Annotated in this window: 40 protein-coding genes (2 of these 40 running past the window's edge); 25 read left to right on the top strand and 15 right to left on the bottom strand. The window is 72.8% G+C overall.

Annotation, left to right across the window (positions count from 1 at the left end; translation table 11 throughout):
• A protein-coding gene (locus Q3W68_RS22835) for a hypothetical protein (RefSeq protein WP_302907397.1) crosses the window boundary here: on the top strand, window positions 1–469 show its 3' portion. The gene continues 11 nt to the left of window position 1, outside the view; 469 of the gene's 480 nt are visible here — the last part of the coding sequence; its start codon lies off the left edge, out of view; it ends in the stop codon at window positions 467–469.
• A gap of 33 nt (window positions 470–502) precedes the next feature.
• Here Q3W68_RS22835 and Q3W68_RS22840 read toward each other — a convergent pair whose 3' ends face one another.
• A complete protein-coding gene (locus Q3W68_RS22840; RefSeq protein ID WP_302907398.1) occupies window positions 503–2,080 on the bottom strand; it encodes a ricin-type beta-trefoil lectin domain protein in 1,578 nt (525 codons plus the stop codon).
• Window positions 2,081–2,597: 517 nt separating this feature from the next.
• On the opposite strand from Q3W68_RS22840, the gene Q3W68_RS22845 reads away from it, so the two are divergent.
• The 3 genes from Q3W68_RS22845 to katG all read left to right on the top strand — a co-directional run bounded on the left by Q3W68_RS22845 (window position 2,598) and on the right by katG (window position 6,467).
• Window positions 2,598–3,599 (top strand): glycoside hydrolase family 11 protein, encoded by a 1,002-nt coding sequence (locus tag Q3W68_RS22845; RefSeq protein WP_302907399.1) that lies wholly within the window; start codon window positions 2,598–2,600, stop codon window positions 3,597–3,599.
• Window positions 3,600–3,738: 139 nt separating this feature from the next.
• Window positions 3,739–4,167: a Fur family transcriptional regulator gene (locus Q3W68_RS22850; protein WP_302907400.1), complete on the top strand. Its 429-nt coding sequence runs from the start codon at window positions 3,739–3,741 to the stop codon at window positions 4,165–4,167.
• Between the two features lie 23 nt (window positions 4,168–4,190).
• Window positions 4,191–6,467, top strand: a complete 2,277-nt coding sequence (gene katG / locus Q3W68_RS22855) for a catalase/peroxidase HPI (RefSeq protein WP_302907401.1) — start codon at window positions 4,191–4,193, stop codon at window positions 6,465–6,467.
• Window positions 6,468–6,563: 96 nt separating this feature from the next.
• On the opposite strand, the gene Q3W68_RS22860 is transcribed toward katG, so the two are convergent.
• Window positions 6,564–7,529 (bottom strand): helix-turn-helix transcriptional regulator, encoded by a 966-nt coding sequence (locus tag Q3W68_RS22860; protein ID WP_302907402.1) that lies wholly within the window; start codon window positions 7,527–7,529, stop codon window positions 6,564–6,566.
• A gap of 244 nt (window positions 7,530–7,773) precedes the next feature.
• Here Q3W68_RS22860 and Q3W68_RS22865 point away from each other — a divergent pair, with 244 nt between their 5' ends.
• Window positions 7,774–8,406, top strand: a complete 633-nt coding sequence (locus Q3W68_RS22865) for a hypothetical protein (RefSeq protein WP_302907403.1) — start codon at window positions 7,774–7,776, stop codon at window positions 8,404–8,406.
• 1 nt (window position 8,407) lies between these two features.
• Here Q3W68_RS22865 and Q3W68_RS22870 read toward each other — a convergent pair whose 3' ends face one another.
• Window positions 8,408–8,911: a DUF421 domain-containing protein gene (locus Q3W68_RS22870; RefSeq protein WP_302907404.1), complete on the bottom strand. Its 504-nt coding sequence runs from the start codon at window positions 8,909–8,911 to the stop codon at window positions 8,408–8,410.
• Window positions 8,912–8,953: 42 nt separating this feature from the next.
• Window positions 8,954–10,600: a right-handed parallel beta-helix repeat-containing protein gene (locus Q3W68_RS22875; RefSeq protein WP_302907405.1), complete on the bottom strand. Its 1,647-nt coding sequence runs from the start codon at window positions 10,598–10,600 to the stop codon at window positions 8,954–8,956.
• Window positions 10,601–11,013: 413 nt separating this feature from the next.
• On the opposite strand from Q3W68_RS22875, the gene Q3W68_RS22880 reads away from it, so the two are divergent.
• The gene (locus tag Q3W68_RS22880) at window positions 11,014–13,218 is read left to right on the top strand and encodes a carbohydrate-binding module family 20 domain-containing protein (protein WP_302907406.1); all 2,205 of its coding nucleotides are present in this window, start codon (window positions 11,014–11,016) and stop codon (window positions 13,216–13,218) included.
• A gap of 48 nt (window positions 13,219–13,266) precedes the next feature.
• On the opposite strand, the gene Q3W68_RS22885 is transcribed toward Q3W68_RS22880, so the two are convergent.
• From Q3W68_RS22885 to Q3W68_RS22900, 4 genes are all read right to left on the bottom strand, one after another.
• Complete coding sequence (locus Q3W68_RS22885) at window positions 13,267–14,472, bottom strand: MFS transporter (protein WP_302907407.1); 1,206 nt, start codon at window positions 14,470–14,472, stop codon at window positions 13,267–13,269.
• Window positions 14,473–14,548: 76 nt separating this feature from the next.
• Window positions 14,549–15,022 (bottom strand): hypothetical protein, encoded by a 474-nt coding sequence (locus tag Q3W68_RS22890; protein WP_302907408.1) that lies wholly within the window; start codon window positions 15,020–15,022, stop codon window positions 14,549–14,551.
• A 35-nt stretch (window positions 15,023–15,057) separates the two neighbouring features.
• Window positions 15,058–15,246 (bottom strand): ribonuclease, encoded by a 189-nt coding sequence (locus Q3W68_RS22895; RefSeq protein WP_302907409.1) that lies wholly within the window; start codon window positions 15,244–15,246, stop codon window positions 15,058–15,060.
• Window positions 15,247–15,287: 41 nt separating this feature from the next.
• Window positions 15,288–16,100, bottom strand: a complete 813-nt coding sequence (locus tag Q3W68_RS22900) for a hypothetical protein (protein ID WP_302907410.1) — start codon at window positions 16,098–16,100, stop codon at window positions 15,288–15,290.
• A gap of 109 nt (window positions 16,101–16,209) precedes the next feature.
• Here Q3W68_RS22900 and Q3W68_RS22905 point away from each other — a divergent pair, with 109 nt between their 5' ends.
• Together Q3W68_RS22905 and Q3W68_RS22910 are read left to right on the top strand one after the other, a co-directional pair.
• Window positions 16,210–18,870 (top strand): cation-translocating P-type ATPase, encoded by a 2,661-nt coding sequence (locus tag Q3W68_RS22905; protein WP_368045760.1) that lies wholly within the window; start codon window positions 16,210–16,212, stop codon window positions 18,868–18,870.
• 33 nt (window positions 18,871–18,903) lie between these two features.
• Window positions 18,904–19,785: a universal stress protein gene (locus Q3W68_RS22910; protein WP_302907412.1), complete on the top strand. Its 882-nt coding sequence runs from the start codon at window positions 18,904–18,906 to the stop codon at window positions 19,783–19,785.
• Between the two features lie 49 nt (window positions 19,786–19,834).
• Here Q3W68_RS22910 and Q3W68_RS22915 read toward each other — a convergent pair whose 3' ends face one another.
• Window positions 19,835–20,134, bottom strand: a complete 300-nt coding sequence (locus Q3W68_RS22915) for an STAS domain-containing protein (RefSeq protein WP_302907413.1) — start codon at window positions 20,132–20,134, stop codon at window positions 19,835–19,837.
• Window positions 20,131–24,279, bottom strand: a complete 4,149-nt coding sequence (locus Q3W68_RS22920) for a SpoIIE family protein phosphatase (RefSeq protein WP_302907414.1) — start codon at window positions 24,277–24,279, stop codon at window positions 20,131–20,133. Before Q3W68_RS22920 ends, Q3W68_RS22915 begins: the two co-directional genes overlap by 4 nt.
• A 297-nt stretch (window positions 24,280–24,576) precedes the next feature.
• Between Q3W68_RS22920 and rph the strand changes: the two genes are divergently transcribed.
• The 7 genes from rph (at window position 24,577) to mmsB (ending at window position 34,491) form a co-directional block, all read left to right on the top strand.
• Window positions 24,577–27,171 carry a rifamycin-inactivating phosphotransferase gene (gene rph / locus Q3W68_RS22925; RefSeq protein WP_302907415.1) on the top strand — a complete coding sequence of 865 codons (2,595 nt, stop codon included), beginning with the start codon at window positions 24,577–24,579 and terminating at the stop codon, window positions 27,169–27,171.
• Window positions 27,172–27,219: 48 nt separating this feature from the next.
• Window positions 27,220–27,588 (top strand): MerR family transcriptional regulator, encoded by a 369-nt coding sequence (locus Q3W68_RS22930; protein ID WP_302907416.1) that lies wholly within the window; start codon window positions 27,220–27,222, stop codon window positions 27,586–27,588.
• 43 nt (window positions 27,589–27,631) lie between these two features.
• Window positions 27,632–28,726 (top strand): 12-oxophytodienoate reductase, encoded by a 1,095-nt coding sequence (locus Q3W68_RS22935; protein ID WP_302907417.1) that lies wholly within the window; start codon window positions 27,632–27,634, stop codon window positions 28,724–28,726.
• Between the two features lie 183 nt (window positions 28,727–28,909).
• Window positions 28,910–30,265 (top strand): endo-1,4-beta-xylanase, encoded by a 1,356-nt coding sequence (locus Q3W68_RS22940; protein ID WP_302907418.1) that lies wholly within the window; start codon window positions 28,910–28,912, stop codon window positions 30,263–30,265.
• Between the two features lie 217 nt (window positions 30,266–30,482).
• Complete coding sequence (gene chvE / locus Q3W68_RS22945) at window positions 30,483–31,622, top strand: multiple monosaccharide ABC transporter substrate-binding protein (protein ID WP_071094585.1); 1,140 nt, start codon at window positions 30,483–30,485, stop codon at window positions 31,620–31,622.
• Between the two features lie 83 nt (window positions 31,623–31,705).
• Window positions 31,706–33,244 carry a multiple monosaccharide ABC transporter ATP-binding protein gene (gene mmsA / locus Q3W68_RS22950; protein ID WP_302907419.1) on the top strand — a complete coding sequence of 513 codons (1,539 nt, stop codon included), beginning with the start codon at window positions 31,706–31,708 and terminating at the stop codon, window positions 33,242–33,244.
• Entirely contained in the window at window positions 33,241–34,491 is a 1,251-nt protein-coding gene (gene mmsB, locus Q3W68_RS22955; protein ID WP_302907420.1) for a multiple monosaccharide ABC transporter permease, read from the top strand. The genes mmsA and mmsB overlap by 4 nt, the downstream gene beginning before the upstream one ends.
• Window positions 34,492–34,550: 59 nt before the next feature.
• Here the strand turns inward: mmsB and Q3W68_RS22960 are convergent, their stop codons facing one another.
• Window positions 34,551–36,206: a ricin-type beta-trefoil lectin domain protein gene (locus Q3W68_RS22960; RefSeq protein WP_302907421.1), complete on the bottom strand. Its 1,656-nt coding sequence runs from the start codon at window positions 36,204–36,206 to the stop codon at window positions 34,551–34,553.
• Between the two features lie 652 nt (window positions 36,207–36,858).
• Here Q3W68_RS22960 and araB point away from each other — a divergent pair.
• The 9 genes from araB to Q3W68_RS23005 all read left to right on the top strand — a co-directional run bounded on the left by araB (window position 36,859) and on the right by Q3W68_RS23005 (window position 49,131).
• A complete protein-coding gene (araB, locus tag Q3W68_RS22965) occupies window positions 36,859–38,541 on the top strand; it encodes a ribulokinase (protein WP_302907422.1) in 1,683 nt (560 codons plus the stop codon).
• Entirely contained in the window at window positions 38,538–39,221 is a 684-nt protein-coding gene (locus Q3W68_RS22970) for an L-ribulose-5-phosphate 4-epimerase (protein ID WP_302907423.1), read from the top strand. The genes araB and Q3W68_RS22970 overlap by 4 nt, the downstream gene beginning before the upstream one ends.
• Before the next feature lie 96 nt (window positions 39,222–39,317).
• Complete coding sequence (locus tag Q3W68_RS22975; RefSeq protein ID WP_302907424.1) at window positions 39,318–40,388, top strand: ABC transporter substrate-binding protein; 1,071 nt, start codon at window positions 39,318–39,320, stop codon at window positions 40,386–40,388.
• The gene (locus Q3W68_RS22980; RefSeq protein WP_302907425.1) at window positions 40,378–41,922 is read left to right on the top strand and encodes a sugar ABC transporter ATP-binding protein; all 1,545 of its coding nucleotides are present in this window, start codon (window positions 40,378–40,380) and stop codon (window positions 41,920–41,922) included. The genes Q3W68_RS22975 and Q3W68_RS22980 overlap by 11 nt, the downstream gene beginning before the upstream one ends.
• Window positions 41,919–42,989 (top strand): ABC transporter permease, encoded by a 1,071-nt coding sequence (locus Q3W68_RS22985; protein WP_120569492.1) that lies wholly within the window; start codon window positions 41,919–41,921, stop codon window positions 42,987–42,989. Before Q3W68_RS22980 ends, Q3W68_RS22985 begins: the two co-directional genes overlap by 4 nt.
• Complete coding sequence (gene yjfF, locus Q3W68_RS22990; protein ID WP_302907426.1) at window positions 42,986–43,978, top strand: galactofuranose ABC transporter, permease protein YjfF; 993 nt, start codon at window positions 42,986–42,988, stop codon at window positions 43,976–43,978. The genes Q3W68_RS22985 and yjfF overlap by 4 nt, the downstream gene beginning before the upstream one ends.
• A gap of 26 nt (window positions 43,979–44,004) precedes the next feature.
• Window positions 44,005–45,507 carry an L-arabinose isomerase gene (araA, locus tag Q3W68_RS22995; protein WP_302907427.1) on the top strand — a complete coding sequence of 501 codons (1,503 nt, stop codon included), beginning with the start codon at window positions 44,005–44,007 and terminating at the stop codon, window positions 45,505–45,507.
• 247 nt (window positions 45,508–45,754) lie between these two features.
• Window positions 45,755–47,824: an RICIN domain-containing protein gene (locus Q3W68_RS23000; protein WP_302907428.1), complete on the top strand. Its 2,070-nt coding sequence runs from the start codon at window positions 45,755–45,757 to the stop codon at window positions 47,822–47,824.
• A gap of 317 nt (window positions 47,825–48,141) precedes the next feature.
• Entirely contained in the window at window positions 48,142–49,131 is a 990-nt protein-coding gene (locus Q3W68_RS23005) for a LacI family DNA-binding transcriptional regulator (RefSeq protein ID WP_302907429.1), read from the top strand.
• A gap of 147 nt (window positions 49,132–49,278) precedes the next feature.
• On the opposite strand, the gene Q3W68_RS23010 is transcribed toward Q3W68_RS23005, so the two are convergent.
• Genes Q3W68_RS23010 through Q3W68_RS23020 form a run of 3 tightly spaced genes read right to left on the bottom strand, consistent with a single transcriptional unit; the run spans window position 49,279 to window position 51,691 of the window.
• A complete protein-coding gene (locus tag Q3W68_RS23010) occupies window positions 49,279–49,884 on the bottom strand; it encodes a copper resistance CopC family protein (RefSeq protein WP_302907430.1) in 606 nt (201 codons plus the stop codon).
• Window positions 49,885–49,904: 20 nt separating this feature from the next.
• Complete coding sequence (locus tag Q3W68_RS23015; RefSeq protein WP_302907431.1) at window positions 49,905–51,131, bottom strand: Dyp-type peroxidase; 1,227 nt, start codon at window positions 51,129–51,131, stop codon at window positions 49,905–49,907.
• On the bottom strand, window positions 51,128–51,691 hold the full coding sequence (locus Q3W68_RS23020) for a copper chaperone PCu(A)C (protein ID WP_302907432.1): 564 nt from the start codon (window positions 51,689–51,691) through the stop codon (window positions 51,128–51,130). The genes Q3W68_RS23015 and Q3W68_RS23020 overlap by 4 nt, the downstream gene beginning before the upstream one ends.
• 228 nt (window positions 51,692–51,919) lie before the next feature.
• On the opposite strand from Q3W68_RS23020, the gene Q3W68_RS23025 reads away from it, so the two are divergent.
• Entirely contained in the window at window positions 51,920–52,324 is a 405-nt protein-coding gene (locus Q3W68_RS23025) for a Fur family transcriptional regulator (protein WP_013286817.1), read from the top strand.
• A 138-nt stretch (window positions 52,325–52,462) separates the two neighbouring features.
• Here Q3W68_RS23025 and Q3W68_RS23030 read toward each other — a convergent pair whose 3' ends face one another.
• Window positions 52,463–57,671: the 3' portion of a carboxyl transferase domain-containing protein gene (locus tag Q3W68_RS23030; protein ID WP_302907433.1), read on the bottom strand. It continues 257 nt past the right edge of the window; 5,209 of the gene's 5,466 nt are visible here — the last part of the coding sequence; its start codon lies off the right edge, out of view — the gene reads right to left on this strand; it ends in the stop codon at window positions 52,463–52,465.

The raw sequence follows: 57,671 nt of genomic DNA on the forward strand, positions 1-57,671 counted from the left end.
CCCCTCGCAGCCGTACCCGCCGATGCCCGGCGCCGTCAGCCCGCTGATCGCCTACCCGCACCCGATCGCCCCGCCGCCCGGCTGCGGGGTGCTCGTCGTCTCGGTGAACCGCGGGCCGTACCTGATCCCCGTGCCGGTGACCAGCCGCTTCAAGATCGACCGTCAGGTGGTGGCGATCCCCGGCGAGGGGACCTGGCACGTCGCGGTGCCGGCCGGCTCGCACGACGTCCGGTACACCGACTTCATGGGCGTCCCGATCGTCACCACGACGCTCGCGGTCCAGCCGGGGGCCGCGCACCACCTCGCGTTCCGCTTCGGGGGGTGGCGCAACCGGGTCTACGACGGGTACGGCACCGACGTCACCCGGTTCGGCCTGTGGTCCAACTACAGCGTCATGCTGATCCTGCTCGCGGTCCTCGGCGTCGGCTGCTGCGGCGTGTTCGGGCTGGCCCTGACCACGACTCCCTGATCCGGTCCGCCCGGCAGACCTGGTCGCGCGCCGCTAGCGCAGCGACCAGGTCTGCTTCACGTTGAACACGCAGGTCCAGGCGTTCAGCGGCGCGCCCGCGGCGTGCCCGTCGACGTCCAGGCAGCGGTCGGTCGCCCGGTTGAACAGCGACCGCCGGCCCTGGCTCTCGATCCACTCCCACTTCTGCGCCGGGTTGCCGCTGCACCACGCGGTCTGCACCGGTACGCCGTCGCGCTTCTCGCCCCAGGCCACGTCCAGGCAGAGGTCGCCGTTGACCCGGATGCTGCCGTCGGACGCGAACGTCCACCACTGCAAGCGCTCCTCCCGGCAGGCCCGCAGGACGACGCGTACGCCGTCCCCGCTGCCGCCGCTGGCGCACAGGCCGGTCTCCTTGCCGACGAGTTGCTTCGCGCCGGCCGGGCGGGCCGGCGCGGACGGCTTCTCCGGCTCCTTCGACGTGCCCGCGGCCGGCGCCGGCGTGGACGGGCGCGCGGCCGACGAGGACGGCGGCTTCGCCGTGGGCGTCCGGCCGGCGGGCGCGCCGGAACTCGCCGGCGTGCCGCGCAGCCGGCCGTCGAGGGCGTAGAAGTCGGCGAACTCCCGGACCGTGCGCAGGAACGTCTGCGTCTCGGCGTCGAAGTCGCCGCCGGTGTGGCGCACGGCGTCGGTCCCGTCGCGGTACGCCGCCAGCGCCAGCAGATCCGGGTCGCCGTCGAGCGCGGCCAGTTCCCGCCGCAGCGCGCAGAGCGTGGCGCCGGCCGCCGGTACGGCCGCCTGCGGATCCCACGGCGAGGCGCCGGACGGCCCGTGGGCACGCCACAGCTCGGGCCGGAACTGGGCGACGCCCTTGCGGCCGCCGTCGCCGAGCAGGTTCGGGTCGAAGCCGGAGGAGGCCATGAGCTGGGCGGCGACAGTGGCCGGCGGCACCTGCGGGCACACCGAGCCGGCCCGCACCACCAGGCGGACGTACGCGGCGGGGACCGCCTTGGGCTGCCGGCGCTCACCCTCGCCGCCGGTCGGGCCGGTCCCGGCGAAGCCGTCCTGGCGCCCGTAGTAGGCGGCGTACCGGCTTGCCTCGTCGACGTACGGGACAGCTGCCGGTGGCACCCCCTCGGCGGCGCGTACCTCGTCGAAGCCGGTGTGGAACGCGGCGAGCGACAGTCGCCACGGGTCGCCGGGGACTGCTGCCGCGCGCAGCTGCCCGACCAGGTCGCACATGTGGTGGGCCAGCGCGAGGATGTTGGCGGCGGCGTCCGTGCGGTGCGCGTCCGGCCACGGCGCCCAGGTCCGCCACCGTTCGTCGTCCAGGCCGGCCAGGCCCCGTCCGCCGGACGCGGTCCGCTCGGCCCGCCCGTCCAGCCCCGACTCGGCCATCAGCTGCCCGGCCAGCCGCGCCGGGGTCAGCGCGGGGCAGGCGCGGGCCGCGGTCCGGATCGCGGCCAGGTGATCGGCGGAGACGGTCCGGCCGGCCGGCTCGTCGTCGCGGGCGGCGGCGACGTCCCCGCTGAGGGCGGCGACCACGAGGCTCAGCGCCACCAGCCCGGCGGCGCCGGCGGCGACCAGGCCGCGCGGGATCCGCCGCGGGCGCGGGCCGGGGGCATCGGCAGTCACAGGGCGGTCCTTCCGGTGATGACGTACGCCGGACGGGTGCGCGACGTCCTCGGTTCACCCGGCCGGAATCGGGTCCGACTCCGGTCCGGCCGTCATTGAACCGACCGACCGGCGAGCCGTCAAATGTGGACGCTCCGGTTGGCGCCGTCCCGGCATCAGCGGAGACGCGACGGGGTTGATCCGGAACGAGCCCGAAAAGTTTCGGAACTTCGCCGCCCCTGGCGGTGGCAAGACGGTTGGCGCCGGTCCGTCGGCGCTGATCGCGAGCCCTTTCCGGCAGCCATAACGCCCGTTCAGGGCCCGCCGCGCGGTTACCACAACATTTCCGGAACTTGTTGACAGGATGAACCGGGCCTCCAATACTGTGGCCATCGGCGCATCTCGATTGACGTCGATGTCCGACCACCACCGTGGCGCGGTTGTCGCCCCGGTCCCGCCGTCCGCGGGCGGGCGAGCACCCGCGGCTCGCGCCACCCGGCTGGCCGCCCGCCAGCCGTCACAGGGAGGAAACCCGTCCATGAAAGACGCCCCCGTCCGTACGGGCATCCGCAGGCGCGGACGCCTCAGGATGGTCCTCGGCGGAGCCTGCGCCGTGGCGCTGATCGCCGCCGGGGCGACGGCGGTCACGTCAGCTCCGGCCTACGCCGACACCACCGTCACGTCGAACTCGACCGGCACCAACAACGGCTACTTCTATTCCTTCTGGAAAGACAGTGGCAACGTGTCCATGACCATGGGCAACGGCGGTCAGTACAGCACCCAGTGGAGCAACATCAACAACTTCGTCGCCGGCAAGGGCTGGAACCCGGGCGGGCGGCGGACGGTCAGCTACTCCGGCAGCTTCAACCCGTCCGGCAACGCGTACCTGACGCTCTACGGCTGGACGCGCAACCCGCTCGTCGAGTACTACATCGTGGACAGCTGGGGCAGCTGGCGCCCGCCGGGCAGCGGCTACATGGGCTCGGTGTCCTCCGACGGCGGCACGTACGACGTCTACCGCACCCAGCGGGTCAACGCCCCCTCGATCGAGGGGACGCGGACGTTCTACCAGTACTGGAGCGTCCGGCAGTCGAAGCGCGTGGGCGGCACCATCACCGCCGGCAACCACTTCGACGCCTGGTCGCGTTACGGCATGAACCTCGGTTCGCACGACTACCAGATCCTGGCCACCGAGGGCTACCAGAGCAGCGGCAACTCCAACATCACGATCGGCGGGACCAGCGGTGGCAACCCGACCACCCCGCCGCCGAACAACGGTGGCTGCACGGTCAGCGTCAGCCGGGCCGAGGAGTGGGGCGACCGGTTCAACGTGACCTTCTCGGTCAGCGGCACCAGCAACTGGGTGGTCAGCATCCAGACTCAGGGCGGGCAGAGCCTCCAGAACAGCTGGAACGCGTCCGTCAGCGGCACCAGCGGCACGCTCACCGCGCGCCCGAACGGCAACGGCAACAACTTCGGCATCACGCTCTACAAGAACGGCAACAGCAACACACCGACGGCGAGCTGTTCCGCCGCCTGAGCCCTTTTCCGGGGAGGGGGTGCCGCGCGTCAGGCGCGCGGCACCCCCGTTTTCGCGTGCCCGGACCACTGTCGTGTGACAGCCGACACACCCGGGCAAAAACTTGATTCATTCCAAAAGACCGGACTAAGGTCGTCGCATGACGGCCGACTTCGAGACGCAGCTCCGGGCGGTCTCGTTGCGGGTGACCCGGCCCCGCCTGGCGGTGCTGGCCGCGCTGCGCGACCACCCGCACGTCGACACCGACACGGTGATCGCCCTGGTCCGCGCCGAGCAGCCCACCGTGTCCCACCAGGCGGTCTACGATGTGCTCCGGGCACTCACCGACGCCGGGCTGATCCGGCGCATCCAGCCGGCCGGCGCCACGGCCCGCTACGAGTCGAGGGTGGGAGACAACCACCACCACGTCGTGTGCCGTTCCTGCGGCGCCATCGCCGACGTCGAGTGCGCCGTCGGCCGCGCCCCCTGTCTCACCGCCTCGGACGACCACGGCTTCGTGGTGGACGAGGCGGAGGTCGTCTACTGGGGCACCTGCCCCGGCTGCGCGGCCGACCGCACCGCCCAGTGATCCGCCAGTTCGGAAGGAAACAGATGAGCGACACCCAGGACAACCGGCCCGTCAGCCCGCAGGGCGTGGACGCCAAGGAGGCGGCCGGCTGCCCGGTCGCGCACGACTCCGTGACCGCGCACGGCAGCGAGAGCGAGAACCCGGCGATCGACTCGCCGACCCCGAAGACCGGCGGTCGTCCGCGCACCAACCGCGACTGGTGGCCCAACCAGCTCGACCTGTCGGTGCTGCACGCCCACTCGTCCAAGGGCAACCCGCTGGGCCCGGAGTTCAGCTACGCCAGGGAGTTCGCCAAGCTCGACGTCGAGGCGCTCAAGCGGGACATCACCGAGGTGCTCACCACCTCGCAGGACTGGTGGCCGGCGGACTTCGGCCACTACGGCGGCCTGATGATCCGGATGAGCTGGCACGCCGCGGGCACGTACCGCATCGAGGACGGCCGCGGTGGCGCCGGTGACGGCGGGCAGCGTTTCGCCCCGCTGAACAGCTGGCCGGACAACGCCAACCTGGACAAGGCCCGCCGGCTGCTCTGGCCGGTCAAGCAGAAGTACGGCCAGAAGATCTCCTGGGCCGACCTGCTGGTCCTCGCCGGCAACGTCGCGCTGGAGTCGATGGGCTTCAAGACCTTCGGCTTCGGTTTCGGCCGTGAGGACGTCTGGGAGCCGGAGGAGATCTTCTGGGGTCCCGAGGACGCCTGGCTCGGCGACGAGCGCTACGCCTCCGAGAAGGAGATGGTGGCCGGCGTCGGCGCCACCGAGATGGGTCTGATCTACGTCAACCCGGAGGGCCCGCGCGGCAACGCCGACCCGCTCGCGGCGGCGCACTTCATCCGTGAGACGTTCCGCCGGATGGCGATGAACGACGAGGAGACCGTCGCGCTGATCGCCGGCGGCCACACCTTCGGCAAGACCCACGGCGCCGGCCCCGCCGACGGCCACGTCGGCCCCGAGCCGGAGGCCGCGCCGCTGGAGTCGCAGGGCCTGGGCTGGCTGAGCACGTACGGCGAGGGCAAGGGCGGCGACACGATCACCAGTGGCCTCGAGGTCACCTGGACCGACCGCCCGACGCAGTGGAGCAACCGGTTCTTCGAGATCCTCTTCGGCTACGAGTGGGAGCTGACCACCAGCCCCGGTGGCGCCAAGCAGTGGGTCGCCAAGGACGCCGAGGCGATCATTCCGGACGCCCACGACCCGTCCAAGAAGCACCGCCCGACGATGCTCACGACCGACCTGTCGCTGCGCGTGGACCCGGCGTACGAGAAGATCTCCCGCCGCTTCCTGGAGAACCCGGACGAGTTCGCGCTGGCGTTCGCCAAGGCCTGGTACAAGCTGCTGCACCGTGACATGGGCCCGGTCAGCCGCTTCCTCGGCCCGTGGGTGCCCGAGGCCCAGCTCTGGCAGGACCCGGTGCCGGCCGTCGCGCACGAACTGGTGAACGACGCCGACGTGGCCGCGCTCAAGGCGAAGGTGCTGGAGTCCGGCCTCACCACCGCCCAGCTGGTGTCCACCGCCTGGGCCTCGGCCGCGAGCTACCGCTCCACCGACAAGCGCGGTGGCGCCAACGGCGCGCGGATCCGGCTGGAGCCGCAGCGCAACTGGGAGGTCAACCAGCCGGAGCAGCTCGCCACCGTGCTGGCCACCCTGGAGGGCATCCAGCAGGAGTTCAACGCCGCCGGCGGCGCGCAGATCTCGCTCGCCGACCTGATCGTGCTGGCCGGCTCGGCCGCTGTCGAGCAGGCGGCGCGCGACGCCGGCGTCGAGGTGACGGTGCCGTTCCACCCCGGTCGTACCGACGCCACGCAGGAGCAGACCGACGTCGAGTCGTTCCGGGTGATGGAGCCGCGCGCCGACGGGTTCCGCAACTACCTGCGGCCGGGCGAGAAGACCCAGCCGGAGGTGCTGCTCATCGACCGCGCGTACATGCTGAACCTGACCGCGCCGGAGATGACAGTGCTGGTCGGCGGCCTGCGCGCGCTCGGCAACAACGTCGGCGGCGCCGCGCACGGCGTGCTCACCGACCGGCCCGGCGTGCTCACCAACGACTTCTTCGTCAACCTGCTCTCCCCGGGCACCCGGTGGAAGGCGGCGGAGTCCGAGGAGCACGTGTACGAGATCCGGGACCTGGCGACCGACCAGGTGAAGTGGACCGCCACCGCGGTCGACCTCATCTTCGGCTCCAACTCGCAGCTGCGGGCGCTCGCCGAGGTCTACGCCAGCGACGACGCGCGGGAGAAGTTCGTCCGCGACTTCGTGGCCGCCTGGACGAAGGTCATGGAGCTGGACCGCTTCGACCTGGCCTGATCCGCCGCATCCGAGCGAGCCCCGGTCCGTCGCGTCGCGGCGGGCCGGGGCTCGTCCGGTTGCCGGGGCCGGTCGCCCGGCGCAGGGCCGGCCGGATCAGCCGTGCAGCGTACGGCTCGGTGGGATGCCGAACACGGACCGGTAGTGAGCGGTGAACCTGCTGTGGCTCAGGAAGCCCCATCGGGTGGCGATCCCGCTGACGGTCTCGCGTCGCGGATCGCTCATGCGCAGTTCCTGATGTGCCCGCTCCAGCCGGATGCGCCGCAGGTAGGCGGCCGGCGTGCTGTCCAGATGCCGCCGGAAGGCCAGTTGCAGGGATCGTACGGACACGGCGGCGGCGACTGCGACGTCCGCCGGGCTGATGTCGCGGTGCGCGTTCTCCTCCATGAAGGCGATGGCCCGGCGGAGCGCCGGCGCCGAGGCGTCCCGCCGGTCCTGCGGCGTCGGATCGGTCGCAGCGGTGTTGGGGAAGACGGCGAGCGCGGCCGCCGCGAGGGTGCGCGCCGCCGTGGCGAGCACCAGCGGCTGGCGGCCGGCCTCGGGGTTGCCCAGCACGGCGAGGCGTACGTAGCGGGCGGTGAGCCGCCAGTGCTCGGCCAGCACCGGGGAGGCCGGCTGGAGGTCGGTGAACCGGACGGGCGCGAGCCGGCGTCCGGGAGCGGGGGAGACGACCTGCTGGAGCAGGCCCGGGTCCAGTTGGATCAGCAGCACCTCGCCGCAGCGCCACCGTAGGCGGTACGGACGGCCCGGATGGGCGTTCAGGAACACGTCACCGGGGCGGAAGGAATGCAGTTCGCCCTCACTGATGCGGCTCACCACGCTGCGCGTGTTCTGGCAGACGACCACGGAGTCGAGTTGCTCGACGTCGATGCGCAGATCGCCCGACTGCGCGACCCGGTCCACCCGGAACGAGCCGGCGTTGAGCCGTCGGTGGCTGAGCCGGAACCCGCCGCCACCGCGGATGCGCATGCCCCGCGTGCCGTAAGCCTCGGTGAGGTAATGGTGAATGAGGTCCGGCCGCCGGCTCCTGAAGTGATGGCTGACGATGGAGCTGGGCCTCACGTCGTCCCCCTGCCGTATTCGTCCGGGGAGTGGAAGTCGTCACCGCGGGGAGCGAAGGAATCTCGCCTCTCCGGATGCTATTGCTTGATGGGATTCCTGCATATCCCGAATCCCATCAACGGACTTTGCGCTAAGCGATCAGCGGCTTGCCTTTCGTGCGCTGACGGGCCTAGCCCCGCATTCCGCCGGTGGGGAAAAGTCGGCCCCGTGGTGGCTCGCTGGGGCGGTGGTCGAGGGGGCGCAGGTGGACATGGCGTACGCGCGGGACGTGGCCCGGAGGGCGGCGGCGGAGTCGCTCCGGCAGCTCGTGGATGATCACCGCGTGGCCGGCCGGCTCCGGGGGAACGAGTCGGCCCTGAGCGTCGCGGTGCGGGAGACGCTGCAGGAGGCGCTGGCGCATCCGTCCCGCGCGGACGGCCATGCGCTGCGCGACTTCTGCCAGCGGCGGGAATGGACCCTTGACGAGTTCGACGCGTTGGGGCATCACCTGCTCACGGCTGTGCTGGCCCAGCGGGTGGGCGTGGAGGCGCTGGTCCGGGTCGGTGCGGCGCTGACCCGCGTCCGCCAGCGCCTCGCAGGGCCGGCACCCGGCGGAGGGTCGCGCCCGGACCGGCGTGGCCGCAACAGCGCGTCCCGCCACTACGCCCCGCCCGCACACCTGCCGGTGCCGCCGAGCTGGCGGTGCAGCGGCTGCGCCGCCGCCTGGCCGTGTCCCACGAAGCAGAGCCAGCTGCTCGTCGAGTTCGGCGGCACGACCGCGGCGCTCGCCGTCTATCTCGGCGCCTGTCTCGTCGCCGCCACCAAGGATCTGCCGGCCCTGCCGCCCGCCCAGGCCAGGGCTCGTTTCCTGGGGTGGCTGCCGCGCCGGCGGTTCTGACTCAGCGGCCCGTGCGCGGCGCCTTGCTGCGGGTGATGACGCTGAACTGGCCCTGGGACTCCATCCGGACCTCCTTGACCTGGTCCAGGCGCTCCACTCCGTGCTGGCGGAGCTGGCTGAACAGCTCGTCCTCGGTGATCAGTTCCCGGCGCATGTTGCGGTGCAGGATGCGGCCGTCGCGGACGAGCAGCAGGGGGCCGGGGTTGACCAGGCGCGCGACCGCGGGCCAGCGGTAGGACAGCGCGTCGAGCAGGTACGCCCATCCGATGATCACGGCGACCAGCAGCATCCCGTCGGTGATGGACCGGTAGTCGTCGGCCATCGCGTTCTGCGCCGCGTCGGCGATCAGCACGATCACCAGCAGGTCGGTCACGCCGGTGCTGCCGCTCTCCCGTTTGAGCAGCACGCGGAGCAGGACGAAGATGGTCAGATAGACCACGCTGCCCCGCAACGCGATCTCCCACAGCGGGGTGTCGGGGATCAGCAGTTGCCGCCAGTCGCCCACGCCCGCTCCTACCCCGAACCCGCCGCCCCACACCCGGGGCGGTCACTGGTCGCCGTGGTTGCCCTGCCATTGCCCGCCGAGGGCGGGGGTGTCGGCGCGGATCGCGGTGTGGTTGCCGTCCAGGTCGTTCTCGACCACCCGGCAGTTCAGGCAACTGCCGCGCTCGGTGATCCAGATGCCGGCGGTCTGCGTACCGGAGCCGGTGTCCCGGATCAGATTTCCGCGCACGGTGACCGAGTCGCAGGTGGCGTTCAGCGTGACACCGGCCCGGTTCTCCGGGGGCGCCGGCAGCTCGTACGGCGTACCGGGCGACGGCGTGTCGGCACTCCAGGAGCTGTCGATGCCCGGACGGTTCGGCGCGAGCACGAGCGTCGTCTCGTCGTTGCTGGCGACCACCGCGAAGCGCCGGCCCACCCGCAGGCGCTTGCCCCGGTGCCCGTCCCGCGGCCAGCGGGCACGCTGGTCGACGAGCGTGGTCCCGGTGTAGCGGACCGACTCGCCGCCGCCGGTGGCGGCCGGGGCGCACTGGCGGCCGTTGTTGCGGATCCGGTTGTTGATGATCACCGCGTCGCGCAGCGGGCGGTCGGAGCGGATCCCGTCGAGGCTGTTGCCCCAGATGTCGTTGCTCTCGATGACGATCTCCTCGGCGGTGGCCCGGTTGCCCTCGCCGAGGTCCTGGTGGTGGTAGCCGTAGCGGCCGTTGCCGCTGATCCGGTTCCCCCGCACCGTGTAGGGACCCCGCGTGTTGCCGATGTTCACCCCGTCGCGCATGTTGCCGTCGATCAGGCAGTCGGTGAGCAGGCCACCCCGCCCGGGAACGCCTGTGGTGCCCTTCGCCGAGACCTGGAAGCCGGCCTCCAGGTTGCCGACCATCGTGCAGCCGGTGACGATCAGCCCGTCGGCGCCCCAGTCGGAGATGCCGAACCGGTTGCTCTCGGCGTGGCAGCCGATGATCCGGATACCCCGGGGCTGCGGCCGGCCGGCGTACTGCATCTCGACGAAGATCCCGTTGGTGGCGTTGCCGACGGCCGTGCAGTCGGCGATGGTCAGCCGCTCGACCGGCCCCCAACCGCCGATACCGATGCCGATGCCCGCGCCGCCCATCTCCAGGCCGTCGTCCATCCGGCCGCACTCCAGCACCCGGACGTTGTCGACCACGGTGTCCTGGAGGAAGTCGCAGCCGAACCCGGTGGCGGCGGTGTGGTGGATGAACAGGTTGCGGAAGACGCCACCGGTCACGTACTGCAATCCCAGCCCCTTGGCCAGCGGGTTGTAGTCGGCCGACGCGACCCCGGAGCCGTCGATCTCGAAGTCGGCGAACGTGCAGTGGGCGAGGTGCCGGTCCGGGCTCGCCCCGTGCTGCTCGGCGGTGTGGAACGCCAGCGGGACCGGCTGCGCCCGGTTGCCCTCGTTGCTCAGCACGAACCGGGTCACGCCCGGTCCGGCGCCGATGAGCGACACGCCGCTGCGCCAGACGGTGCCGGCGTCGCGGACGGCGTACACGCCGGGTGGGCAGTAGATGACGCGGGCCCGGCCGTCGGCGTCGTACGCGTCCCCGAGCCGGTCGACGAGTGCCGCCAGCGCCGGCTGGTCGTTCGTCACGCCGTCACCGGTCAGGCCGTGCTCCCGGGCGTCGCAGCGCAGCGGCGCGCCGGCCACGGCGTACCGGCGGACACCGGGAGCGGCCACGGCATCTCCCTCCGGCCGGGTGGGGCGCACGGGCGCGGCGCGCGGGCCGGCCGCCGCGTGAGCGGGATCTAGGAACACGGTACGTGGCGGCGGCCGCCGGCAGGCCCGGATCGACGAGGTGGGTGCCGCGGCCCCGCAAACGTTGGAAAATCTGTTCGGAACTTGCGGTCTTCTCGGGAAGCGGTTCACCGCGTCCCGAGCGGCGGGAATCGGCTCCGGGGTCGGACGGTCCGGTCCATGGTGGATCGCCGCTGGTGACAGGGAATTAGCACCCCTTCGTGTTGCCTGCTGGTTTCGAAAACTTTGCCGCAAGCTCTTGCAAAGACTTTCATGGATGGCGCATGGTGTTCGTCACCCGGGACGGCCGCCCCACCCCGCTCACCCTTTCGAACCACGGAAGAGGTCCCCCAGCCATGCATTCCGCCAGGCCGCACCCCCGTGGCCGTGCCGGTCGCCTGCTGCTCGCCGCCGCGCTCGTCGCGGCCGGCGGCACGGTCGCCGTCGCGGCTGCCACCACCGTCCCTGCCCCCGCCCGAGCCGCCGTAGCGCTCAACGACAGCGAGGTGACCGCCAACCTCTGGGAATGGAACTGGAACTCGGTCGCCGCCGCCTGCACCGACCACCTCGGACCCGCCGGCTACGGCGCCGTGCAGGTGGCCCCGCCGCAGGAGTCGGTGAAGCTGCCCGCGAGCGCCGACGGCGCGTACCCCTGGTACGAGGTGTACCAGCCGGTGTCGTACAAGCTGGACAGCCGGTTCGGCAACCGCCAGCAGTTCGCCGCCATGGTCACCGCCTGCCACAACGCCGGTGTGCGCGTCTACGTCGACGCGGTGGTCAACCACATGGCCGGCACCAACAACCCGGCCGGCACGCGCGGCTACGCCGGCACCGCGTTCTCCGGCTACGACTACCCGGCCGTGCCGTACGGCACCGGGGACTTCCACCGCCCCGGCGACAACTGCCCGACCGGCGGCGCGATCAGCGACTGGAACAACGAGTCCCAGGTGACCAGCTGCGAGCTGCTGTCGCTGTCGGACCTCTACACCGAGAAGGAAGCGGTCCGGAACAAGATCGCGGCGTACCTCAACGACCTGATCGGGCTCGGCGTCGACGGCTTCCGGGTCGACGCGGTCAAGCACATCCGCAAGGACGACTTCGCGGCAGTCCTCGGCAAGCTGAACGACACCGTCGCCGAGGGCCGGCGGCCGTACGTCGCGCAGGAGATCTTCGACGGCGCGAGCAACCCGGCGTTGCAGGCACGCGCGTACATCGGCAACGGCGACGTGCTCGACTTCGCGTACGCCAAGGGCATCCGCTCGGCGTTCCAGGGCTCCGTCTCGGCGCTGGCGAACGTGCCGAACTGGAACCTCGACGCGCCGAGCGCCAACGTCTTCTCCATGGTCACCAACCACGACCTGGAGCGCGACGGTGTGGTGCTGTCGTACAAGAACGGCTCCGACTACGTGCTGGCCAACTACTTCGCGCTGGCCTACCCGCACGGCAAGCCGTCGGTCTACGACAGCTTCACCTGGTCCGACCGCAACCAGTCCCCGCCGCACGACGGCACCGGACGGGTCACCGACACGGTCTGCGGCGCCGCCTGGACCTGCCTGAGCCGCAGCACCGGCGTCAAGGGCATGGTCGGCTGGGCCAACGCCGCCCGCCCGGTGAAGACGGTCTCGGACTTCACCACGGTGAACAGCAACGTGATCGGCTTCCACCGGGGCGACCGGGCGTGGATCGGCATCAACGACTCGAGCTCCGCCACCACCGCCACGTTCGTCACCGGGCTCGCCGACGGCCGGTACTGCGACGTCATCTCCGGCGTCGCCACCGGCAGCGGCTGCACCGGCTCCGCGGTGACCGTGTCCGGCGGCCGGGCCACTGTGACCGTCCCGGCCAACGACGCGGTCGCGATCCACGTGAACGCCCGGCCGGGCGAGAGCCCGTCCCCGACGGCCTCCCCGAGCGCCTCTCCGACCGTCTCGCCGAGCGCGTCGCCCACGGTCAGCCCGAGTGACCGGATCGCCACCACGTTCACGGTCACCGCCAATCTGGCCGCCGGGCAGGACGTCCGCGTCGTCGGCGGCATTCCCGAACTGGGCTCGTGGACGCCCGCGAACGGAGTCGAGCTCGTCGCGCAGGGCGGCGGCGTCTACCGCGCCACTGTCGGCCTGCCCCGGTCCACCGCCGTGGAGTTCAAGTTCGTCAAGCTCACCACCGCCGGCGCGGTCACCTGGGAATCCGGCGTGAACCGGACGCTCGCCACGCCGGTGACCGGCACGTACGCGGTGACCGAGACGTTCCGCGGCGACACCGTCACCACGGCGGTCGCCACCACGTTCTCCGTCACCGCGACCACCGTCTACGGGCAGAACGTGTTCGTCGTCGGCAACATACCGGCGCTGGGTGGCTGGAACCCGGCCGCCGCCGTCGCGCTCTCGTCCGCCGCCTACCCGGTCTGGCGGGCCACTGTCGACCTGCCCCCGAACACAGCCGTCGAGTACAAGTACGTCAAGAAGAACCCGGACGGCACTGTCACCTGGGAGTCCGGCGCGAACCGGACGCTCACCACGTCGGCCGGCGGCACCCGCACCGTCACCGACACCTGGCGCTGACGAACGTGCGGCCCGTCCCCGTCACCCCTGGGGGCGGGCCGCATGCGGTCAGGCCCGGACCCGGGCCTCGTCACCGGCCCGCGCCTCGGTGGCGGATCCTCCCCGGCGGCGTCCGCCGTGAGCCGCCGCCAGGGCGGCGGCCAGGCACACCACGGCGGCGACCACGAGCGGCGGCCGGCCGCCGGCGGCCACCGCCGCCGATCCGAGCGGGATGGCCAGCGTGATCGGGCCGAACATCGCCGTGTTCGCCGTCCCGGCGACCCGCCCCAGCATCGCCGGTGGCGTGTACGTCTGCACGGCGGTGACCGCCGCGACGAGCGTCCACGGCAGACCGACGCCGGCCACCGCCGAGGCGGCCACGGTGCCCGGCCACCACGGCAGGCAGCGCCCCAGACAGCCGGCGGCGAACAGGACCGCGCCCGCCACACCGACCGCGATCTCGCCGTGGCGACGGGCGAGCCGGCCGACCAGGAGTCCGGCGAGCAGCGACCCGGCGCCCTGTGCGCTCGCCAGCACACCGAGGAACGTCGACGGCAGCGCCAGGGCGGTCACCACCACGTCGTACAGCGCCGCGGTGGTGAAGCCGGACATCGCGATGGACACCGCCGCGAGCGCCACGGGTACGCGTACCGCCCGCCGGGCCAGGAGCGCGGTGAGCCCGTCCCGTACTCCCGCCCGGCGTGCGGCCGGGGGCGCGGGGACGGTCCGGGTCAGGCGCAACGCGCCGTACAGGGCGGCCACGAGCACCGGTACGGCGGCGGCGAGCACCGCGACGACGTGCCCGCCCCGCCACGCGTACAGGCCCGCCCCGGCCAGCGGCGCCACCAGCTTCGTGCCCTCCTGTGCGCTCGACCGCCAGCCGTTGACGTCGGCCAGCCGGGCCGGGGGGAGCGCGGCGGGCAGCAACGCTGTCTCGCCGGCGTCGACGAGCACGTAGCCGATGCCGTAGGCGAGCGAGACGGCGTAGATCAGCCACGTCTGACCGGACCCTCGTACCGCCAGCAGGCTCAGCAGCGCGGCGGCGAGCGCGAGGTTGACGCCGATCACCAGGGGGCGTCGGGGCACCCGGTCGAGCAGGCCGCCGAGCCACGGTCCGGCGAGCGTCGGGGCGTAGACGCAGAGACCGGCCAGCGCGGCGAGCCCGGTGGAGCCGGTGAGGTCCAGAATCCAGATGCCGGAGACCAGGGCCATGGCGCTGCCGCCGAGGCCGGCCAGCAGCGAGACGGCCACGAACAGGACGGCGTTGCGGCGCATGAGTCCCCCGAGAGCTGAGTCTGGAGGACTCATCCTCGGGACTTGAGCCGGGATGGAGCAATAGCTTCGAGCTGTGTCAATGTCCCGTTGACAAGGCGGCCGTGATGCGTCTGGCGCAATCGCGCACCGGGCCCGGCAGCCCGCGCCCGGCCCCGGCAAGGTCGTCGGCGAGGTGCGCGGCCAGCGCGTACAGCGGCCCGGCCGGGGCGTCGAGCGCGAGCGCCCAGGTGCGGCGCGTCAACGCGGCGCGGGGGAAACGGGCGTCCCACGAGCGGTCCGCCTCGATCCAGCGGTGCAGGTCGGCGACTGTCGCCCGGAGCGCCGGCACGTCGGGGGAGGCGGCCGGGTCGAGCGCGGACAGGCGGCCCCGCCGGGCCGTCACGAGACGCTGCCGGCGCTGCTCGGCGGCCTGCCGGCTGCCCAGGTCCAGCGCCCGCGCGATCTCGGCCCAGGTGGCGCCGTCGTGCCGGGCCCTGTCGATCAGGTCCAGCTCGCGGTCGTCCAGCCGGGCCCGGGCCGCGGCGATCTCGGACAGGCGGGCCAGGCTCACCGGTCAACGCTACATTGACACTTCCTCGCCGGGCGTCACTCCTCCGGGACGCCCGGGCCCACCTCGCCGCGCGCCAGGTGCTCGGCGTTGCGGTCGGCCTCGCTCTCCGCGTTCTCCGCCCCGGCGCCCGGATCCCGGGTACGCCGCCCCTCGGCGTCCTGGAACACCTGGCCGCGCTCGAGCGCGCCCTCCTGCTGCCGCTGGAACTGCTCCGGATCAGTCATGACCGTCAGGTGCCCCGGCGGTCGCCCGGCAAACCGGTACGTCAGCGCGGTGGCGCCACGTAGAGGGCGGTCCGGCAGCCGATCTCGCCGGGCTCCAGCCAGATCCGGTCGTACCCGGGAGACTCGATCCTCCCGGCCGGCGTGCGGACGAGCAGGAGGCAGTCCCGTTCCGCGGGTACGCCCACGGCGGCGACGAGCGCGCCCTCGTGCACTGTCGTGTCGACAGTGATCCAGTCCTGCGGGAAGGCCGCCCGCACCGCGCCCGCCAGCGTGTCCGGGGTGGCGGTGCGCAGCACGGCGGTCAGCCGCTGCTGCCCGTCCGCCGGCACCGCCGGCACCGGCGCGGCGGTCGGTGGCGGGGGAGCGGCGCCGCTCGGGCAGTCGATCTCGTGGTACGTCGTGTAGCGGTACAGCTCGAACTCGTAGCGGTAGCAGCGCGTGGCCTCACCGGCGCTGTTGCTCGCGCCACCGATCGACACCGGCGGCCGCTCCGGCACTGTCACCACGAACCGCACGTCGACTGTCGCCCGCTCGTCTCCGGCGGTGCGGCCGGACCAGGCCAGCGCCTCCCGCCGGAGCGTCGCACCGCCGCCCGACGCGGCGTCCTCCGGTTTCCGGACGATCTCGGCCGCCGCGATCGACCCGGCGTCGCGCACCCGGTTGCGGTGGCCCAGCTCCGTGTTGAGCTGCTTGGCCTCCGCCGCCGCGGTGTCGCGCGCCAGCGCGTCGCCGCTCTCCTCCCCGACCCCCTTCCCGCACCCCGCCGACGCGAGGAGGAGCACCGCGAGCGCGCAGCGGATCCACAGGTGACGGGACGGACGATTCGACCCGTGAGCGCTGCGTGTCCGGTTCACCGCGCGGACGTTACCGGCGAGCCGGGCGCCGCGCTGCCCCGTACGCGGGGGCCGTTGGTCCCGGATCCGACAGGCCCTCGGCCCTGCGATCCGAGCCCGTCCGCGCGGCATGCTGGGATTGCCCGGCACGGGCGGCGACGACATGGAGGACGATGTGGTGATCAACGGCGGGCCCGGTACAGCGACGACGCCCACCGAGATCTCTCCGGCCCTCGCGACCGGGCTCGGCTCGGCCGAGGCGGCCGCCCGGCTGCGCGCCGACGGGCCGAACACGGTGGCCGCCCCGCGCAAGCGCGGGCTGGCCGGCCGGGTGTTCCGCCAGCTCACCGACCCGCTGGTGGCGCTGCTGCTGGCCGCCGCCGTGGTGACCACGCTGCTGCGTGACTACCCGGACACCGCCGTGATCGTGCTGGTCGTCCTGATCAACACGGCGATCGGCGTGGTGCAGGAGGTACGCGCCGACCGGGCCGTCGCCGCGCTTGACCGGCTCGCGGCACCGACCGCGCGTGTGGTCCGCGACGGCCGTGACCTCGTGCTGCCCGCGGCCGACCTGGTCCGCGGCGACCTGGTCCGGCTGGAGGCCGGCGACGTGGTGCCCGCCGACCTCGATCTCACCGACGCGGTACGCCTCAGCCTGGACGAGTCGGCGCTGACCGGCGAGTCGGTGCCGGTGGCCCGGGTCGCGGGGGAGGAGGCGAGCGCCGGCACGGTGGTCACCACCGGCCGCGCCACCGGAACCGTGGCGCGCACCGGCGCGGCGAGCGCGCTGGGCCGGATCAGCGCGCTGGTCGCGGCGACCCGGCCGGCGCCCACCCCGCTGCAACGACGCCTGTCCTCGCTCGGCCGGGTGCTCGGCCTGACCGCCGTGGTGCTCTCCGGGCTGGTCTTCGCCATCGGCGTGCTCGACGGGCGGCCGGTCACGCAGATGGCGGTCACGGCCGTCAGCCTCGTGGTGGCCGCCGTGCCGGAGTCGCTGCCCGCCGTCGTCACGCTGGCGCTCGCCCTGGGCGCGCGCCGGATGGCCGGCAGCCGCGCCATTCCCCGCCGGCTGCACGCGGTCGAGACCCTCGGCTCGGTCACCGTGATCGCCTCCGACAAGACCGGCACGCTCACCGAGGGCCGGATGGCGGTGCAGTACGCGGTCGTCCCCGGCCGCGACCGCTACGCCGTCACCGGCACCGGCTACGCGCCCGACGGCGAGGTGCACCACCGGGGCGAGCCGGTGAGCGCCCCCGACGAGCTGCGCGCCCTCGCCCGGGCCGGGCTGCTCTGCAACGACGCCACAGTGACGCAACCGACCGACGAGCGGCCGGAGTGGACAGCGATCGGTGACCCGCTGGAGGCGGCGCTCGTCACGTTCGGCGCCCGCTGCGGCCTGGACCCGGACACCACCCGCGACGCCTGGCCCCGGGTGGCGGAGGCCCCGTTCGACCAGGACCTGCGCCGGATGACCACCGTGCACCGCCGCTGCGACGGACGCTACCTGGTGGTCTGCAAGGGCGCCCCGGAGAACCTGCTGGCCGCGCCGCTGGTGGACGCCGACGCCGCGGAACTGGCCGAGCTGACCGACGCCGCGCACCGGCTCGCCGCCGAAGGCCTACGGGTGCTGGCGGTGGCCTCCGCCGTGGTCGACACCCTGCCCGACCCGGCCCGGCCGGCTGGCCTGCGCCCGCTCGGCCTGGTCGCGGTCGGCGACCCGCTGCGCGCCGCGGCGCCCGGCATCGCCGCGGGCTTCGAGGAGGCCGGCATCCGGCTGGTCCTCATCACCGGCGACCACCCGGCGACCGCCGCCGCCATCGGCGGACGGCTCGGGCTCTGGCGCGACGGCGACCCGCTCGCCAACGGTGACGACGGCGACCTGGGCCGGGCCCACCCCGACACCCGGGTGTACGCGCGGACCCAGCCGGAGCAGAAGCTCGACATCATCGCCGGCCTCCAGACCCGGGGGCACGTGGTGGCGATGACCGGCGACGGCGTCAACGACGCCCCGGCGCTGCGCCGCGCGGACATCGGCGTGGCGATGGGCGGCGGCACCGAGGTGGCCCGGCAGGCCTCCGACCTGGTGCTCGTCGACGACGACCTGACCACTGTGGCGACCGCCATCGGCGAGGGCCGCCGGATCTACGACAACATCCGCCGGTTCCTGCGCTACGCGCTCGCCGGTGGCGTCGCCGAGATCGCGGTGATGCTGCTCGGTCCGCTGTTCGGCCTGCCGGTGCCGCTGCTGCCGGCGCAGATCCTCTGGATCAACCTGCTCACCCACGGCGTCCCCGGCGTGGCGCTCGGCGCGGAGCCGGCCGAGCCGGGCACGCTGCGCCGGCCGCCCCGCTCTCCGCAGGAGTCGGTGCTCGGCGCCGGCCTGGGCCGGGACGTGCTGCTCACCGGCGGGCTGATCGCCGCGGCGACGCTCGGTGCCGGGGTGTGGGCCGCGGCGGCCGACCGGCCGTGGCAGTCGGTGGTGTTCGTGGTGCTCGGCCTGGCCCAGCTCGGCGTGGCGCTGGCGGTCCGCGCGATCCGTACCCCGGGCTCCCGGGAGCGCAACCTCGCGCTGCCGGTGGCGGTCGCGATCTCCGCGGTCCTCCAGGTGGCCGGCGTGCTGCTGCCGCCGCTGCGCGAGCTGCTCGGCACGTCCCCGCTCAGCGCGCTGGACCTGCTCGCGTGCGCCGCGATCGGCGTGCTGCCCGGGCTGGTGCTGCGGCTGACCCGCCGCTTTCGCGGGACCAACGGCCCTCGGGCCGGGACCCCGGACCCTGCCGGGCCGGCCGCCTGACGGGCAGGCTGAGGACGAGTGAAGGAGGACGTCATGACGATCCACGCGCAGGCCCCCGTCGTGGTGGGTGTGGACGGCTCCGCCGCCTCGCTGGACGCGGTCCGGGTCGCAGCCCGCGAGGCCGCCGACCGGAACCGGCCGCTGCAGGTGGTGCACGCGTTCATCTGGCCGCTGACCCGCGCGCCGCTCACCCCGGCCCCGGGTGCGCCCGCCGGCGCCGGCCTGCGCAACCAGGCCGAACGGTGCGTCGCCGAGGCGGTCGCCGAGGCCGGCAAGGTCGCGCCGGACGTACCGGTCACCGGCGTGGTGGTCGACGGCGCGCCCGCGGCGGTGCTGGTCGCCGAGTCCCGGGGCGCGGCGCTGATCGTGCTCGGCCACCGCGGCCTGGGCGGGTTCGCCGGCCTGCTGATCGGCTCGGTCACGCTCCAGGTGTCGGCCCGCGCGCACTGCCCGGTGCTGGTGACGCGCGGCGAGGCGCGCGCCGACGGCCCGGTCGTGGTGGGTGTGGACGGCTCCGAGCTGTCCACCGCGGCGGTCGGCTTCGCGTACGAGGAAGCCGCTCGCCGGGGCGCGTCGCTGATCGTGGTGCACGCCTGGCTGTACCCCACTCCCATCGGCCCCGGCGACATCCTGCCGCTGGTGTACGACCCCGAGGCCTTCGCCGAGGAGTCCCGGCGGGTCGTCGCCGAGTCGATCGCCGGGTGGGCCGAGCCTTACCCGGACGTGCCGGTGCGGCAGCGGTCGATCCGCGGCACCCCGGCCCGGGTGCTGGTGGAGGAGTCGAGGGACGCCCAGCTGGTGGTGGTCGGCGCACACGGCCGTGGCGCGCTGGGCGGGTTGCTGCTCGGCTCGGTCAGCCACGCGGTGCTGCACCACGCCCACTCGCCGCTGGTGATCGTGCGCGAGGGCGCCTGACGCCCGGACGGCGCCTGACGCCGTCACAGCGCCTGACGCCGCGACGGCGTCAGGCGCTGCGGACCGTGGTGAGGTCGGCCAGCCCGGAGATGGTCAGCAGCGGCTCCAGCAGCGGGCCGGCGATCAGCGCGATCCGGTCGGCGTGCGGGAACAACGCGGCCAGCCCGGCGCTGTCCAGGTACTCCACCTTGGTGAGGTCCACGACCAGCGGCTCCCCGCCGGGGCGTACCGCTTCGGCCAGCGCGTCGGCGAAGGCGGACGCGTTGCTCATGTCGATCTCACCGACGGCGGCCAGCACCCGGGCGCCGTCGGGACTGTCGCTAGTGGTCAGCGTCAGGGACGTGCTCATGGCCTGATCCTCGCCTGCATGTCGACTGTGGTGCCGGTGGCCGCCGGGGTGACGCTGATGTCGTCCATCAGCGCGCGCATGAGCACGAGTCCCCGGCCGCGGTGCGGGTCGGGGGGCCGGTTCCGGTCCCGCCATCGGCCGCTGTCGGTGACGCTCAGGCGCAGGTCGCCGGCCGTGGCGGCGGCGCGCAGCCGGATCCGCCCGCCCGGATCGTCGCGGTGCCCGTGCTCGATCGCGTTGGCGCACGCCTCGCCGGCCGCCACCAGGATGTTGTAGGCGTGGCCCGGGGCCAGCCCGCAGCGGTCCAGCCATCCGCGCAGCGCGGTGCGGACCTCGGCCAGCCGGGTCGACTCGGCCGGGAACTCCAGCTCCAGCGGCCCGGGGTGGCGGTAGAGCAGCAGCGCCACGTCGTCGTGGTAGCCGCCGTCCGGGGTGAGCCGCTCCATGATCTCGGTCGCCAGGACCTCGACCGGCGCCTGGTGTCCCTGCTGGATGGCGTCGGTGGCGCGGGCGATGCCGGCGGTGATCGGCTGGCGGCGGCGTTCCACCAGGCCGTCGGTGTAGAGCATCAGCGTGGCGCGTGGCTGCACCGTCGCCTCCGCCTCCGGGCGCTCCTGGCCCGGGCGTACGGCCAGTGGCCGGGACCGGCCGTGCTGCAGCAGCTCGGGAGTGCCGTCGGCGCGGACCACGATGGCCGGCGGGTGACCGGCGCTGGAGTAGCGCATCAGGCCGGTGGCCGGGTCCAGCACACCGCAGAAGACGGTGGCGCAGGACGCGCCGGGCAGCAGCGCGGCGAACCGGTCCATGGCCACGAGCGTCCGGGACGGGCTCGGGTCCTGCAACAGCAGGGCGCGGCAGGCGCTGCGCAGCTGCCCCATCACCGTCGCGGCCTGAAGGCCGTGTCCCACGCAGTCGCCGACCACGATGCCGATGCGCCCGTCCGGCAGCTCGACGGTGTCGTACCAGTCGCCGCCGACCTTGAGCGGCATCGCGGCGGGGGAGTACCGCACCGCGAAGCCGGCGGGCAGCTGCGCCGGACCGAGGATCGCCCGTTGCAGGGCCAGCGCGGTCTCCCGCTGCTGGTCGATCTGGTGCACCCGGTGCAGCGCCTGACCGATGTGGCCGGCCAGCAGCGCCAGCAGGGTCTGGTCCTGTTCGGTGAACGGCCGCTTCTCGCCCAGGTCGATCCAGAGCGCCATGGTGCCGTCCGGGTGCTCGACGGCGATGCCGGCGCCGTGGGTACGCGTCGCCACCGGGGTCAGCAGCGGAGTGTCCCGCAGCGCGAGCAACGCCTGCCGGCGCTCCGGCGGCAACGTCTCCCACCGTGCCGCCGGGTCGGTGGCGGTCACGTCGGGGGCGGGCAGGCCGCCGAAGACGGCGGTGAGCACGCCGGCCGCCCGCCACAGCTTGCGCAGCTCGTCCAGCACGCCGAGCAGCGCGTCGGTGAGGTCGTCCGCCTGCGACAGCCGCATGCTGAGCCCGGCCAGGGCGGTCTCCCGCTGCACCGCGTAGTGCTCGGCGGTGACGTCGCGGAAAGTGCCGACGATCATCCGGCGGCCGTTGTCCGGGTCGTCGACCCGGTTGAACGCCGCCGAGATCCAGATCCGGTGCCCGTCGCGGTGGGTCACCGGCACGGTGTAGGTGCCCCGGGTCTGCCCCACGAGCGTCGAGAACGCGGCCGCCACCTGGCGGTGCGCCTCGGGCTCGGCCTCCCGGTCCGGCCACCACGGGTGCACCGCCGGATAGGGCAGCCCCTCGGTCCCGTAGCCGAGGATCGCGGTGAACGCCGCGTTGATCTCCACCACCGCGCCGTCCTCGTCGCAGACGAAGAAGGCCTCCTGCAACGAGTCGACGAGCGCGGTACGCCAGCGGGCGTGGTGGTTGCGCAGCCGGGCCAGCTCCACGTTCGCGCGGACGCGGGCCAGCAGCTCGGCCGCCGGGAACGGCTTCACCAGGTAGTCGTCGGCACCGGCCTCCAGCCCCTCGATCGAGGCCTCCTGACCGGCGCGGGCGGACAGCAGCAGCACCGGAGTACCGGCCGTACGCTGGTCGCCGCGCAGCGCGGCCACCAGTTGCAGACCGTCGAGCCGGGGCATCATCACGTCGCTGACCACCAGGTCGGGGGTCCGCGCGCGGGCGGCGTCCAGCGCGGCCCGCCCGTCGGCGACCGCCTGCACCTCGTGCCCGGCCGTACGCAGCAGCCGGGTGAGGTACTCCCGCATGTCGGCGTTGTCGTCGGCCACCAGGACGCGGGCCGGCGCCCCGCCGGGCAGCGGCTGGACCGGCACGCCGGCCGGGTCGTCCCCGCTGACGGCGGCGTCCGGATCGGCGGGCAGCCAGCGCAGCGCCTCCTGCACGAACGGCTCGGCCGACGCCGGCGTCCGCCCGGTGCCCGCCGGGGCGAGCGCGTCGGCGGGCAGGTGCGCGGTGCCGAACGGCAGCCGGATCGTGAAGGTGGTGCCCCGGCCCACTGTGCTCTCGGCGTCGATCTGGCCGCCGTGCAGCGTGACCAGCTCCTTGACCAGAGCGAGGCCGATCCCGCTGCCCTCGCCGGAGCGGGAGCGGGCGTTCTCGATGCGGTGGAACCGTTCGAACAGGCGGGGCATCTCGTCGGCGGGTACGCCGATGCCGGTGTCGGAGATCCGCACCACGACGGTCTCGCCCTCGCCGCGAAGCTCCACCCGGATCGTGCCGTCGAAGGTGAACTTCAGCGCGTTGCTGAGCAGGTTCAACACCACCTTCTCCCACATGCCGCGGTCCAGGTGCACCGGTTCGGGCAGGGGCGGGCAGTCGACCTCGAAGGACAGGCCGGCCCGTTCGATCGCGGACCGGAACACGCTGGCCAGGTCGGCGGTCACAGCGGCCAGGTCCACCGGCTCGTAGCGGGCCTGCATCCGCCCGGCCTCGATGCGGGAGAAGTCGAGCAGGCTGTTCACCAGCTTGCCCAGGCGCAGCCCGTTGCGGCGGATGACGTCCAGCTCGGCGCGGACCTGATCGTCGGCTTCCGGCAACCGGCCGCGCAGCTCGTCCAGCGGCCCCATGATCAACGTGAGCGGGGTGCGGAACTCGTGGCTGATGTTGGAGAAGAACGCGGTCTTCGCGCGGTCCAGCTCGGCGAGCTCCTCGGCGCGCCGCTGCTGCGCCTGATAGCTGCGGGCGCTGGCGATACCGGTCGCCAGATGCCCGGCGGTCAGCTCCACGAAGCCGCGGTACCCGTCGTCCAGCGCCCGGTAGCGGTTCAGCCCGGCGACCAGGAACCCGTACGGCGCGCCGCCCTGCTGCCGCAGCGGCACCAGGAGCGCCTCGGCCGGCGCGGCGGGCCAGACACCCGCCGGCAGGTCCGTGAAGGCGGGGCCGTCGAGCGCGACCCGCACCGGATCGCCCTCGGTCAGGGCGCCGGCCGGCCACGGGGCGGCCGGGTCGCCGGGGGACAGCGTGGCCGGGGCCGCCGGGTGGTCCGCCGCCAGCCCGGTCGCCTCCACCAGCCGGGCGCCGCCGTCGTCGTCGTACAGGTAGGTGAGGGTGAACGGCAGGTCCTGCGGGTTGCGCGCCAGCTGGCGGCTGACGAACGCGAGCGTCTCCTGCTCGGTGCGGATGACGCTCGGGTCCGAGCCGAGGTCGCGCAGCGTGGCCATCCGCCGCTCACCGATGACCCGCTCGGTGTCCTCGCTGACCACGCAGAGCATCCCGACCAGGCTGCCGTCGTCGGCGCGCAGCGGGCTGTAGGAGAACGTGTGGTACGTCTCCTCCCGGTAGCCGGCGCGCTCCAGGAACAGCAGCAAACCCTCGTCCCAGGTCGCCTCGCCGGTGCGCAGCACGGTGTCGACGCGGGGACCGATGTCGTCCCAGATCTCCGCCCACACCTCGTTCGCCGGACGCCCCAGCGCCCACGGGTACTTGCGGCCGAGCGTGTCCCGCCGGTAGGCGGCGTTGCAGAAGAAGCTGAGCTGCGGCCCCCAGGCCATCCACATCGGGAATCGGGAGGACAGCAGGATCCGCACCGCGGTCCGCAGGCTCTGCGGCCAGGTGTCCGGCGGGCCCAGGGGGTGCGCCGACCAGTCGATCCGCGCCAGGTCGGGCCCGATCTCCCCGTCGACGGCGAAGACGTCGGCACGCGTACGCGGGTCGGTGTCAGCGCCGCTCATCGCACGAGTCTCCCCCACCCCACCCGATCCCGCTCGTCCGGGCCGCGTCGCACCGCGGCCCCGTGGCCGCTTCTTGCCCCGTGGCGCCCACGCCACTCCACCAGGGGCGGGGAGATCTGGCTCACGTGCCGGGGGCGGGCCGGGGCAGGGGGACGGCGACCACAAAACGAAAGGCAAGGAGACAGGTCTCCTCGCCACTATCAACATATATCGCACCCCGGGTCTTGCCGCAAGGCCCCGGTCATGCCGCACAATCATCGGCCGACGCGGGTTGAGCTGCGAAAACGGGGGCACGGCATGACCGGACGGTATGTGTGGGAACTGCACGAGGTGGACGAGACGCGGATCGGCGCGGTCGGTGGCAAGGGCGCGCATCTGGGGGTGCTGACGCGGATCGACGGGGTGCGCGTACCCAGTGGTTTCTGCGTCACCACCGACGCCTTCCGGCTGGTGGCGCGGACGCCGGCGCTGGCCGGTCCGCTGGACCGGCTCGCCCGCGCGGACGCGGACGACCCGGCGGCGATCCGGACGGCCGCCGCCGAGGTCCGTCGCGCCGTCGAGCGGACCGCGCTGCCGGGCGACGTCGCGGCGGCGGTCACCGCCGCGCTGGCCCGGCTCGGTCCGGACGCCGCGTACGCGGTGCGGTCGAGCGCGACGGCGGAGGATCTGCCCACCGCCTCGTTCGCGGGCCAGCAGGACACCTACCTGAACGTGGTGGGCACGGCCGAGGTGCTGCGGCACGTCAGCCGCTGCTGGGCCTCGCTGTTCACCGACCGGGCGGTGACCTACCGGCGGCGCCACGGCATCGACGACCGGGCCGTGGACATGGCAGTGGTGGTGCAGCGGATGGTCTTCCCGGACGCGGCCGGGATCATGTTCACCGCCGACCCGGTCACCGGGAACCGGACGGTGGTCTCGGTGGAGGCCGGCTTCGGGCTCGGCGAGGCCCTGGTCTCCGGCCTGGTGAACCCGGACGTCTTCACGGTGCGCGACGGCGCTGTGGCCGGCCGGACGATCGGCGCGAAGTCGCGGGCGGTGCACGCGGTGCCCGGCGGCGGCACCCGGGAGACGCCCGTCGACCCGGCGCGGCAGGCGTCTCCCGCGCTGACCGACGCGCAGGCGGTACGCCTCGCCGAGCTGGGCCGGCGGATCGAGGCGTACTTCGGCCGCCCGCAGGACATCGAGTGGGCCATCACCGGGGACGACATCCACGTCCTGCAGAGCCGGCCGATCACCACGCTGTTCCCGGTGCCGGCGGCCGCCGCCGACGGGCGGTTCCACGTCTACCTGTCGGTCGGCCACCAGCAGATGATGACCGACGCCATGAAGCCGCTGGGCCTGTCGATGTGGCGGCTGACCGCCATGGCCCCGATGCACGAGGCGGGCGGCCGGCTGTTCGTCGACGCCACGCCGCACCTGTCCACGGCGGCGGGTCGTACCGCGTTCCTGGGCATGATCGGCCGGGCCGACCCGCTCACCCGGGACGCGCTGGAGACGGTCCTCGCCCGCGGCGTCGTGCCGGTCGCGCCGGACCCGGACCCGGCCGGCCCGCCCGCCGGCGGGCCGCCACAGCCGATCGACACCGACCCGGCGCTCGTCGCCACGCTCGTCGAGCGCAGCCAGGCGTCAGTCGCCGCGCTGCGCCGCGACGTCGGCACCCGGTCCGGACCCGAGCTGTTCGACTTCCTGACCGAGGCGTTCGCCGAGCACAAGCGGGTGCTCACCGATCCGCTGAGCGGCCAGGCGATCATGGCGGGGATGCAGGCCACCTGGTGGCTCAACGACAAGCTGGGGGAGTGGCTCGGCGAGCGCGACGCGGCCGACACGCTCACGCTGTCCGCGCCCGGCAACGTCACCTCCGAGATGGGGCTGGCGCTGCTCGACGTGGCCGACGTGATCCGCGCGTACCCCGAGGTGGTGACGTTCCTGCGGGACGTCGCCGACGACGGCTTCCTGGACGACCTGCCGAAACTGCCGGGCGGCGCGCAGGCGCGCCAGGCCATCGAGGGCTACCTCGACCGGTACGGCATGCGCTGCGTCGGCGAGATCGACATCACCCGGCCGCGGTGGAGCGAACGCCCGGCCACGCTCGTGCCGCTGATCCTCGACAACGTCCGCAACTTCGCCCCGGGCGCCGCCGCGCGCCGCTTCGCGCAGGGCCGGGAGCGGGCCGAGGCGAAGGCCCGGGAGGTGCTCGACCGCCTGCGCGCGCTGCCCGACGGTGAGCGCAAGGCCGCCGAGACGCAGGCGATGATCGAGCGGGTACGGACGTTCGTCGGCTACCGGGAGTACCCGAAGTACGACATCGTGAGCCGCTACTCCGTCTACAAGCAGGCGCTCATGGCCGAGGCCGGCCGGCTGGCGCGCGCCGGTGTGCTCACCGCTGCCGAGGACGTCTTCTACCTGACGTTCGACGAGTTCCGCGAGGTGGCGGCCACCGGCCGGGTCGACGCCGGGCTGATCCGCGGGCGCCGGGAGGAGTTCCGGGCGCACCAGGCGCTCACCCCGCCCCGGGTCCTCACCTCCGAGGGCGAGGCGCTCAACGGCTCGTACCGTCGCGACGACGCGCCCGCCGGCGCCCTGGTCGGGCTGCCGGTCTCGGCCGGCGTCGTCGAGGGACGGGCGCGGGTCGTGACGGACCTGGCCGGCGCCGACCTGGAGCCGGGCGACATCCTCGTCACCGCGCACACCGACCCGAGCTGGACGCCGCTGTTCGTGGGCGCCGCCGGCCTGGTGACCGAGGTGGGCGGCCTGATGACGCACGGCGCGGTGATCGCCCGGGAGTACGGCCTGCCGGCCGTGGTGGCGGTGCCGGACGCGACCCGGCTGATCCGCGACGGCGGGCGGATCCGGGTGCACGGCACCGACGGGTACGTCGAGCTGCTGTCCTGACCGGCGCGGCATGCTCGATGATGGATGTGCGGCGAGCGGGGAGGCGCGATGCGGATCGGGGAGTTGTCGGCGCGTACCGGGGTCAGCGCCCGGTCCATCCGGTACTACGAGCAGCAGGGCCTGCTCGCCGCCGTGCGCACCGCGAGCGGGCAGCGGGTCTTCGCCGAGTCGGCGGTGGACCGGGTCCGGCTCATCCAGCGGCTGTTCGACGCCGGGCTGAGCAGCCGCCGGATGGCCGAGCTGCTGCCCTGCGTGACCGATCCGGAGATCCGCACCTCGTGGCTCACCGACCGGCTGCGGGAGGAGCGGGCCCGGATGACCGCCGAGATGGCACGGCTCGCGCACGCCGTCGCGGTGCTCGACGACGTGGTGTCCGACATGACGGTGACCGAGGACACCCGGGATCCGGCCGCCTGAGGGCTTGCCCTTGACACCGGTGTCAACTCCTAGCGTCGGGTCCATGAACGCGACCCTGGACACCGCGTCGCCGGTGGCGCCGCTGCTGGAACCCGTCACCGTCGCCGGACTGCCGCTGCCGTCCCGCTTCGTGATGGCGCCGATGACCCGTAAACGCGCGCCGGGCGGCGTGCCGACGCCGGAGATGGCCGACTACTACCGGCGCCGCGCCGCGGCCGGCATCGGCCTCGTCGTCACCGAGGGCGTGCTCGTCGACCATCCCAGCGCCGGGCACGAGGACACGGTGCCCCGGATGACCGCCGGCGCCGCGGAGGCCGGCTGGCGGGGCGTGGTCGAGGCGGTGCACGCCGCCGGCGGCCGGATCGCCGCGCAGCTGTGGCACCTGGGCAGCCTGCGCGAGCCGGTGGACGGCCGTCCGGCCTGGACCCCCTCGGGGGTACGCGAGCCGGGTCGCCCGGCGCCGCACGCGATGACCGCAGCGGACGCGGACGTGCTGCTGGCGGCGTACGCGGACGCGGCAGCGGTCGCCGTGCGGGCCGGGTTCGACGCGATCGAGATCCACGCCGCGCACGGTTACCTGCTGGACGAGTTCCTGTGGCCGTACACGAACCGCCGGACCGACGCGTTCGGCGGCTCCCCGGCGCGGCGGGCGGCGTTCCCGGCCGCCGTGGTGCGTGCGGTACGCGCGCAGGTCCCGGCTCCCCGCCCGGTGATCGTGCGGTTCTCCCAGTTCAAGGAGCGGGCGTTCGACGCGCGGATCGCCGAGAGCCCGGCCGAGCTGGCGCAGATCCTCACCGCGTTCGCCGAGGCGGGCGCGGACGTGCTGCACGCCTCGCAGCGCCGTTTCTGGCAGCCGGCGTTCCCCGGTTCGGCGCTGAACCTGGCCGGCTGGGCGAAGCGTCTCACCGGTCTGCCGTCGATCACAGTGGGCTCGGTCGGGCTGCGGCGGGACTTCCTGCGCCCGGACGGCCCGGAGTCGGTGGCGGGCCTGGCCGCGCGGCTGGCGGACGGGGAGTTCGACCTGGTGGCGCTCGGTCGCGCGCTGCTGGGCAACCCGGCGTGGGTGACGCACGCCGCCGCCGGACGGGTGGGCGAGATCGTCGACTACCGCAAGGCGCACGAGGACGTGTATCCCTAGGGCCGGGGCGCCCGCGGGGGTTGACGCCGGGGGATGTTATCGCTCACAGTCGATGGCAGGGCACGAGCGCCGCAAGGCTCACCGGGCGAGCCGCGCTGGTCGTACCTCGACACCACCGCCACCGGACGCGGGGGTCGAGGAGCCGCACACCACCATCGCGCAACCCCCGGAAGAGGAATCCGCATGAGACGAAAGAGAGCCTTGCTGACCACCGGCATCCTGGCCGGCGCGCTCGCCGCCGGGATGGCTGTGGCCCTGGCGCCGGCCGCGAGCGCGGGCACCACGCTGCGCGCGGCGGCGGCCGAGAAGGGCCGCTACTTCGGCGCCGCTGTCGCCACCGGCAAGCTGTCCGACAACACGTACGCCACGGTGCTGAACCGCGAGTTCAACTCCGTGGTGGCCGAGAACGAGATGAAGTGGGACGCCACCGAGCCGCAGCAGGGGCGGTTCACCTACACCGGCGGCGACCGGCTGGTCAGCCACGCCCGCGCGAACGGGATGTCGGTGCGCGGGCACGCCCTGCTCTGGCACCAGCAGCAGCCGGGCTGGGCGCAGAGCCTGTCCGGCAGCGCGCTGCGCAACGCCGCGATCAACCACGTCACCCAGGTCGCCACCCACTTCCGCGGGCAGATCTACGCCTGGGACGTGGTGAACGAGGCGTTCGCCGACGGCGGCAGCGGCGGACGCCGCGACTCGAACCTGCAGCGCACCGGCAACGACTGGATCGAGGCGGCGTTCCGGGCGGCCCGCGCCGCGGACCCGGGCGCGAAGCTCTGCTACAACGACTACAACACCGACGGCATCAACGCGAAGTCGACGGGCATCTACAACATGGTGCGCGACTTCAAGTCGCGTGGCGTGCCGATCGACTGCGTCGGCTTCCAGTCGCACCTGGGCACCACGATTCCCGGTGACTACCAGGCCAACCTCCAGCGCTTCGCCGACCTGGGCGTGGAGGTGCAGATCACGGAGCTGGACGTGATGACCGGCGGGAACCAGGCGAACATCTACGCCACCGTCACCCGCGCCTGCCTGGCGGTGTCGCGCTGCACCGGCATCACGGTGTGGGGCGTGCGGGACTGCGACTCGTGGCGCGGCTCGGACAACGCGCTGCTGTTCGACTGCTCGGGCAACAAGAAGGCGGCGTACAACGCGGTGCTGGACGCGCTCAACGCGGGCGGGAACAACCCGCCGCCGCCGACCACGACCCCGCCGCCGAACAACCCGACCACGCCGCCGCCGGGTCAGGGCGGGTGTACGGCATCGGTGACGCTGAACTCCTGGACCGGTGGCTTCGTCGCCAACGTGAAGGTGACAGCCGGCTCGTCGGGCACCCGGGGATGGACGGTCACCATGACGCTGCCGGGCGGCGCGAGCATCACAAACACCTGGAGCGCCACCGCGAGCGGTAACAGCGGCACGGTGCGGTTCACGAACGTCGACTACAACGGCGAGCTCGGCGCCGGTCAGAGCACCGAGTTCGGGTTCCAGGGCAACGGCAGCGGATCGGGCATGACGCCCACCTGCTCCGCGACCTGAGCCGGGCCACCGCGGGGGCGGCACGTCGCCGCCCCGCCGCGTCGCCGCTCCCGCGATGCCCCGTCACGTCGTCCCGTCCGACCTGGACTGCCGTCTCTGTTACGAGAAAGAGACATGCGCATTTCGCGCGATTGGTTGACGGGGCAACTTGTGAGCGTTAACACTCCCCGTGAGGGTTACCTGTGTCACAGGGACCGCCACGACAGGGAGGACGCTCGTGCGCAGACGACTTCTGGCCGCACTCAGCGGTGCCGCGCTCGCGATCAGCCTGGCCGCCTGCAGCGGCGAGGGCGCGGGAGGCGGCGGAGACACCAGCTCGGCCAAGCCCGGCGACCTGACGATCGGCGTCTCGATGCCGACGCAGACCTCGGAACGGTGGATCGCCGACGGCAACTCGGTGAAGGAGAAGCTCCAGGCGAAGGGCTACAAGGTCGACCTCCAGTACGCCGGGGACGACATCCCGACCCAGTCGCAGCAGATCGACCAGATGATCACCCAGGGCGCGGACGTGCTGGTCATCGCCCCGATCGACGGCACCGCGCTCAGCGGCCAGCTCCAGGCCGCCGCGGCGGCGAAGATCCCGGTCATCTCCTACGACCGGCTCATCCGCAACAGCCCGAACGTCAGCTTCTACGTCAGCTTCGACAACTACAAGGTCGGCGTGGCGCAGGCCAACGCGCTCCTGGTCGGGCTCGGCCTGCTCACCAAGGACGGCGCCAAGGGCACCGCGACCGGCCCGTTCAACGTGGAGCTGTTCGCCGGCTCGCTCGACGACAACAACGCCGGGTTCTTCTTCAACGGCGCGATGGACACGCTCAAGCCGTACTTCGACGCCGGGACGCTGAAGGTCAAGTCCGGGCAGACCAAGATCGAGCAGGCCGCCATCCTGCGCTGGCAGCAGGAGACCGCGCAGAAGCGGATGGAGGACCTGCTCACCTCCAGCTACAACGACGGCAGCAAGGTCGACGGCGTGCTGTCGCCGTTCGACGGCCTGTCCCGGGGCATCATCACCGCGCTGCAGAACGCCGGCTACCGCGGCGGCGCCAAGAAGATGCCGGTGGTGACCGGCCAGGACGCCGAGGTCGCCTCGGTCAAGCTGATCAACGACGGCGTGCAGAGCTCGACGGTGTTCAAGGACACCCGGCTGCTGGCCGAGCAGGCGGTGATCGCCGCCGAGGCGTTCCTGCGCAAGGAGGAGCCGAAGGCCAACGAGACCAAGGCGTACAACAACGGCGTCAAGGTGGTGCCCGCGTTCCTGCTGCCGGTGCAGACCGTCTACAAGGAGGACATCAAGTCCGTCCTGATCGACTCCGGCTACCTGACCGAGCAGGAGGTCGCGGCGGGCCGGGCCGGCTGACCCGCGGCGACGGGCCCGGCGGCCACCCGCGCCACCGGGCCCGTCCGCTCCGGACACCACGACCACGAGCAGGACGGATACCCATGAGCGATCACATCCTCGAGATGCGTGGCATCACGAAGACCTTCCCGGGCGTGACCGCGCTGCAGGACGTCTCGCTCGCCGTACGGCGCGGCGAGATCCACGCGATCTGCGGCGAGAACGGCGCGGGCAAGTCCACCCTGATGAAGGTGCTGTCCGGGGTCTACCCGGTGGGCAGCTACGACGGCCAGATCGTCTTCGACGGCGAGCCGGTCGGGTTCCGGGGGATCCAGGACAGCGAGGCCCGCGGCATCGTCATCATCCACCAGGAACTGGCGCTGGTGCCGTACCTGTCGATCGCCGAGAACATCTTCCTCGGCAACGAGCGCCGCGGCCGCGGCGGCCTCATCGACTGGCACCGCACAAACGCGGAGGCCGCGGCGCTGCTGCGGTCGGTCGGGCTGCACGAGAACCCGGTCACCCCGGTCATCCAGCTCGGCGTCGGCAAGCAGCAGCTCGTGGAGATCGCCAAGGCGCTGTCCAAGAAGGTGCGGCTGCTGATCCTCGACGAGCCGACCGCGGCCCTCAACGACGTCGACTCGGCGCACCTGCTGGACCTGATGCGCCGGCTGCGCGACCAGGGCATCACCTGCATCATGATCTCGCACAAGCTCGGCGAGATCACCGCCGTCGCCGACTCGACCACTGTGATCCGCGACGGCCGTACCGTCGAGACGCTGGACATGTCCGACGGCGGCGTCACCCAGGACCGGATCATCCGCGGCATGGTCGGCCGCGACCTGGCCGCCTTCTACCCGACCCGCAGCGTGACGCCCGGCGACGAGGTGCTGCGCATCGAGGACTGGTCGGTGCGCCACCCGACCCAGGACCGCCTGGTCGTCGACCGGGCCTCGCTGCACGTGCGCGCCGGGGAGGTCGTCGGCATCGCCGGCCTGATGGGCGCCGGGCGCACCGAGCTGGCGATGAGCGTGTTCGGCCGGGCGTACGGCCGGGACATCAGCGGCCGGCTGTTCGTCAAGGGCCGCGAGGTTCGGGCGCGCACGGTGGCCGAGGCGATCGCCAACGGCATCGCGTACGCCACCGAGGACCGCAAGCACTACGGCCTCAACCTCATCGACGACGTGCGGGGCAACGTCTCGGCCGCCGCGCTCGACAAGCTGGCCCGGCGCGGCTGGATCGACGGCAACCGCGAGATCCAGGTCGCCGAGCGGGGCCGGCGCGACATGAACATCAAGGCGCCGACCGTGATGTCGGTGGTGGGCAAGCTCTCCGGCGGCAACCAGCAGAAGGTCGTGCTGGCGAAGTGGCTGTTCACCGACCCGGACGTGCTGATCCTCGACGAGCCGACCCGCGGCATCGACGTGGGCGCGAAGTTCGAGATCTACACGATCGTCAACCGGCTGGTGGCCGACGGCAAGGCCGTCGTGCTCATCTCCTCCGAACTGCCCGAGCTGCTCGGCATGTGCGACCGCATCTACACCCTGGCGGCGGGCCGGATCACCGGGGAGACGCCGGTGGCCGAGGCCACCCAGGAGAACCTGATGGAACTCATGACCAAGGACAGGGATCTCGTCCGATGACCAGCACGAAGCCTCCCCCCGCCTCGAAGATCGCCACCCCGGACACCGGCGCGGCGGCGACCCTGCACACCGGCACCAGCGACCCGCGCGCGCTGATCCTGGGCAACCTGCGGCAGAGCGGCATCTACATCGCCCTGGTGGTGATCGTGGCGCTGTTCGCGGTCCTCACCGACGGCGTCTCGCTGAGCCCCGGCAACCTGACGAACATCGTCCTCCAGTACTCCTACATCCTGGTGCTCGCGATCGGCATGGTCATCGTGATCATCGGCGGGCACATCGACCTGTCGGTGGGATCGGTGGTGGCGCTCACCGGAGCGGTCTCGGCGGTGCTCGTCATCCGCGAGGGCATGCCCTGGTGGGCGGGTGTCCTGGCCGCGCTCGCGGTGGGCGTCGCGGTCGGCGCGTGGCACGGGCTCTGGGTCGCGTACGCCGGCATCCCGGCGTTCATCGTCACCCTGGCCGGCATGCTCCTGTTCCGTGGCCTGACGCTGCGTGTGCTGGACAACATCTCGCTGTCGCCGTTCCCGGAGGAGTACCAGCGGGTCGCCGCCGGCTTCCTCAACGGCCTGCTGGGTGGTCAGGGTTACGACGCCTTCACGCTGTTCATCGGCGCGTTCGCCGTGGTCGGGTACGCGGTGAGCGTGTTCCGTACCCGCGTCGCCCGGGTGCGCCACGAACAGCCGGTCGAGTCGTTCCCGCTGTTCGTCCTGCGGATCGTGGTGGTCGGCGCCGTGGTCATGTGGTTCGCGTGGCAGCTCGCCCACGCCCGCGGCCTGCCGATCGTGCTCATCGTGCTCGCAGTGCTGGTGCTGATCTACGGCCTGCTCACCCGCCGTACGGTGTTCGGCCGCCGGGTGTACGCGATCGGCGGCAACCTGCCCGCGGCGATGCTGTCCGGCGTACGGGTGAAGCGGGTCAACTTCTGGATCTTCGTCAACATGGGCTTCCTGTCCGCCGTGGCGGGCGTGATCTACTCGTCCCGGTCCAACGGGGCCCAGCCGGCGGCGGGCAACATGTTCGAGCTGGACGCGATCGCTGCGGCGTTCATCGGCGGCGCGGCCGTCACCGGCGGCGTCGGCACCGTGGTCGGCGCCATGGTGGGTGGCCTGATCATGGCGGTGATGAGCAACGGTATGCAGCTCATGGGCGTCGACCAGTCCGTCCAGTCGGTGGTGAAGGGACTGGTGCTGCTCGTCGCGGTGGCGTTCGACATCTGGAACAAGCGCCGGGCCGCCGGCGCCCGGTGACGGCCGGCCGGACGCTCGCCCCTTCGTCCGGCCGACCGCCGTTCACCGGCCGCAGCCGCTCACACCCGGCTCCACCGTTGGTTGGTGTTGCCGTGGCAGGTCCAGACGATCACCCGGGTGCCGTTGGCGGTGCCCGCGTTGTCGACGTCGAGGCACAGGGACGGGAAGCGCACGTTGCTCACCGTGCCGTTGCCGTTGATCGTCCACTGCTGGTTGGTGCCGCCGTTGCAGTCCCAGATCTGCACCCGCGTGCCGGCCGTCGCGTTCGTCGGCACGTCCAGGCACTTGCCCAGCACCTGCAACGCCTGCCCGTTGGCGGTGAACTGCTGGTTGGCGTTGTTGTGGCAGTCCCAGATCAGCGTTCCGGTGCCGTTCGCGGTGCCGGCGTTGTCGACGTCGAGGCACCGGCCGGACGACTCGCTGCGCAGTCGGAACGTGGTCGGGACCGGCGGCGGGGTGGTGGTGCCGCCGCCGCTGACCCGGTACACCACCGTGCCGTGCGCCGGGACGCTGGCGGAGATCGCGCCGGTGCTGCTGGAGGTGGCGTCGGTCCAGGCGTCGCGCAACGTGAACGAGCTGCCGCTCTTGCCGACCGCCGCCGCCGTGGTGGAGACGGTGGTGGTCGAGCTGCCCTGGTTGAACAGGGCGACAGCCACGTCGCCGTTGGCCAGCGGCTTGGCCAGCACCCGCCGGGTGCCGTCGAAGGAGACCTGGACCGCCTGGCGGCCGAGCGTGTCCTGGTTGATCGCGACCAGGTTCGCGTTGCGCAGGATCGCCAGCGTGGCCGCGCTCGCCGAGCGTACGTCGTTGCCCATCATCAGCGGCGCCGCGAGCATCGACCAGAGCGCGAAGTGGCTGCGCATCTCGGTGTCGTTCATGCCACCGTTGCCGACCTCGAGCATGTCCGGGTCGTTGAATCCGCCCGGGGCGGCGTACCCGGCCAGCGGCACCGTCACGTCGACGATGTTCTGGATGCCCATCGGGTAGCCGTTGGTCTGGCCGGTGTTCCAGGCGTTTGTGATGTCCTCGGTGGTCCGCCAGAGGTTGGCCACGTCGCTCCAGTTGCGCTGCGGCCCGGTCTTGGCGTGGTAGCTGTTGGGGTTGATGCTGTAGACGATCGGCCGGCCGGTGGAGGCCAGCGCGTCGCGCATGATGCCGAACCGCGCCACCTGGTCGTTGATCGTCCCGGTGCCGGAGCACCAGTCGTACTTGAGGTAGTCGACGCCCCAGGCGGCGAACTGCCGGGCGTCCTGGTACTCGTGGTTGAGACTGCCGGTGGCGCCGGGGAACGCGCCGCCGACCTGGGCGCAGGTCTTGTCCAGCGGTACCTGGTAGATGCCGAACAGCAGACCGCGGGCGTGCAGGTAGTCACCGAGCGCCTTCATCCCGCTGGGGAACCGTTGCGGGTGCGCCTGGAGGTTGCCCTGCGAGTCCCGGTTCGGGTTGAACCAGCAGTCGTCCACGACCACGTACTTGTACCCGAGGTCGCGCAGGCCGTTGGCGACGATCGCGTCGGCGGTCTGGCGGATGAGGGTCTCGTTGATGTTGCAGCCGAAGGTGTTCCAGGTGTTCCACCCCATCGGCGGCGTGCGGGCCACGCCGTTGTCCAGCGCCCGGGCGGGGCGTGGAGCCACGGCCTGGTCGGTGACTGCTGCGGCGAGCGCCACCGCCGCGACGCCCAGGACGGCGAGCGTCCGTCTGGTCCATCTGCGCACTGATCCTCCTCGGTCGCCGGGCGCCGGCCGTGCCGGCGTCCGGTTGGGAGCGGCCCGCCGATCGCACGGCGTCGCCCGTGGTGCACGGGGACGCACGCGGCACGGCATGGGGAGGGGCCGGCATGTCACCGGCGGGCGCTCATGGGTGGTGGGTCCGGCGGTCGACGGGGTCGCCGTCCGCGTCGCCGCCCGGCTGCGGCGCCGGGGTTTCCCGGACGGCGGCGCCACGAAGCAGGGATGGCGAGAATGTTATCGCTGACATCAAACCCTGTAAATAGCGAAGGCAGCTGCGCCGGCTCTGTCGGCACCCGTCCGGGTGGGTGCCGCGACCGGAAAAAGTGCCGCTGAGCGGCCCTGTGCGAGCCCGGGACGTGTCGTCCCCGCTCTCCGGTTCGCCGCGTCGATCTCGCTCGCGCGACGATCGACTAAGGCATCGATTGTGGTCGTTAACATCGCGTTCGCCCGGGCGCCGCGCCCGGCTCCGCGGCGCGTCCGTGTGGATCTCCTCCGGCGGCGGCGGTGCCGGTCCGCGCCGCCCGGCGGGGACCGGCCGGCGGAAGTCGCTCCTCGTTACGCAGCTGTTGCCCGGAGGTGTCTTGACGGATGTATATGTGAGCGCTAACACTAACTCCGTGACACGGCGGAGGTGCAAATGAGCGAAGTGGACGCGTCCGACCGGTACGTGATCGGTGTCGACTTCGGCACGCTGTCCGGGCGGGCACTGGTGGTCCGCGTCCGTGACGGCGCCGAACTCGGTACGGCGGTGCACGAGTACCGGCGCGGGGTCATCGAGACCGCGCTGCCCGACGGCGGCCCGGCGCTGCCCCCGGACTGGGCCCTCCAGGATCCCGACGACTACCGCGACGTGCTGCGCCACGCGGTGCCGGTCGCGCTCGCCGAAGCCGGCGTGGACCCGTCCCGGGTCGTGGGCATCGGCATCGACTTCACCGCCTGCACCGTGCTCCCGACGCTCGCCGACGGCACGCCGCTGTGCGAGATCCCGCAGCTGCGCGACCGGCCGCACGCCTGGGTGAAGCTCTGGAAGCACCACGCCGCGCAGCCGCACGCCGACCGGATCAACGCGCTGGCGGCCGAACGCGGCGAGCCGTGGCTCGGCCGCTACGGCGGCAAGATCTCCGCGGAGTGGCAGTTCGCCAAGGGCCTGCAGATCCTGGAGGAGGACCCGGAGGTTTACCGCCGGGCCGAGCGCTTCATCGAGGCCGCCGACTGGATCGTGTGGCAGTTGTGCGGCGCCGAGACGCGCAACGTCTGCACCGCGGGCTACAAGGGCATCCGGCAGGACGACCGCTACCCGTCGGAGGACTACCTGGCCGCGCTCGCCCCCGGCTTCGCCGACTTCGTGACCAAACTGGACGGCCCGCTGCTGCCGCTGGGCGCGCGGGCCGGTTCGCTCAGCGCCCGCGCCGCCGCCTGGACCGGGCTGCCCGAGGGCATCGCGGTCGCGGCCGGCAACGTCGACGCGCACGTCACCGCCGCCGCGGCCCAGGCGCTGCGGCCCGGCCGGCTGGTCGCCATCATGGGCACCTCCACCTGCCACGTCCTCAACGGCACCCACCCGGCCGAGGTGCCCGGCATGTGCGGCGTGGTCGACGGCGGCATCAGCCCCGGCGCCTGGGGTTTCGAGGCCGGGCAGAGCGGCGTGGGGGACATCTTCGGCTGGTTCGTACGCCACGCCGCCCCGGCCGGTTTCGACTCGCACGAGCAGCTCACCGAGGCCGCGGCCGCCCAGCCGGTCGGCGCGCACGGACTGGTGGCGCTGGACTGGTGGAACGGCAACCGGTCCCTGCTGGTCAACCACGACCTCAGCGGGATGATCGTCGGGCTGACGCTCGCGACCCGGCCGCCGGACGTCTACCGGGCGCTGCTGGAGGCCACCGCGTACGGCACCCGGATGATCGTCGAGGCGTTCGCGCAGGCCGGCGTACCGGTCGACGACCTGGTGGTGGCCGGTGGGCTCACCTCCAACCGGCTGCTCATGCAGATCTACGCCGACGTCACGAACCGGCCGCTGAGCATCATCGGCTCCGCCCAGGGCCCGGCGCTCGGCTCGGCCATCCACGCGGCGGTGGCCGCCGGGGCGTACCCGACGATCCACGAGGCGTCCGCCGCGATGGGGCGCATCGACGAGGCCGTCTACCGGCCCGTACCGGAGAACGTGCGGGCCTACGACGCCCTGTACGCCGAGTACCGCGCGTTGCACGACCACTTCGGCCGCGGCGCGAACGACGTCATGCTCCGCCTGCGGGCGATCCGCAACGCGGCAGTCGACGCCGCCGCGGACCGCGCCGGAGCGACCCTGGAGGTGGTCGGATGAACACCGAGGTGACCCGCCAGGTCGCCACGCTGCGCGAGACAGTGGCCCGCCTGCACCGCGAGCTGACCCGCTACGACCTGGTGGCCTGGACCGCCGGCAACGTTTCGGCCCGCGTACCCGGTCAGGAGCTGATGGTCATCAAGCCCAGCGGGGTCGACTACGACGACCTCACCGCCGAGGCCATGGTGGTCTGCGACCTGAGCGGCGCGGTCGTCGACGGCGACGGCGCCCCGTCCAGCGACACCGCCGCGCACGCCTACGTCTACCGCGCGATGCCCGAGGTCGGCGGCGTCGTGCACACCCACAGCGGATACGCCACCGCCTGGGCGGCCCGGGGCGAGGCGATCCCGTGCTGGCTGACCGCGCAGGCCGACGAGTTCGGCGGGGAGATCCCGATCGGGCCGTTCGCGCTGATCGGCGGCGACGACATCGGCAAGGGCATCGTCAGCACGCTGTCGGGGCACCGCTCACCGGCGGTGCTCATGCGCAACCACGGCGTCTTCACCATCGGCCGTGACGCCCGGGCGGCGGTCAAGGCCGCGGTGATGTGCGAGGACGTCGCCCGTACCGCACACCTGGCCCGCGCGCTCGGGCAGCCGGTGCCGATCGCGCCGGCCGACATCGACTCGCTCTACGACCGCTACCAGAACGTGTACGGCCAACGCCCGCCGGCGCACTGACCCCGGACAGCGCCGCGCAACCCCCACCACCACACCCGGGCCGCGCCGGCTCCCGCCGGCCGTGCGTCCGGAACATCCAACCCCGGAGGAGAATCGATGAGAAGCAGGAGCACGGCACGCACGGTCGTGGCGGCCTTCGCCGGCGTGCTGCTCGCCGCCAGCATGGCCGCGTGCGGCAACAGCGACACCGGCGGCGGTTCCGGCGACGGCAACGACAAGATCGTCCTGGGCTTCTCCCAGGTGGGCGCCGAGAGTGGCTGGCGCACCGCCAACACCACCTCGATCAAGGAGGCGGCGACCACTGCGGGCATCGAGCTGAAGTTCGACGACGCGCAGCAGAAGCAGGAGAACCAGATCAAGGCGATCCGCAACTTCATCCAGCAGAAGGTCGACGTGATCGCCTTCTCGCCGGTGGTGGAGTCCGGCTGGGACACCGTGCTCAAGGAGGCCAAGGACGCGAAGATCCCGGTGATCCTGACCGACCGCGCCGTCGACTCGGCCGACAAGTCGCTCTACAAGACGTTCCTCGGCTCGGACTTCGTCAAGGAGGGCCGCCTCGCCGGCGAGTGGCTGGTGGAGCAGAAGAAGGCGGCGTCCGGCCCGGTGAACATCGTGGAGCTTCAGGGCACCACCGGCTCGGCGCCGGCGAACGACCGGAAGAAGGGCTTCGCCGAGGCCATCGCGGCCAACCCGAACCTGAAGATCGTCGCCTCCCAGTCCGGTGACTTCACCCGCGCCGGCGGCAAGCAGGTGATGGAGCAGTTCCTCAAGGCCAACCCGAAGATCGACGTGCTCTTCGCGCACAACGACGACATGGGCCTGGGCGCGCTCGAGGCGATCACCGCGGCCGGCAAGACGCCCGGCAAGGACATCACCATCATCACCGTCGACGCGGTCAAGGACGGCATGCAGGCCCTCGCGGACGGCAAGTTCAACTTCATCGCCGAGTGCAGCCCGCTGCTCGGCCCGCAGCTGATGGAACTGGTCAAGAAGGTCAAGGCCGGCGAGGAGGTGCCCGCCCGGATCGAGACCGAGGAGACCACGTTCACCCAGGAGCAGGCCAAGGCGCTGCGCCCAACCGCAAGTACTGGAGTCACCGGGGTCGCCGTCGCGGCCGACGGCGACCCCGTACCGCGTCGAAGAAGGGTCCGATGGGATGACGGGTAACCGTCCGGTCCTGACCATGACCGGCATCAGCAAGACCTTCCCCGGGGTCCGCGCGCTGCACGACGTCGACTTCCGGCTGTTCCCGGGCGAGGTCCACGCCCTGATGGGCGAGAACGGCGCCGGCAAGTCCACCCTGATCAAGGTGTTGACCGGCGTCTACGGGACCGACGCGGGCGTCGTCACGCTCGGCGGCGAGCAGGTCTCGTTCACCGGTCCGATGCAGGCCGCCGCGGCCGGCGTCAGCACCGTCTACCAGGAGGTCAACCTCTGCACCAACCTGTCGGTGGCGGAGAACGTCTTCATCGGCCGGGAGCCCCGCCGGCTCGGCGCGGTGCGCTGGGGCGAGATGCGCCGCCGGGCCCGCGACCTGCTGGCCCGGCTCGACCTCGACCTCGACGTCTCCGCGCCGCTCGGCTCGTACTCGCTCGCGGTGCAGCAGATGGTCGCCATCGCCCGGGCGATCGACGTGCGGGCCCGGGTGCTGATCCTGGACGAGCCGACGTCCAGCCTGGACGCCGGCGAGGTGGCGCAGCTGTTCCGGATCATGCGGCAACTGCGTGACGAGGGGATCGCGATCCTGTTCGTCACCCACTTCCTCGACCAGGTCTACGGCATCGCCGACCGCATCACAGTGCTGCGCAACGGCCGGCTCGTGGGGGAGTACCGCACGGAGGAACTGCCGCAGTTCAGCCTGGTCGAAAAGATGATCGGGCAGGAGCTGGACGTGCTGGAGCGGCTCGACGAGCAGCAGAAGCGCGCCACAGTCGACGCCGACGACGACGAGGCCCCGCTCGTGGACGCGGCCGAGCTGGGCCGGCGCGGCGCGGTCGCCCCGTTCAGCCTGCGCATCCACGCCGGTGAGGTGGTCGGCCTGGCCGGCCTGCTCGGCTCCGGCCGGACCGAGGTGGCACGGCTGATCTTCGGCGCGGACCGGGCCGACCACGGCCAGGTCCGGCTCGACGGCGGCCGGGCGCCGGTGCGCAACCCGATCCAGGCCATCGGTCAGGGCGTCGGGTTCTGCTCGGAGAACCGCCGGGCCGAGGGCATCGTCCCGGAGCTGTCGGTCCGGGAGAACATGATCCTGGCGATGCAGGCCGCGCGCGGCTGGCTGCGCCCGATCCCGCGCCGCCGCCAGGACGAGCTGGTCCGCAAGTACATGGAGGCGCTCAGCATCCGTCCGGCCAACCCGGAGCTTCCGGTGCGCAACCTCTCCGGCGGCAACCAGCAGAAGGTGCTGCTGGCCCGCTGGCTGATCACCGAGCCGCGTCTGCTGATCCTCGACGAGCCGACCCGGGGCATCGACGTCGGCGCCAAGGCCGAGATCCAGAAGCTGGTGGTGCAGCTCTCCGACGGCGGCATGGCGGTGCTGTTCATCTCCGCCGAGCTGGAGGAGGTGCTGCGCCTGAGCCACCGGGTCGCGGTCATGCGCGACCGGGAGATGGTCGCCCAGCTCGACAACGACGACACGCTCGACGCCGACCGCGTCATGCGCACCATCGCCAGTGGAACGCCCCGGGAGGAGGTGACCCGATGACCGCCGTCGCCGACCGCCTCCGCCCGCTGACCGGCCACCGCCTGTTCTGGCCGGCGCTCGTGCTCGTGGTCATGATCGCCGCGAACACCGTCTACCGTCCCGGCTTCCTCGCCGTCGAGGTCAAGAACGGCCACCTGTACGGTACGCCGATCGACATCCTCCGGCTGAGCGCGCCGCTGATCCTGGTCGCGCTCGGAATGACGCTCGTCATCGCCACCGGCGGCATCGACCTGTCGGTCGGCTCGCTCTGCGCGATCAGCGGCGCGATCGCCTGCCTGCACATCAGCGGGGCGGCCGACCAGAACAGCCCGGCCACTGTGGCCACCGCGCTCGCCCTGGCCTTCGGCGCGGCGCTCGTGCTCGGCGCCTGGAACGGAATACTCGTGGCGGTCATCGGCATCCAGCCGATCATCGCCACGCTGATCCTCATGGTGGCCGGGCGGGGCATCGCCCAGCTGGTCACCGAGGGCCAGATCATCACGATCAACTCCGGTCCGTACCGGGCGATCGGGCTCGGGCACTTCCTGACCCTGCCGCTGGCCATCCTGATCGCGCTCGCCGCGGCGCTGCTCGTGGCCGCGTTCACCAGACGCACCGCGCTCGGGCTGATCGTCGAGTCGGTCGGCGGCAACGCCGAGGCCAGCCGGCTCGCCGGCATCCGGTCGCGGCGCATCGTCTTCCTCGTCTACGTGATCAGCGCCGTCTGCGCCGCGCTCGCCGGTTTCATGGTCACCGCGAACGTCTCCAGCGCCGACGGCAACGCCGCCGGCCTGTGGATCGAACTCGACGCGATCCTGGCGGTCGTCATCGGCGGCACCTCGCTGGCCGGCGGCCGGTTCTCCCTCGGCGGCACCGTCCTCGGTGCGCTGATCATCCAGACCCTCACCACCACCGTGTACGCCATGAACATCTCGCCGCAGACGTCACTGCTGTTCAAGGCCGTCGTCGTCATCGCCGTCTGCCTCGTCCAGGCCCCGGCGTTCCGTGCCCGGCTGCGCCGGCGCCGGCGCGGGGCCGAACCCGGCCCGGCGGCCCCGCAGCGGGAGAAGGAGCAGGTGCCGGCATGAGCAGCACGTCGTTGACCACCGGCCGGTCCTGGCGGCCCAGCCTGCCCCGGCGCCACGTCCCGGTGCTGGCCACGCTCGCCCTGCTGCTGGTCATGTACGGCATCGGCGTGTCCCAGTACCGCGCCTTCTCCAACGTCCAGGTCGTCTTCAACGTCTTCATCGACAACGGCTTCCTGCTCGTCGTCGCGGTCGGCATGACGTTCGTGATCCTCACCGGCGGCATCGACCTGTCCGTCGGCTCCGTGGTGGCGATGACCGCCATGGTGTCGGCGTCGCTGCTGCGCGACGGCCTGCCCGCGGCCCTGGTGCTGGTGATCGCGCTGCTGATCGGCCCGACGCTCGGTTTCCTGATGGGCTGCGCGATCCACTTCTTCGAGATCCAGCCGTTCATCGTCACACTCGCCGGGATGTTCTTCGCCCGCGGCATGTGCACGTTCATCAGCGACTCCTCCATCTCCATCACCGACGGTTTCTGGACCTCGATGTCGCAGCAGCGTATCGGCGACCCGGCCGGCACCTTCGTGTCGATCAGCGTCCTGATCGCGTTCGCGGTGGTGCTGATCGCGGCGTACGTGCTGGCGTACACCCGGTTCGGCCGCAACGTGTACGCGGTCGGCGGCAACGCGCAGTCGGCGCTGCTGATGGGCCTGCCGGTGGCGCGGACCAGGATCGCCGTCTACACGATCAGCGGGCTCTGCTCGGCGATCGGCGGCATCCTGCTGTCGTTCTACACGCTCTCCGGCGCGCCGCTGATCGCCGTCGGGATGGAGCTGGACGTGATCGCCGCTGTGGTGATCGGCGGCACCGTGCTCACCGGCGGGTCCGGGTACGTCTTCGGCACCGTGCTCGGTGTGCTGGTGCTGGGCGTGATCCAGACCCTGATCACGTTCGACGGCAGCCTCAACTCCTGGTGGACCAAGATCGTGATCGGCGGCCTGCTGTTCGCGTTCATCCTCCTCCAGCGCCTCATCGGCATCCGGTTCAAGTGACGGTTCCTAGCGCGGAAGGCAACAACATGGCAACTCACCCCCAGCCCGAGGTCTGGTTCCTCACCGGCAGCCAGGGCCTCTACGGCGAGGACACCCTGCGGCAGGTCGCCGAGCAGTCCCGGCAGATCGCCGCGCGCCTGGACGAGTCGCCGGACATCCCCGTACGCGTGGTCTGGAAGCCGGTCCTCACCTCCAGCGCGGACATCCTCGCGGCCTGCCGGGACGCGGCCACGCAGGGCGCGGTCGGGGTGATCGCCTGGATGCACACGTTCTCCCCGGCCAAGATGTGGATCTCCGGGCTGGACGCGCTGCGCACGCCGCTGCTGCACCTGCACACGCAGGCCAACGTGGCGCTGCCGTGGGACGAGATCGACATGGACTTCATGAACCTCAACCAGGCCGCGCACGGCGACCGGGAGTTCGGGTTCATCCAGACCCGGCTCGGGGTGGCCCGCAAGACCGTCGCCGGCCACGTCACCGACCCCCGGGTCGTCGGGCGGGTCGCGGCGTGGGCCCGCGCCGCGATCGGCTGGTCGGCGGTGCGGACGCTGCGGCTGGCCCGCTTCGGCGACAACATGCGCGACGTCGCGGTCACCGAGGGGGACAAGGTCGAGGCCGAGCTGCGCTTCGGCGTCTCGGTGAACACCTACGGCGTCAACGACCTGGTCGCCGCCGTCGACCAGGTGCCCGAGGCGCAGGTCGACGACCTGGTGAAGGAGTACGACGACACCTACCGCGTCGCGTCCGAGCTGCGGCCCGGCGGGGACCGGCACGACTCGCTGCGGTACGCGGCGCGCCAGGAGCTGGGTCTCCGCGCGTTCCTCGACGCCGGTGGTTTCCGGGCGTTCACCACGAACTTCGAGGATCTCGGCGGGTTGCGGCAGCTCCCCGGGATCGCGGTGCAGCGCCTGATGGCCGACGGCTACGGCTTCGGCGGCGAGGGGGACTGGAAGACCTCGGTGCTGGTGCACACGCTCAAGGCGATGGCCGCCGGCGTGCCGGGGGGCACCTCGTTCATGGAGGACTACACCTACGACCTGACGTTCGGTCAGGAGCTGATCCTCGGCGCGCACATGCTGGAGGTGTGCCCGAGCATCGCCGCCGACGTGCCGAGCGCGGAGGTGCACCCGCTGAGCATCGGCGGGCGGGAGGACCCGGTACGCCTGGTCTTCGACGCGGCGCCCGGCCCGGCTGTCGTGCTGGGCATGGCGGACATGGGGGAGCGGTTCCGGCTGGTCGCCAACGCGGTGGACGTGGTGCCGCCGCCGCATCCGCTGCGCCGCCTTCCGGTGGCCCGCGCGGTGTGGCGTCCGCAGCCCGACCTGGCCGGGTCGGCGGAGGCGTGGATCACCGCCGGCGCGCCGCACCACACCGTGCTCTCCCAGGCCGTCGGCGTGGAGGAGCTGCGCGACCTGGCCGCGATGGCCCGGACCGAGCTGGTGGTCATCGACGCCGAGACGCGCCCGCACCGCTTCGCCGACGAGCTGCGCTGGAACCAGGCGTACTACCGGCTCGCCCGGGGTTTCTGAGCCGCCTCGCGCCGTCCGTGCGGCCCGCGTGGCGGGCGGCGCGTTACGCCTTGACGAACGGCATGTTATCGCTCACAGTCGATGGATAGGGTCACCGGCACCGCTCGCGGGCCGTTCCGGGCGCGATCTGCGCCGCAGTTGCCAGGGATCCGACTCTCGCCTGGGTGGGCGTCGCTGTTAGCGATAACGCTGCCGTCGTCGGCGCGTGCCGCCGTGCCCGGGCTCCGGTCGACGAAGGAGGATCGTGGTGACGGCTCGACTGTCCCGTGGACGTGGAAGGCTGTCCCGGCTGCTGGCCGGGATGGTCGCGCTGCTTGTCGGCGGCGTGGTGGTGGGCGCCGTGCCCGCGCCGGTATCGGCCGCCACTGTGGACACCGGCGCGTACTACGTGCTGGTGAACCGCAACAGCGGCAAGGCGCTGGACCTGTACAACCAGGCCACCAACGACGGCGCGCGGATCACCCAGTGGACGCGCAACGACGGCGCCTGGCAGCAGTGGCAGTTCGTGGACTCCGGCGGTGGCTACTACCGGCTGCGCTCCCGGCACTCGGGCAAGGTGCTCGACGTGACCGGCGCGTCCACCGCCAACGGCGCGGCAGTGGTCCAGTGGACCGACCACGGCGGCACCAACCAGCAGTTCCGGCTGGCCGACTCCGACAGCGGGTACGTCCGGCTGATCAACCGGAACTCGAACAAGGTGATGGAGGTGCAGAACGCCTCCACCGCCGACGGCGGCAACATCGTGCAGTACGACGACTGGAACGGCGCGAACCAGCAGTGGCAGCTCGTCCGCGTCGGCGACAACCCCGGCAACCCGGGCGGCAGCTTCACCAACCCGGCCGTCTGGCAGGACTTCGCCGACGTCGACATCATCCGGGTCGGCGACGTCTACTACATGTCCGCCTCCACCATGCACTACTCGCCGGGCGCACCGGTGCTGCGCTCCTGGGACCTGGTGAACTGGGAGTTCGCCGGGCACTCCGTACCGCGGCTGGACTTCGGCTCCAAGTACGACCTGAGCAGCAGTGAGCACGCGTACGTGGACGGCATCTGGGCGTCGACGCTGAACTACCGGCCGAGCAACCGCACGTTCTACTGGGCCGGCTGCATCGACTTCGCGCAGACCCACATCTACACCGCCGCCGCCGTCGACGGCGCGTGGAACCGCCTGGCCACCATCCCCAACTGCTACTACGACGCCGGCATGCTGATCGACGACAACGACACCATGTACGTCGCGTACGGCAACGGCACGATCAGCGTGGCCCAGCTGTCCGCCGACGGGCGCAGCCAGGTCCGGGCCCAGCAGGTCTACCAGACGCCGTCGAGCATCGGCACGCTGGAGGGCGCGCGCTTCTACAAGCGCAACGGCGCGTACTACATCTGGCTGACCCGGCCGGCCAACGGCCAGTACGTGCTGAAGTCCACGAACGGCCCGTTCGGCCCGTACGAGCAGCGGCAGGTGCTGCTCAACCTGCCCGGCCCGATCTCCGGGGGCGGCGTGCCGCACCAGGGCGGGCTGGTGCAGACGCAGACCGGCGCCTGGTACTACATGGCGTTCACCGACGCCTACCCGGGCGGGCGGATGCCGACGCTGGCGCCGATCACCTGGACCTCCGACGGCTGGCCGCAGGTGCAGACCGTCAACGGCGCCTGGGGCGCGAGCTACCCCAACCCGCTGCCGACCCGCCCGGTCAAGCCGCTCACCGGCACCGACACGTTCTCCGGCACCACGCTCGGCGTGCAGTACGAGTGGAACCACAACCCGGACAACAGCCGGTGGTCGGTGAACAACGGCCTGCGCCTGCAGACCGCCAGCGTCACGAACGACCTGTACCGGGCCCGCAACACGCTCACCCACCGCATTCAGGGCCCCACCTCGACCGGCACGATCGAGCTGGACTACTCGACCATGCGCGACGGTGACCGGGCCGGCCTGGCGATGCTGCGGGACAGTTCGGCCTGGATCGGCGTACGGCGTGACAACGGCGCGACCCGGGTGGTGATGACGAACGGCCTGACCATGGGCTCGAACAACTGGAACACCACGAGCACCGGTACGGAGATCGCCGGCGCGGCGGTGTCCGGCGGGCGGATCTGGTTGCGGGCCAACGCCGACATCCGGCCCGGTTCCGGACGGCAGGCGCGGTTCTCCTACAGCACCGACGGGGTGAACTTCGTGCCGCTCGGGAACGCGTTGACGCTCAACAACGCGTGGCAGTTCTTCATGGGGTACCGGTTCGGCTTCTTCAACTACGCCACCCAATCGCTCGGTGGCGCGGTGACGGTGCGGCAGTTCTCGCTGACGACGCCGTGACAACGGTCACCATTCACGGGCGTTGACACATCTGCAATAGCCCGGGGTGGGGCACCGGCAATCGCCGGAAATGCCGCACCCCGGGCTCAATTCCACAGCTTCCGAGCTGCCTGTTCACGCCGCTGCGTAACGGAAGGGAATGAGCCGTCGGCCGATTCCGCGATATCGCCGCGCCACGATGTGAACGGTCGATCCACGGTGCCGATACCGGTGCGACCGCTGGCGTAGACTGTCGCCACCCGGGCCGGTCCGGTCGAGATCGACCGGGTGTGGCCGCGGGCAGTGGCGAAAGTGAGGTGGCCGTGCGCGGTCCTGCGATGACGGACGTGGCCCGCCTCGCCGGGGTGTCGCACCAGACGGTCTCCCGGGTGCTCAACGGGCACCCCAACGTGCGCGAGCAGACCCGGCTGCGGGTGCAGGCCGCCATCACCGAACTCGGCTACCGGCCCAACCGCGCGGCCCGGGCGCTGGTGACCGGCCGGTCCCAGGTGATCGGTGTGGTCGCGCAGAACACCACGCTCTACGGCCCGGCGTCGCTGCTCGCGGCGTTGGAGCAGGCGGCCGCCGAGGCCGGTTTCGCGGTGAGCGTGGGCAGCGTCCGCGACCTCGACCACCGTTCCATCTCGGCCGCCGTGGAACGGCACCTGGCGCACCGGGTCGCCGGCATAGTGGTCATCGCGCCGGTCGAGTCCGCCGGCGAGGCACTGGAACGGCTGCCGCAGGACGTGCCGCTGGTGACTGTCGACGGTGACCCGCGCCGGCCGATCCCGCTGGTGACGGTCGACCAGGTCGCCGGCGCCCGGGCCGCCACCGAGCACCTCCTCGCCGCCGGGCACCGCACGGTGTGGCACGTGTCCGGCCCGTCGGACTGGTTCGACAGCGCCGGCCGGATCGAGGGGTGGCGGGAGGCGCTGCGGCAGGCCGGCGCCGAGATCCCGCCGCTGGTCCCGGCCGACTGGTCGGCGGCGGCGGGCTACCGGTGCGGGCAGATGCTGGCCCGGATGCCGGAGGTCACCGCCGTCTTCACCGCCAACGACCACCTGGCGCTGGGCGTGCTGCGGGCGCTGCACGAGCACGGCCGCCGGGTCCCCGACGACATCAGCGTGGTCGGGTTCGACGACGTGCCGGAGGCGGCGTACTTCATCCCGCCGCTGACCACGGTGCGACCGGACTTCGGCGCGGTCGCCGCGGCCAGCCTCGACCTGCTCCTGGCCCAGATCGAGTCGCAGACCGCCGGGCCGCTGCGGCAGACGATCGCGCCGACGCTGGTGCCGCGCCGCAGCGTCGGCCCGCCGCCCGCCCGCTGAGGCGGTCGCGACCCGCCCACCGTCGCCGGCCGGGTCAAGGGCCGGCGCGCGCTCACCCGCTGCGGGCCCGTCGAGACGGTCGCGGGTCGCCTACCCGTGGCCGGCCCACTCAACTTGTGGCCCGACCTGCCGTGCAAGGTCCGGTCGTCAGTGGTCCGTGCGACGAGCGCGCGCCCGGCGCGCGAGCAGCAGCACGATTCCGGCGATCACGAGCAGACCGGCGACCGCCCCGCCCGCAAGCAGCGCGACCGGCGGGCCGTCGTCGCCGGACCGCGCCCCGGAGGCGTCCTGCTCGCCCGCGCCGTCCACCCCGGCCGGCGTGGGAGTCGCCGTCGGTGTGGGAGTCGCCGGCGACGCGGGAGCCGACGGCGCGGGCGCGGCCGGGTCGGCGACTGTGAAGCGGTACGACCCCTGGACCGGGTGGCCGTCGCGGGAGACCACCCGGTAGGCGACGGTGTAGGTGCCGTTGGCCAGCGGCTCGTCGATCGTCACCGTGCCGGTTGCGTCGTCCACCGCCGGTGCGGAGGTGGGCACCGTGCGCTGACCGGCGTCGCTGACCGTGATGGTGGTGAACGAGGGGTTCAGCCGTTGCAGAAACCGCAGCGTGACCTGTGTCGGCGCGGTGGTGAGCCGGGCGTCGCGCGACGGCGTGGCCTCCTGGAGCGAGTTGTGCGCCGCCGCGGGCGTGGCCGGGACCAGCAGCAGCGCGGTGAGGGCCGCGGCGAGCAGCGCGGTGACGGAACGGGTACGCATCACGGGCCTTCCTGTGGTGGTCAGCCGAGCAGTTGCCGGCCGATCCAGCCGCCCTCGGGGTAGCCGGGCGGTACGGCGAACACGGCGGAGCCGATCGGGGTGGTCCACTCGTTGAGCAGGTCGCGCTCGGCGAGCCGGCGTTGGACGGGCAGGAACTGGCGGGCGATGTCGGCCTGGTACGAGGCGAAGACGAGCCCGCTGTCCGCGTCGCCCTCGGGGGTCGGCACACCGTCGTAGTTGTAGGGCCGGCGCAGGATCTTCTGCCGGTCGTCGGTGACGCGGGCCCGGGTCAGGTGCGAGAAGTCGGGGATGACGGTGAGCCCGTCCGGGCCGAGCGCGGCGAAGTCCGGCTCGTCGTGCTCGGCCCGGCCGGTCAGCGGCGCACCGGTGTCGAGGCGCCGCCCGACGGCGAGTTCCCGGTCGGCACGGCCCAGCAGGTCCCAGGTCTCCAGGTTCATGCTGATCCGCCGCACCACGAGCGTGGTCGAGTCGCGCAGCCAGTCCGGTCCGTCGGTCACCCAGACGGCGGTGTCCGCCGGCGTGCCGGGCTTCGGGTTGGCGGTGCCGTCGAGCTGCCCGAACAGGTTGCGCTGGGTACGCCCCGGCTCGGCGCCGGCCGCGCGGCGGAAGCCCTGCTGCACCCAGCGGACGACGGCGAACGGGCGGCTGTCCTTGACCAGGACCCGCTGGGCGTGGGCGACGGTGAGCGGGTCGTCGGCGCAGATCTGGAGCAGCAGGTCCCCGCCGGACCAGCGGGTTTGCAGCCGGTCGATGCCGAACGCGGGCAGCTCGGCCACCGAGGCGGGCCGGCGGTCGTCGAGCCCGGCGGCGGCGTAGAGCCCGGGACCGAAGCCGAACGTGACCGTGAGCCGGGCGGGCAGCGCGCTCAGTTCCGGCTCGGTGTCGGCCAGCGCCGGGCGGCCCTGGGTGAGCCGGGCCGCGTCGTCGGAGAGCAGCCGCAGCATCCGCCCGAGAGCGGCCCGGTCGGTGCCGGGGCGCAGCGTGAACGCGACGAACGCCGCGTGTGCCTGCGGGTCGGTGGTGACCCCGGACTGTCGGGTGCCGTGGAACGGCTCGACCGCGCTGCCGACCCGGCCCACCGGGACGGCGTCGTCGGGGCGTACCCCGTGGGAACGGACGGCGGCGAGGGCGCCGGCGCCGGCGAGCGCGCCCCCGGCGGCCATCGCGCCGCCGGTGAGCAGGCCACGCCGGCTCACCCGGCGGGCGGGTGTGCCGGTGCCGGTCATGAGGCCGGGCTCGCTCCGTGTCCGGGCGCGTAGGACTCCTGGGCGCCGGTGAACGGCTTCGCCACGGCGGTGAACGTCTGGGTCCGGCCGTCGGCGAAGGTGAGCGTGATGTCGAGCTGGTCGCCAGCCCGCACCGGACGGGTCAGGTCCATCAGCATCAGGTGGTCGCCGCCGGGTTCCAGGGCGGCCCGGGAGCGGGCGGCGACCACGACGCCGCCCTGCTTCTGCCGCATCGCCGTCTTCCCGTCGGTCATGGCCATCTCGTGGATCTCGGCCCGGGACACGTCGGTGGTCACCCCGGTGATCGTGACGTCGGTGTCGCCGTCGTTGGCGAGCGTGGCGAACGCGGCCGTCATGCCCTTGTCGGCGGCCTTCACCCACGGGTCGCGGACGGTGAGCACGCCCGCCGCCGCGCTCGCCGACGCCGAGGTCGCGCCCGACGCCGGCGGGGCGGCGGACGGCGTGCCGGCGGATCCGCAGGCGGCGACCGACGCGGCGAGCACGGCGGCGCCGATCAGGGCCGTCGGGCGCAGCAAGCGGCGGCTCGTGGTGCTGGGCATGACGTCGTCCCCCTCGAAGATCCGGTGTTCGTACGGTTTGTCGGCGCGGTGCGCCGGATAGTTCCGGCCGGGGCGGTCGGGCACGTCACACCAGGCGGCGGAGCGTCGCGGGTCCGGGATCGGCGGTGTGCCCGGAAGGCATAATGGTTCCGGGTGTCACGTGGCGCGCCGGGCGCGGCCGCGGCCGGACGAGGGTGCCGGGCGGGCGCCCGGACGAGGGAGGCGACGGTGACCCAGGCGACGACCGGGGCGACCCGCAACACCCGTCAGCGCGCCGAGGTGCTGGCGCTGCTGCGGGAGTTGGACGGCTTCCACAGCGCGCAGCAGCTGCACCAGATGCTCGTCCAGCGGCAGGCGAAGGTCGGCCTGACCACGGTGTACCGGACGCTCCAGATGCTCGTCGACAACGGCGAGATCGACTCGGCGCGGCTGCCCGGCGGTGAGCACCTCTACCGCCGGTGCAGCCAGAGCCGCCATCACCACCACCTGGTCTGCCGCCGCTGCGGCCGGGCCGTGGAGGTGGCCGGCCCGGCCGTGGAGCGGTGGGCCGACCAGGTCGCCGCCCAGCACGGCTTCACCGACGTCGGGCACACCCTGGAGATCTTCGGCACCTGCGACCGCTGCGCCGCCTGAGGGCGAGCGCGCGGATCGGCGAGCTGACGAACACGGTTCCCGTTACCGGTTCGCACGCGCCGCGTCCGGCCGAGCACCGGCGCATGCGAAACGGCGGGCGGACCCGTGGGCCCGCCCGCCGTCCGGCGGTGGAACGTGTCAGCGCAGGCGCGCCTCGATCGCCTCGATGACGCGGGGTCGCAGCTCGGCGGCGCGGACCACCGCGTCGACCGAACCGACCTCGACCGCCCGCTGGATGCTGTGCACCCGGTCGAACTCGGCGGCCACCTCGCCCAGCTTCTCCGCCCGCACCGACGAGCGCAGCTCGTCCAGCTCGGCGGTGAGCGTCGCCCGCTCGGTACCGGCCGCTGCGGCGACCTTCGCCTCCAGGTCGCGTACCCGGGGATCGGCGGCGGTGCGGGCGGCGACCTCGCCGGCGAACACCACGGCGGCGGCGGGCGCGCCACCGAGCACCGAGGCGAACGACCCCTCGATCGCCAGCACCGTCATGTCCGGGTTGAGCGCCTTGGAGAAGACCACGAACGCGCCGCCGTGGTAGCGCGAGATCACGCAGAACACGATCGGGCCGCGGAAGTTGACGATCGCCCGGCCGATCTCCGCGCCATACTCCAGTTGCAGCTTGCGCATCGACTCGGGTGAGCCGTCGAAGCCGGACAGGTTGGCCAGCACGACCAGCGGCCGGTTGCCGCTGGCCGCGTTGATCGCCCGCGCGGCCTTCTTCGACGAGCGCGGGAACAGCGTGCCCGCGGTGTACGTGTCCGGACCGTCGGTGGGCGGGAAGCCGTGCCGGGGCACCGAACGGGACTCGATGCCGAGCAGGCACACCGGGATGCCGCCGAGGTGCACGTCCTGCACCACAGCGGTCTCCGCGTCGGCCATGCCGGCCCACCGCTCCAGCACCGGGTGGTCCTGGTCCGCGAGCGCCCGCATGACGGTCCGGATGTCGAACGGCTTCTTGCGGTCCGGGTTCGCGGTGGCGGAGAAGATCTCGCCCACCGTGGCGAAGTCGCTGCCGGCCACCGCGTGCGGGTAGCCGCAGATGTCCCTGTCCACCGGGTCCATGGTGACGGCCCGGCGCGGGGCGTGCTCGCCCGGCGCCACGTACGTGTGGTCGTAGTGCGCCATCAGCACGGCCCGTGCGGCCGGCAGGTCCGGCGCCCAGTACTGCGCCTGCCCGTTCGGGCCCATCACCCGGTCGTAGCCGCCGATGCCGAAGTTGTCCTCGGCGGAGACGCCGCCGGAGAAGTCGAGCGACTGCTTGCCGGTGAGCACCATCGCCGAGTCCGGCGTCATGACCAGCACACCCTTGGTGTGCATGAGCATCGTCGCCTCGGCGTTCCAGTACGGCTGGGCGCCGACGTTGATGCCCGCCACCACGATGTTGATCTCACCGCCGTCCTGGGTGAACTCGACGATGCGCTTGAGCGCCGCCGCCACCCAGTCCATGTTCTCGGTGCCGGACGTCATCGAGATCCGGGCGCCGGCGCTCAACGCGTACCACTCCAGCGGCACGCCCATCCGCTGCGCCAGGTCCAGCGCGGCGATCACCCGCCGGCACTCCGGCTCGGACAGCGCGCCCAGCGACTTGGTCGGGTCGCCGAGCAGCACCACCCGGGTCACGCCCTGCGGGTGCCGCGGCGTCGGCGTGGTCACCACGCCGGCGACGATCGCTGCGGTGTTGCGGCCCTTCGGCCGGTCCACCGGCACGAGCCGGTGGTCCGCGTCCAGGTCGTGCTCGACGAAGTCGCCGAGCAGGCCGGTCAGCTCGTACGGGTAGACCGTGTTGCGCCCGGCCGCCCGCAGCACCTTCAACCGGTAGTCGTCCAGCGGCTCGACCGGCTCGGCCGGCGGCTCGCCCACCGTCAGCTGCGCGTGCCCGGTCACGTCGAACGTGATCCGCACGCCGACCTTGGTCAGCTCGCCGGTACGGCGGTCGCGCTGCCGCGCGATGAACAGGATCTCCTCCAGTTCGGCGCCCACAGTGGTCGGGCGCACCCGCCCGGCGATCAGCTCCATCTCCTCGCGGGTCAGCTCGCTCGGCGGCCACACATAGACGACGATCCGGTTGGTCGGGAACCGTGACTTCGACGGCCGCCGCGACTGCGCCCGGCGGATCGAGTCGATGCAGGCCGCCACCGTGTCCTCGGTGGTCGGCAGCGCCACCAGGCGGCCGTCCTGCTCCCGCAGCTCGGTCAGGTCACGTACCTGCGCGAACGCCACCAGCCGCTGGTCGGACGGGTTCTGCCGGGCGACCGCCTGGAACAGGTAGACCTCCTCGTCCAGCGACGGCAGCCGGGTCAGGTCGAACTCGCGCAGTCGTTCCAGCTGCATCCGCTGCGCGATGTACGGGTGCAGGCCCCGGATCAGCCGCTCCTCGGCCATCCCGCCGCCCTCGGTCGGGCGGAACGTCACGTGGTGGTGCATCACCGCGCCGGCGCGCCCGGCGACGGTGGTGGTGAGGCGGCGTACCTGCCGCGGCAGGGGGTGCGCGTTCACCACCTCCAGCAGGGCGGCGGCGGTGGCGTCCAGGTCCTCCGGCTGGTTCTCCCAGGCGAGGTAGACGTCCGCGTCGACGGCCTCGCAGTCCCGGGCCACCTCGGCCAGGCCGCGCAGCGCGTCGCCGAGCGCGTCGAAGCGGACGGCGGCCGAGACCACGCTCGACCCGTCCCGCCGGGCCACCACGAACGTGCAGCCACCGGCGGTGCGGGTGGTGACCTCGGTCAACGCCTTGTTGCCGTAGTAGCGGCGGGTCAGCACCTCCAGCATGGCCGCGTTGTCCACGTCGTTGCGGACCAGGCGCTGACCGAGCAGCCGGACCAGCGGCTCGGTGCTGCGCACCATCTCGGCGATCCGCTCGGCGCGGTCCGGCGCGTCCGGCTGGGCGTCGAGGTGCCGCAGGTGGGTGCGGACCCGGGCGTAGACGCGGGCCCGGTTGCGGCGCAGCAGCGGCTGGGCGAACCAGGCGAACACCACGCCCCGGGCCAGGTCGGCGACCACCGGGAAGCGGACCTGGGTGGCCGCGACGAGCCGCTCCAGCGCGAGACCGGCCGGCTCGCGCAGCGCCTCGTCCGGCGGCGGCTCGCGCAGCCACGAGCGCAGCAGCGCGGCGATCACAGTGGCGTCGGCGGCGGCCCGCTGCTGGGCCAGGAAGATCCGGAAGACCGCGGCCTCCAGTTCGGGGGAGCGGTCCAGTTCGGTGACGCCGTAGTGGGCGAGCGCCTTCGCGAGGCGGGCCCGGAACGACTCGGGGGAGCCGGCCCGCTCGACGTCGAGGCTCTGCAGGTAGGTGTGGAAGTACTCGCGGGCGCTGTGCACGTGCCCGCCCGGTCCGTCGTCGCCGCCGGGCCGGTTCCGGCTCAGCTCCGCCAGGTCGGCGAAGACGCCGACCAGTTCCAGTTCCTCGGCCAGTGGCCGGTGCCCGGCCTCGGTGGCCGCCCGCCGCGCGTCCAGGTAGTCGTCGAGCACCCGGCGCTCGTCGTGCGGGTCCACGTCGTAGCCGAGCAGCAGCGCGCACAGGTCCTCCTGGCCGCGCTCGGCCCGGGACCGCGCGGGCACGTCCGCGGGCGCGGCGGGCAGGTCCAGCTCGACCGCCGGTCCGGCCGGGCCGGCGGCCGCCTCGGTGCCCTCCTCGGCGATCGGCTCCAGGCGCAGCAGCGGCGCACCGGCCTCCACCTGGGTGCCGACCACCACCGACGACTCCTTGAGGCGGGCCCGGAACGGCGCCCGCAGCACCGTCTCCATCTTCATCGCCTCCAGCACCAGCACCGGCGCGCCGGCCTCGACCTCCGCGCCGACCTGAAGCGGCGTGGCGACCACCAGCGCCGGCATGGGGGAGCGCAGCACGCCGCCCTCGTCGCGGCTGATCCGGTGCGTCACGCCGTCCACCTCGACCAGGTGGACCGGGCCGTGGGTGTCGGTGAGCAGGCGGAACCGGGCGCCGTTGACGGCGATCTGGCCGGTGTGCCGGTCGAAGCGGTCCAGCTCGACGTCGGCGGTGCGGACGTCGCCACCGGCCTCGACGCCGACGCGGAACCGGTGCGCGCCGACCCGGGCCACCCGCATCCGGTAGGTCACGCCGCGCAGCTTCAGGTCCAGCGGCCGGCCGCTGCGGTGCTGCACCTGCGGGCGTCCACCGGCTGCCGTGGACAGCAGCCGCTGCCGTTCGGCGGTCTCGTCCTCCTCGTACGCCTCGATCGCGGCGGCGGCCAGCGCCACGGCGGAGTGCCGGTGCGCGACCAGGCGGCCCTCGCCGCGTACCCGGTCGATCCAGCCGGTGTCCGCGCTGGCGTCGATCACCTCGGGCTGGTCGAGCAGGTCGAGCACGAAGCTCTTGTTCGTCGCGCCGCCGGCGATGACCACAGTGGTGTTCGCCATCGCCCGGCGCAGGCGGCCCAGCGCCTCGTCGCGGTCCCGGCCGTACGCGATGATCTTGGCGATCATGGAGTCGAAGTCGGCGGGGATGGTGTCGCCCTCGCTGACCCCGGTGTCGACCCGGATACCGGGTCCGGCGGGCAGGTCCAGGCGGGTGATCCGGCCGGGGGAGGGGGCGAAGTCGCGGTCCGGGTCCTCGGCGTTGAGCCGCGCCTCGATCGCGTGCCCGCGCTCGACCGGCGGCTCACCGGTCAGCCGGCCGCCGCCGGCCACGTGCAGCTGCGCCTTGACCAGGTCGAATCCGGTGGTCGACTCGGTGATCGGGTGCTCGACCTGCAGGCGCGTGTTGACCTCCAGGAACGCGAACAGCCGGTCGCCCGGGTGGTAGAGGAACTCGACTGTGGCCGCGCCCCGGTAACCGACGGCGACCGCCAGCCGCTCCGCCGACGCCTTCAGCTCGGCGGTCTGCTCCGGGCTCAGCACCGGGGAGGCGGACTCCTCGATCACCTTCTGGTTGCGCCGCTGCACGGAGCAGTCCCGTACCCCGAGCGCCCACGCGGTGCCCTGACCGTCCGCGATCACCTGGACCTCGACGTGCCGGGCGCCGGTGACCAGGCGCTCCAGGAACACCACGCCGCTGCCGAACGCCCGCGCCGCCTCCTGGCTGGTGCGCTCGTACGCGTCGGCCAGTTCGGCGTCGCTGCGGATCACCCGGATGCCGCGCCCGCCACCGCCGGCGGTCGCCTTCAGCATCAGCGGGTAGCCGATCGTGGCCGCCGCGCGCAGCGCGTCCTCGAGGCTCTCCACCGCGCCGCGGCTCCACGGCGCGACCGGCACGCCGACCTCCTCGGCGATCAGCTTCGCGCCGATCTTGTCGCCGAGCTTGCGCATGGCGTCCGGGCTGGGCCCGACGAACGTTACGCCGATCTTCTCGCACAGCTCGGCGAACGCCGGGTCCTCGGCCACGAAACCCCAG

This window comes from Micromonospora sp. C28ISP2-4 (assembly GCF_030519385.1).
Classification (GTDB): Bacteria; Actinomycetota; Actinomycetes; order Mycobacteriales; family Micromonosporaceae; genus Micromonospora; species Micromonospora tulbaghiae.

Bases quoted from the DNA above. Each gene is read 5' to 3' on its own strand.
- Q3W68_RS22850 (WP_302907400.1), top strand. From the start codon at position 3,739: ATGACGGCCGACTTCGAGACGCAGCTCCGGGCGGTCTCGTTGCGGGTG.
- araA (WP_302907427.1), top strand. From the start codon at position 44,005: ATGGCAACTCACCCCCAGCCCGAGGTCTGGTTCCTCACCGGCAGCCAG.
- Q3W68_RS22915 (WP_302907413.1), bottom strand. From the start codon at position 20,134: ATGAGCACGTCCCTGACGCTGACCACTAGCGACAGTCCCGACGGCGCC.
- Q3W68_RS22970 (WP_302907423.1), top strand. From the start codon at position 38,538: ATGAACACCGAGGTGACCCGCCAGGTCGCCACGCTGCGCGAGACAGTG.
- mmsA (WP_302907419.1), top strand. From the start codon at position 31,706: ATGAGCGATCACATCCTCGAGATGCGTGGCATCACGAAGACCTTCCCG.
- Q3W68_RS22895 (WP_302907409.1), bottom strand. From the start codon at position 15,246: ATGACTGATCCGGAGCAGTTCCAGCGGCAGCAGGAGGGCGCGCTCGAG.
- Q3W68_RS23015 (WP_302907431.1), bottom strand. From the start codon at position 51,131: ATGACCGGCACCGGCACACCCGCCCGCCGGGTGAGCCGGCGTGGCCTG.
- Q3W68_RS22920 (WP_302907414.1), bottom strand. From the start codon at position 24,279: ATGAGCGGCGCTGACACCGACCCGCGTACGCGTGCCGACGTCTTCGCC.
- Q3W68_RS23010 (WP_302907430.1), bottom strand. From the start codon at position 49,884: ATGCGTACCCGTTCCGTCACCGCGCTGCTCGCCGCGGCCCTCACCGCG.
- katG (WP_302907401.1), top strand. From the start codon at position 4,191: ATGAGCGACACCCAGGACAACCGGCCCGTCAGCCCGCAGGGCGTGGAC.
- yjfF (WP_302907426.1), top strand. From the start codon at position 42,986: ATGAGCAGCACGTCGTTGACCACCGGCCGGTCCTGGCGGCCCAGCCTG.
- mmsB (WP_302907420.1), top strand. From the start codon at position 33,241: ATGACCAGCACGAAGCCTCCCCCCGCCTCGAAGATCGCCACCCCGGAC.
- Q3W68_RS22880 (WP_302907406.1), top strand. From the start codon at position 11,014: ATGCATTCCGCCAGGCCGCACCCCCGTGGCCGTGCCGGTCGCCTGCTG.
- Q3W68_RS22985 (WP_120569492.1), top strand. From the start codon at position 41,919: ATGACCGCCGTCGCCGACCGCCTCCGCCCGCTGACCGGCCACCGCCTG.
- Q3W68_RS22845 (WP_302907399.1), top strand. From the start codon at position 2,598: ATGAAAGACGCCCCCGTCCGTACGGGCATCCGCAGGCGCGGACGCCTC.
- araB (WP_302907422.1), top strand. From the start codon at position 36,859: ATGAGCGAAGTGGACGCGTCCGACCGGTACGTGATCGGTGTCGACTTC.
- Q3W68_RS22975 (WP_302907424.1), top strand. From the start codon at position 39,318: ATGAGAAGCAGGAGCACGGCACGCACGGTCGTGGCGGCCTTCGCCGGC.
- Q3W68_RS22910 (WP_302907412.1), top strand. From the start codon at position 18,904: ATGACGATCCACGCGCAGGCCCCCGTCGTGGTGGGTGTGGACGGCTCC.
- Q3W68_RS22930 (WP_302907416.1), top strand. From the start codon at position 27,220: ATGCGGATCGGGGAGTTGTCGGCGCGTACCGGGGTCAGCGCCCGGTCC.
- Q3W68_RS22885 (WP_302907407.1), bottom strand. From the start codon at position 14,472: ATGCGCCGCAACGCCGTCCTGTTCGTGGCCGTCTCGCTGCTGGCCGGC.
- Q3W68_RS22940 (WP_302907418.1), top strand. From the start codon at position 28,910: ATGAGACGAAAGAGAGCCTTGCTGACCACCGGCATCCTGGCCGGCGCG.
- rph (WP_302907415.1), top strand. From the start codon at position 24,577: ATGACCGGACGGTATGTGTGGGAACTGCACGAGGTGGACGAGACGCGG.
- Q3W68_RS22935 (WP_302907417.1), top strand. From the start codon at position 27,632: ATGAACGCGACCCTGGACACCGCGTCGCCGGTGGCGCCGCTGCTGGAA.
- Q3W68_RS22980 (WP_302907425.1), top strand. From the start codon at position 40,378: ATGACGGGTAACCGTCCGGTCCTGACCATGACCGGCATCAGCAAGACC.
- Q3W68_RS22905 (WP_368045760.1), top strand. From the start codon at position 16,210: ATGCTGGGATTGCCCGGCACGGGCGGCGACGACATGGAGGACGATGTG.
- Q3W68_RS23005 (WP_302907429.1), top strand. From the start codon at position 48,142: ATGACGGACGTGGCCCGCCTCGCCGGGGTGTCGCACCAGACGGTCTCC.
- Q3W68_RS23020 (WP_302907432.1), bottom strand. From the start codon at position 51,691: ATGCCCAGCACCACGAGCCGCCGCTTGCTGCGCCCGACGGCCCTGATC.